Source organism: Actinacidiphila glaucinigra, assembly GCF_900188405.1.
GTDB lineage: Bacteria > Actinomycetota > Actinomycetes > Streptomycetales > Streptomycetaceae > Actinacidiphila > Actinacidiphila glaucinigra.
In genome coordinates, this window is sequence record NZ_FZOF01000025.1 from 69,166 (window position 1) to 125,206 (window position 56,041).

The 56,041-nt window shown below is 73.0% G+C and carries 53 protein-coding genes and 1 riboswitch (2 of these 54 running past the window's edge); of the genes, 45 read left to right on the forward strand and 8 right to left on the reverse strand.

The features are described from left to right. From alaS to nusB, 11 genes are all read left to right on the forward strand, one after another. A protein-coding gene (gene alaS / locus CHF15_RS34025) for an alanine--tRNA ligase (protein WP_089227771.1) crosses the window boundary here: on the forward strand, positions 1 to 1,534 show its 3' portion. Its footprint begins 1,136 nt before the window's first position; the window shows 1,534 of its 2,670 coding nt (coding positions 1,137-2,670); its start codon lies beyond the left edge, outside the window; it ends in the stop codon at positions 1,532 to 1,534. A 7-nt stretch (positions 1,535 to 1,541) separates the two neighbouring features. Further along, positions 1,542 to 2,006, forward strand: a complete 465-nt coding sequence (gene ruvX / locus CHF15_RS34030) for a Holliday junction resolvase RuvX (protein WP_089227772.1) — start codon at positions 1,542 to 1,544, stop codon at positions 2,004 to 2,006. 134 nt (positions 2,007 to 2,140) lie between these two features. Beyond that, positions 2,141 to 3,910 carry an endolytic transglycosylase MltG gene (gene mltG, locus CHF15_RS34035; RefSeq protein ID WP_089227773.1) on the forward strand — a complete coding sequence of 590 codons (1,770 nt, stop codon included), beginning with the start codon at positions 2,141 to 2,143 and terminating at the stop codon, positions 3,908 to 3,910. A gap of 185 nt (positions 3,911 to 4,095) precedes the next feature. Further along, entirely contained in the window at positions 4,096 to 4,929 is an 834-nt protein-coding gene (locus CHF15_RS34040; protein ID WP_245939178.1) for a shikimate dehydrogenase, read from the forward strand. Positions 4,930 to 5,082: 153 nt separating this feature from the next. Further along, the gene (aroC, locus tag CHF15_RS34045; protein ID WP_089227775.1) at positions 5,083 to 6,267 is read left to right on the forward strand and encodes a chorismate synthase; all 1,185 of its coding nucleotides are present in this window, start codon (positions 5,083 to 5,085) and stop codon (positions 6,265 to 6,267) included. After that, on the forward strand, positions 6,264 to 6,779 hold the full coding sequence (locus CHF15_RS34050) for a shikimate kinase (RefSeq protein ID WP_089227776.1): 516 nt from the start codon (positions 6,264 to 6,266) through the stop codon (positions 6,777 to 6,779). Before aroC ends, CHF15_RS34050 begins: the two co-directional genes overlap by 4 nt. Further along, positions 6,776 to 7,879: a 3-dehydroquinate synthase gene (gene aroB, locus CHF15_RS34055; protein WP_089227777.1), complete on the forward strand. Its 1,104-nt coding sequence runs from the start codon at positions 6,776 to 6,778 to the stop codon at positions 7,877 to 7,879. The genes CHF15_RS34050 and aroB overlap by 4 nt, the downstream gene beginning before the upstream one ends. Before the next feature lie 135 nt (positions 7,880 to 8,014). Then, a complete protein-coding gene (locus CHF15_RS34060; RefSeq protein WP_089227778.1) occupies positions 8,015 to 8,764 on the forward strand; it encodes an AAA family ATPase in 750 nt (249 codons plus the stop codon). Between the two features lie 57 nt (positions 8,765 to 8,821). Next, complete coding sequence (locus CHF15_RS34065) at positions 8,822 to 9,931, forward strand: M24 family metallopeptidase (RefSeq protein ID WP_089227779.1); 1,110 nt, start codon at positions 8,822 to 8,824, stop codon at positions 9,929 to 9,931. Between the two features lie 55 nt (positions 9,932 to 9,986). Continuing rightward, positions 9,987 to 10,553 (forward strand): elongation factor P, encoded by a 567-nt coding sequence (efp, locus tag CHF15_RS34070; protein ID WP_018564187.1) that lies wholly within the window; start codon positions 9,987 to 9,989, stop codon positions 10,551 to 10,553. A 2-nt stretch (positions 10,554 to 10,555) separates the two neighbouring features. Next, positions 10,556 to 10,984: a transcription antitermination factor NusB gene (nusB, locus tag CHF15_RS34075; RefSeq protein WP_089227780.1), complete on the forward strand. Its 429-nt coding sequence runs from the start codon at positions 10,556 to 10,558 to the stop codon at positions 10,982 to 10,984. A 181-nt stretch (positions 10,985 to 11,165) separates the two neighbouring features. Here nusB and bldD read toward each other — a convergent pair whose 3' ends face one another. Beyond that, the gene (gene bldD, locus CHF15_RS34080; protein WP_089227781.1) at positions 11,166 to 11,666 is read right to left on the reverse strand and encodes a transcriptional regulator BldD; all 501 of its coding nucleotides are present in this window, start codon (positions 11,664 to 11,666) and stop codon (positions 11,166 to 11,168) included. A 298-nt stretch (positions 11,667 to 11,964) separates the two neighbouring features. Between bldD and pyrR the strand changes: the two genes are divergently transcribed. From pyrR to CHF15_RS34155, 15 genes are all read left to right on the forward strand, one after another. Then, entirely contained in the window at positions 11,965 to 12,537 is a 573-nt protein-coding gene (gene pyrR, locus CHF15_RS34085; protein WP_089227782.1) for a bifunctional pyr operon transcriptional regulator/uracil phosphoribosyltransferase PyrR, read from the forward strand. A gap of 123 nt (positions 12,538 to 12,660) precedes the next feature. Next, positions 12,661 to 13,644, forward strand: coding sequence for an aspartate carbamoyltransferase catalytic subunit (locus CHF15_RS34090; RefSeq protein ID WP_018564183.1), 984 nt, complete (start codon positions 12,661 to 12,663; stop codon positions 13,642 to 13,644). After that, on the forward strand, positions 13,641 to 14,939 hold the full coding sequence (locus tag CHF15_RS34095; RefSeq protein WP_089227783.1) for a dihydroorotase: 1,299 nt from the start codon (positions 13,641 to 13,643) through the stop codon (positions 14,937 to 14,939). Before CHF15_RS34090 ends, CHF15_RS34095 begins: the two co-directional genes overlap by 4 nt. After that, complete coding sequence (locus tag CHF15_RS34100; protein ID WP_089227784.1) at positions 14,936 to 15,508, forward strand: PH-like domain-containing protein; 573 nt, start codon at positions 14,936 to 14,938, stop codon at positions 15,506 to 15,508. Before CHF15_RS34095 ends, CHF15_RS34100 begins: the two co-directional genes overlap by 4 nt. After that, a complete protein-coding gene (gene carA, locus CHF15_RS34105; RefSeq protein ID WP_089227785.1) occupies positions 15,505 to 16,644 on the forward strand; it encodes a glutamine-hydrolyzing carbamoyl-phosphate synthase small subunit in 1,140 nt (379 codons plus the stop codon). Before CHF15_RS34100 ends, carA begins: the two co-directional genes overlap by 4 nt. Further along, the gene (gene carB, locus CHF15_RS34110) at positions 16,637 to 19,948 is read left to right on the forward strand and encodes a carbamoyl-phosphate synthase large subunit (RefSeq protein ID WP_089227786.1); all 3,312 of its coding nucleotides are present in this window, start codon (positions 16,637 to 16,639) and stop codon (positions 19,946 to 19,948) included. The genes carA and carB overlap by 8 nt, the downstream gene beginning before the upstream one ends. A 75-nt stretch (positions 19,949 to 20,023) precedes the next feature. Then, positions 20,024 to 21,139, forward strand: coding sequence for a quinone-dependent dihydroorotate dehydrogenase (locus CHF15_RS34115; protein ID WP_089227787.1), 1,116 nt, complete (start codon positions 20,024 to 20,026; stop codon positions 21,137 to 21,139). Next, positions 21,136 to 21,969 (forward strand): orotidine-5'-phosphate decarboxylase, encoded by an 834-nt coding sequence (gene pyrF, locus CHF15_RS34120; RefSeq protein ID WP_089227788.1) that lies wholly within the window; start codon positions 21,136 to 21,138, stop codon positions 21,967 to 21,969. The genes CHF15_RS34115 and pyrF overlap by 4 nt, the downstream gene beginning before the upstream one ends. Before the next feature lie 224 nt (positions 21,970 to 22,193). After that, positions 22,194 to 22,517: an integration host factor gene (locus tag CHF15_RS34125; RefSeq protein WP_089227789.1), complete on the forward strand. Its 324-nt coding sequence runs from the start codon at positions 22,194 to 22,196 to the stop codon at positions 22,515 to 22,517. A gap of 38 nt (positions 22,518 to 22,555) precedes the next feature. Next, positions 22,556 to 23,113 carry a guanylate kinase gene (gmk, locus tag CHF15_RS34130; RefSeq protein ID WP_089227790.1) on the forward strand — a complete coding sequence of 186 codons (558 nt, stop codon included), beginning with the start codon at positions 22,556 to 22,558 and terminating at the stop codon, positions 23,111 to 23,113. Positions 23,114 to 23,142: 29 nt separating this feature from the next. Further along, entirely contained in the window at positions 23,143 to 23,415 is a 273-nt protein-coding gene (rpoZ, locus tag CHF15_RS34135) for a DNA-directed RNA polymerase subunit omega (RefSeq protein WP_018564174.1), read from the forward strand. 103 nt (positions 23,416 to 23,518) lie between these two features. Then, positions 23,519 to 24,727, forward strand: a complete 1,209-nt coding sequence (coaBC, locus tag CHF15_RS34140; protein ID WP_089227791.1) for a bifunctional phosphopantothenoylcysteine decarboxylase/phosphopantothenate--cysteine ligase CoaBC — start codon at positions 23,519 to 23,521, stop codon at positions 24,725 to 24,727. A gap of 204 nt (positions 24,728 to 24,931) precedes the next feature. Further along, positions 24,932 to 26,140: a methionine adenosyltransferase gene (metK, locus tag CHF15_RS34145; RefSeq protein WP_089227792.1), complete on the forward strand. Its 1,209-nt coding sequence runs from the start codon at positions 24,932 to 24,934 to the stop codon at positions 26,138 to 26,140. A gap of 252 nt (positions 26,141 to 26,392) precedes the next feature. Continuing rightward, a complete protein-coding gene (locus CHF15_RS34150; protein ID WP_089227793.1) occupies positions 26,393 to 28,540 on the forward strand; it encodes a primosomal protein N' in 2,148 nt (715 codons plus the stop codon). A gap of 113 nt (positions 28,541 to 28,653) precedes the next feature. Further along, the gene (locus tag CHF15_RS34155; protein ID WP_089227794.1) at positions 28,654 to 29,157 is read left to right on the forward strand and encodes a GNAT family N-acetyltransferase; all 504 of its coding nucleotides are present in this window, start codon (positions 28,654 to 28,656) and stop codon (positions 29,155 to 29,157) included. Positions 29,158 to 29,250: 93 nt separating this feature from the next. Here the strand turns inward: CHF15_RS34155 and CHF15_RS34160 are convergent, their stop codons facing one another. Beyond that, entirely contained in the window at positions 29,251 to 29,766 is a 516-nt protein-coding gene (locus CHF15_RS34160; protein WP_089227834.1) for a hypothetical protein, read from the reverse strand. A 187-nt stretch (positions 29,767 to 29,953) separates the two neighbouring features. On the opposite strand from CHF15_RS34160, the gene def reads away from it, so the two are divergent. The 3 genes from def to CHF15_RS34175 all read left to right on the forward strand — a co-directional run bounded on the left by def (position 29,954) and on the right by CHF15_RS34175 (position 33,038). After that, positions 29,954 to 30,499: a peptide deformylase gene (gene def, locus CHF15_RS34165; RefSeq protein ID WP_089227795.1), complete on the forward strand. Its 546-nt coding sequence runs from the start codon at positions 29,954 to 29,956 to the stop codon at positions 30,497 to 30,499. Positions 30,500 to 30,531: 32 nt separating this feature from the next. Continuing rightward, a complete protein-coding gene (fmt, locus tag CHF15_RS34170; protein ID WP_089227796.1) occupies positions 30,532 to 31,464 on the forward strand; it encodes a methionyl-tRNA formyltransferase in 933 nt (310 codons plus the stop codon). Positions 31,465 to 31,541: 77 nt separating this feature from the next. Continuing rightward, positions 31,542 to 33,038 (forward strand): RsmB/NOP family class I SAM-dependent RNA methyltransferase, encoded by a 1,497-nt coding sequence (locus CHF15_RS34175; protein WP_410169677.1) that lies wholly within the window; start codon positions 31,542 to 31,544, stop codon positions 33,036 to 33,038. Positions 33,039 to 33,097: 59 nt separating this feature from the next. On the opposite strand, the gene CHF15_RS34180 is transcribed toward CHF15_RS34175, so the two are convergent. After that, positions 33,098 to 34,249, reverse strand: coding sequence for a chitinase (locus tag CHF15_RS34180; protein ID WP_089227797.1), 1,152 nt, complete (start codon positions 34,247 to 34,249; stop codon positions 33,098 to 33,100). Positions 34,250 to 34,652: 403 nt separating this feature from the next. Here CHF15_RS34180 and CHF15_RS34185 point away from each other — a divergent pair, with 403 nt between their 5' ends. Then, complete coding sequence (locus CHF15_RS34185) at positions 34,653 to 35,912, forward strand: FAD-binding protein (RefSeq protein WP_089227798.1); 1,260 nt, start codon at positions 34,653 to 34,655, stop codon at positions 35,910 to 35,912. A 110-nt stretch (positions 35,913 to 36,022) separates the two neighbouring features. Further along, positions 36,023 to 36,097 (forward strand): 50S ribosomal protein bL37, encoded by a 75-nt coding sequence (locus tag CHF15_RS46785; protein WP_373297613.1) that lies wholly within the window; start codon positions 36,023 to 36,025, stop codon positions 36,095 to 36,097. A gap of 61 nt (positions 36,098 to 36,158) precedes the next feature. On the opposite strand, the gene CHF15_RS34190 is transcribed toward CHF15_RS46785, so the two are convergent. After that, entirely contained in the window at positions 36,159 to 38,312 is a 2,154-nt protein-coding gene (locus tag CHF15_RS34190; RefSeq protein ID WP_245939179.1) for an MMPL family transporter, read from the reverse strand. Between the two features lie 150 nt (positions 38,313 to 38,462). On the opposite strand from CHF15_RS34190, the gene rpe reads away from it, so the two are divergent. From rpe to CHF15_RS34230, 8 genes are all read left to right on the forward strand, one after another. Next, entirely contained in the window at positions 38,463 to 39,128 is a 666-nt protein-coding gene (gene rpe / locus CHF15_RS34195; protein WP_089227800.1) for a ribulose-phosphate 3-epimerase, read from the forward strand. A 66-nt stretch (positions 39,129 to 39,194) separates the two neighbouring features. Further along, positions 39,195 to 40,238 (forward strand): sugar-binding transcriptional regulator, encoded by a 1,044-nt coding sequence (locus tag CHF15_RS34200; protein ID WP_375821127.1) that lies wholly within the window; start codon positions 39,195 to 39,197, stop codon positions 40,236 to 40,238. A gap of 79 nt (positions 40,239 to 40,317) precedes the next feature. Then, complete coding sequence (locus tag CHF15_RS34205; RefSeq protein WP_089227801.1) at positions 40,318 to 40,704, forward strand: guanyl-specific ribonuclease; 387 nt, start codon at positions 40,318 to 40,320, stop codon at positions 40,702 to 40,704. Then, positions 40,701 to 41,018 carry a barstar family protein gene (locus CHF15_RS34210; RefSeq protein WP_089227802.1) on the forward strand — a complete coding sequence of 106 codons (318 nt, stop codon included), beginning with the start codon at positions 40,701 to 40,703 and terminating at the stop codon, positions 41,016 to 41,018. The genes CHF15_RS34205 and CHF15_RS34210 overlap by 4 nt, the downstream gene beginning before the upstream one ends. 46 nt (positions 41,019 to 41,064) lie before the next feature. Continuing rightward, positions 41,065 to 42,513, forward strand: coding sequence for a GuaB1 family IMP dehydrogenase-related protein (locus tag CHF15_RS34215; RefSeq protein ID WP_089227803.1), 1,449 nt, complete (start codon positions 41,065 to 41,067; stop codon positions 42,511 to 42,513). A gap of 195 nt (positions 42,514 to 42,708) precedes the next feature. After that, positions 42,709 to 43,173 carry an Lrp/AsnC family transcriptional regulator gene (locus tag CHF15_RS34220; protein ID WP_089227804.1) on the forward strand — a complete coding sequence of 155 codons (465 nt, stop codon included), beginning with the start codon at positions 42,709 to 42,711 and terminating at the stop codon, positions 43,171 to 43,173. A 185-nt stretch (positions 43,174 to 43,358) separates the two neighbouring features. After that, positions 43,359 to 44,159, forward strand: a complete 801-nt coding sequence (locus CHF15_RS34225) for a carbon-nitrogen hydrolase family protein (RefSeq protein WP_089227805.1) — start codon at positions 43,359 to 43,361, stop codon at positions 44,157 to 44,159. A 56-nt stretch (positions 44,160 to 44,215) separates the two neighbouring features. Then, positions 44,216 to 45,922: a flavin monoamine oxidase family protein gene (locus tag CHF15_RS34230; RefSeq protein ID WP_089227806.1), complete on the forward strand. Its 1,707-nt coding sequence runs from the start codon at positions 44,216 to 44,218 to the stop codon at positions 45,920 to 45,922. Positions 45,923 to 45,933: 11 nt separating this feature from the next. Here the strand turns inward: CHF15_RS34230 and CHF15_RS34235 are convergent, their stop codons facing one another. Next, positions 45,934 to 46,623: a DUF5995 family protein gene (locus CHF15_RS34235; RefSeq protein ID WP_089227807.1), complete on the reverse strand. Its 690-nt coding sequence runs from the start codon at positions 46,621 to 46,623 to the stop codon at positions 45,934 to 45,936. Positions 46,624 to 46,693: 70 nt separating this feature from the next. Then, positions 46,694 to 47,557 (reverse strand): NAD-dependent epimerase/dehydratase family protein, encoded by an 864-nt coding sequence (locus tag CHF15_RS34240; RefSeq protein WP_089227808.1) that lies wholly within the window; start codon positions 47,555 to 47,557, stop codon positions 46,694 to 46,696. Positions 47,558 to 47,697: 140 nt separating this feature from the next. Here CHF15_RS34240 and CHF15_RS34245 point away from each other — a divergent pair, with 140 nt between their 5' ends. Beyond that, positions 47,698 to 48,558, forward strand: a complete 861-nt coding sequence (locus tag CHF15_RS34245) for a helix-turn-helix transcriptional regulator (protein WP_089227837.1) — start codon at positions 47,698 to 47,700, stop codon at positions 48,556 to 48,558. A 589-nt stretch (positions 48,559 to 49,147) separates the two neighbouring features. On the opposite strand, the gene CHF15_RS34250 is transcribed toward CHF15_RS34245, so the two are convergent. After that, positions 49,148 to 49,693, reverse strand: a complete 546-nt coding sequence (locus tag CHF15_RS34250; RefSeq protein ID WP_089227838.1) for a GNAT family N-acetyltransferase — start codon at positions 49,691 to 49,693, stop codon at positions 49,148 to 49,150. A gap of 10 nt (positions 49,694 to 49,703) precedes the next feature. Continuing rightward, positions 49,704 to 50,921: an MFS transporter gene (locus CHF15_RS34255; RefSeq protein WP_089227809.1), complete on the reverse strand. Its 1,218-nt coding sequence runs from the start codon at positions 50,919 to 50,921 to the stop codon at positions 49,704 to 49,706. A 153-nt stretch (positions 50,922 to 51,074) separates the two neighbouring features. On the opposite strand from CHF15_RS34255, the gene CHF15_RS34260 reads away from it, so the two are divergent. The 5 genes from CHF15_RS34260 to CHF15_RS34280 form a co-directional block, all read left to right on the forward strand. Further along, positions 51,075 to 52,280, forward strand: coding sequence for an ROK family transcriptional regulator (locus tag CHF15_RS34260; RefSeq protein ID WP_089227810.1), 1,206 nt, complete (start codon positions 51,075 to 51,077; stop codon positions 52,278 to 52,280). 269 nt (positions 52,281 to 52,549) lie between these two features. Beyond that, positions 52,550 to 52,680: riboswitch (FMN riboswitch) on the forward strand. Between the two features lie 170 nt (positions 52,681 to 52,850). Further along, positions 52,851 to 53,942, forward strand: a complete 1,092-nt coding sequence (ribD, locus tag CHF15_RS34265) for a bifunctional diaminohydroxyphosphoribosylaminopyrimidine deaminase/5-amino-6-(5-phosphoribosylamino)uracil reductase RibD (RefSeq protein WP_089227839.1) — start codon at positions 52,851 to 52,853, stop codon at positions 53,940 to 53,942. A gap of 1 nt (position 53,943) precedes the next feature. Next, a complete protein-coding gene (locus CHF15_RS34270; protein ID WP_089227811.1) occupies positions 53,944 to 54,564 on the forward strand; it encodes a riboflavin synthase in 621 nt (206 codons plus the stop codon). Then, positions 54,561 to 55,214 carry a nicotinamide mononucleotide transporter family protein gene (locus CHF15_RS34275; protein WP_089227812.1) on the forward strand — a complete coding sequence of 218 codons (654 nt, stop codon included), beginning with the start codon at positions 54,561 to 54,563 and terminating at the stop codon, positions 55,212 to 55,214. The genes CHF15_RS34270 and CHF15_RS34275 overlap by 4 nt, the downstream gene beginning before the upstream one ends. Next, a protein-coding gene (locus CHF15_RS34280) for a bifunctional 3,4-dihydroxy-2-butanone-4-phosphate synthase/GTP cyclohydrolase II (RefSeq protein WP_089227813.1) crosses the window boundary here: on the forward strand, positions 55,211 to 56,041 show its 5' portion. It continues 459 nt past the right edge of the window; the window shows 831 of its 1,290 coding nt (coding positions 1-831); its start codon is at positions 55,211 to 55,213; its stop codon lies off the right edge, out of view. The genes CHF15_RS34275 and CHF15_RS34280 overlap by 4 nt, the downstream gene beginning before the upstream one ends.

The window sequence follows — 56,041 nt, forward strand, 5'->3', positions numbered from 1 at the left end:
CACCGAGGCCAAGTCCACCGGTTCCGGCGTCCTCTCCGGCGACAAGGCCTTCCTGCTCCACGACACGTGGGGCTTCCCGATCGACCTCACCCTCGAAATGGCCGCCGAGCAGGGCCTGTCGGTGGACCAGGACGGCTTCCGCCGTCTGATGAAGGAGCAGCGGGACCGCGCCAAGGCGGACGCCCTGGTGAAGAAGAGCGGGCATGTCGACATGTCGGCGTACCGGGCCGTCGCCGACACCGCGGGAAGCACCGTCTTCACCGGCTACACCGACAACGAGGGCGAGGCCAGCGTCGTCGGCCTGCTCGTCGACGGTGTGCCGTCGCCCGCCGCCAACGAGGGCGACGAGGTCGAGGTCATCCTGGACCGCACCCCGTTCTACGCCGAGGGCGGCGGCCAGCTCGCCGACACCGGCCGGATCCGCACCGACTCGGGCGCCGTCATCGAGGTCCGCGACGTACAGCAGCCCGTGCCGGGCGTGACCGTGCACAAGGGCAGCGTCCAGGTCGGCGAGGTGACGGTCGGCTCCGGCGTCCTCGCCAAGATCGACCTCGGCCGCCGCCGGGCCATCGCCCGCGCCCACAGTGCCACCCACCTCACCCACCAGGCGCTGCGCGACGCCCTCGGCCCCACGGCCGCCCAGGCCGGTTCGGAGAACTCCCCGGGCCGCTTCCGCTTCGACTTCGGCTCGCCGGCCGCCGTGCCGGGCAGCGTGCTGACGGACGTCGAGCAGAAGATCAACGCCGTGCTCGCCCGCGAACTCGACGTCAGCGCCGAGATCATGAGCATCGACGAGGCCAAGAAGCAGGGCGCCATCGCCGAGTTCGGCGAGAAGTACGGCGAGCGGGTGCGCGTCGTGACGATCGGTGACTACTCCAAGGAGCTCTGCGGCGGCACGCACGTCCACAACACCGCCCAGCTGGGCCTGGTGAAGCTGCTCGGCGAGTCCTCGATCGGCTCCGGCGTGCGCCGGGTCGAGGCCCTGGTCGGCGTGGACGCGTACAACTTCCTCGCCCGCGAGCACACGGTCGTCGCCCAGCTCCAGCAGCTGGTCAAGGGCCGCCCGGAGGAGCTTCCGGAGAAGATCTCCGGGATGCTCGCCAAGCTCAAGGAGGCCGAGAAGGAGATCGAGCGCTTCCGCGCCGAGAAGGTCCTGCAGGCCGCCGCCGGGCTCGCCGACTCCGCCCAGGACGTCAAGGGCGTCGCCCTGGTCACCGGACAGGTGCCGGACGGCACCGGCGCCGACGACCTGCGCAAGCTCGTGCTGGACGTCCGCCAGCGGATCGGCGGCGGCCGCGCGGCCGTCGTGGCCCTGTTCGCCGTGGCGGGCGACCGCCCGCTGACCGTCATCGCCACCAATGAGGCGGCCCGTGAGCGCGGCCTGAAGGCCGGCGAGCTGGTCCGTACCGCCGCCAAGACCCTCGGTGGCGGCGGTGGCGGCAAGCCGGACGTCGCCCAGGGCGGAGGCCAGAACGCGGACGCGGTCGGCGAGGCCATCGCCGCCGTGCAGCGACTGGTCGCAGAGACGGCCTGAGGCCGCGATGCGCAGGGGTCGCAGGATCGCGATCGACGTCGGGGACGCCCGCATCGGGGTCGCCTCGTGCGACCCCGACGGGCTGATCGCCACACCCGTCGAGACGGTGCCCGGCCGGGACGCCCCGGCCGCGCGCCGTCGCATCGTGCAGATCGTCGAGGAGTACGAGCCGATCGAGGTGCTGGTCGGCCTGCCCCGCTCGCTCAACGGGCGGGAGGGGCAGGCCGCGGCCAAGGCCCGCGGCTTCGCCCAGGATGTGGCGAAGATCATCTCCCCCGTACCGGTGCGCCTGGTGGACGAGCGGATGACGACCGTGACGGCGACGCAGGGACTGCGCGCATCGGGCGTCAAGGCGAAGAAGGGACGCTCCGTCGTCGACCAGGCGGCGGCCGTGGTCATCCTGCAGAGCGCCCTCGAGACCGAACGGGTGTCCGGTAAAGAGCCGGGCGAGAGCGTCGAACCGTTTATCTGATCGCGGTACGGTAACGTTCCGCGCAGCACGGCGGCCACAGCTGGATCCGTGGGTGCCGACGGGCCGGGACCCGTCCCGCCCGCGCCGCAAGCGCCGGCCTGCTGCCGCCTCGCGAACCGAACCGTAGGGGATCGATGACTGACTATGGCCGGAGCCCGGGCTCCGAAGCATGGCACCCCGAAGACCCTCTCTTCGGCGATCAGTGGGGGCAGCAGCAACACCCCGAGCAACATCAGCACCAGCAGCATCAGCAGTATTCCCAGTACCAGCAGCAACCTCAGCAGGTACAGCACCAGCAACAGCCTCAGCATCCCCAGCACCAGCAGCACCCTCAGAACCAGCAGCATCCGCAGTACCAGCAGCAGGGCGGCTGGGACCCCTACGGCAACACCGGTCAGCAGCAGCAGTACCCGTACGACCCCCAGCAGCAGTACGACTCCTGGGGCGCCCCGGCGGGCTACGGCCAGGACGGTTACGGCGGCCAGCAGCAGCCCGACTACTACGGGCAGGGCGGCTACCCGCCCCCGCAGCGGCCCGACCAGCGCTACCCGGAAGAGCAGCCCCAGTACCAGCAGCAGCCGCAGCAACAACAGCCGCAGCAGTTGCAGCAGCAACCGCAACCGCAACAGCAGCCGCCGCAACGGCAGCAGCGCTCGCGCCCGGCCGAGCCGGACGCCCCGCTCTGGGACGAGGAGGCGGGCGCCGCCGACGACCACTCGTTCTTCTCCGGCGCGGACGACGACGAGGACGACGAGCCGCAGCAGGGCCGCAACGACCGGCGCGGCCGCGCGGGCAAGGGCGGCAAGGCCGGTGCCGGGAAGGGCGGCAAGAAGCGGCGCTCGGGCATGGCGTGCCTGGTCGTGCTGGTCGTCCTCGGCGGCGGCATCACCGGTGTCGGCTGGTTCGGCTACCGCTACTACCAGAGCAACTTCGGCCCGCCGCCGGACTTCGCGGGGAAGGGCAGCGGCGAGGTCCAGGTCGAGGTCCCGCAGGGTGCGAGCGGCATCGAGATCGGCAACATCCTCAAGAAGGCCGGCGTGGTCAAGAGCGTCGACGCCTTCACCGCGGCCGTCAGCAAGGACCCGAAGGGCAACTCCATCCAGGCGGGCGTCTACGTCCTGCACAAGGAGATGGCGGCGTCCAGCGCCGTCACGATGATGCTCGACCCGAAGTCGCAGAACGTGCTGGTCATCGCCGAGGGCCTGCGCGACGTGCAGATCTACGAGGTCGTCGACGCCAAGCTGGGGCTCGACAAGGGCACCACCGCCAAGGTCGCCGAGGACCAGATCGGCAAGCTCGGGCTGCCCGACTGGGCGGACGACAACAAGGAGATCAAGGACCCGCTGGAGGGCTTCCTCTGGCCGAGCCGCTACAGCGTCGGCAAGGACACCAAGCCCGTCGACCTGCTGCGCAGCATGGTCACCAACGCCAAGAAGCAGTACACCAAGTACGACGTGGAGTCGAAGGCCGAGAAACTGGGGCTGGAGTCGCCGCTGCAGGTCGTCACCCTGGCCAGCCTGGTGCAGGCCGAGGGCAAGTCGGACGAGGACTTCCGGAAGATGGCGCGGGTCGTCTACAACCGCCTCAAGGCGACCAACACCGAGACCAACGGCAAGCTCGAGTTCGACTCGACGTACAACTACCTGAAGAACCAGAGCGAGATCAATCTCTCGCTCAAGGAGCTCCGGACCTTCGACGACCCCTACAACACGTACTACTACCGGGGTCTCCCGCCGGGACCGATCGGCAACCCCGGCGCGAAGGCGCTGGCCGCGGCCATGGATCCCGAACCGGGCAAGTGGTACTACTTCATCTCCCTGGACGGGCACACGACCGAGTTCACGGAGACGCTGGCGGAGCACGACAAGCTCGCCAGGGAGTTCGACAAGAAGCACAACGGCTGAGCCGCCACCTGGGCGCCGCGCGGGGAACGTCCCCCGTGCGGCGCCCAGGTGCTGCCCGGCCCCGGCGGATCACCGGGCCCTAGACTCGACCGGGCCGTCCCCGGCCGGACAGGGGCGGCCCGAACCGCCGTACACCACGCACCGAGGGGACCAGCCCATGACGAAGAGCCCCCGGGAGGCCGCGCGTGCCTAGGGCAGCGGTGCTCGGATCGCCGATCGCGCACTCCCTCTCCCCGGTGCTGCACCGCGCCGCGTACACGGAACTGGGCCTGACCGACTGGACGTACGACCGCTTCGAGGTCGTCGAGGCCGCGCTGCCCGGTTTCCTCGCCGGGCTGGACGACCTGCCGGGCGGCGGACGCTGGGCGGGGCTGTCGCTCACGATGCCGCTCAAGCGGGTGGTCATCCCGCTGCTGGACGAGGTCAGCGACACCGCCTCCGCCGTCGAGGCCGTCAACACACTCGTCCTCACCGAGGACGGACGCCGCCTCGGCGACAACACCGACATCCCCGGGATGGTGGCGGCCCTGCGCGAGCGCGGCGTCGAACGCGTCGCCTCCGCGGCCGTCCTCGGCGCCGGGGCCACCGCATCGTCCGCGCTGGCCGCGCTGGCGCAGATCTGCGACGGCGAGGTCACCGCGTACGTGCGCAGCGACACCCGCGCCGACGAGATGCGGCAATGGGGCGAGCGGCTCGGCGTGGCCGTGCGGACGGCCGCCTGGGCGGACGCCGCCGAGGCCCTTGCCGCGCCTCTGGTGATCTCCACGACACCGGCCGGCACCGCGGACGCGCTCGCCGCCGCCGTGCCGGAGCGGCCCGGCACCCTCTTCGACGTGCTGTACGACCCGTGGCCCACCGCCCTGGCGTCCGCCTGGGCGCGGAGCGACGGGGCCGTCGTCGGGGGGCTCGACCTGCTGGTGCACCAGGCGGTGCTGCAGGTGGAGCTGATGACCGGCCGCAAACCGGCCCCCTTGGCGGCCATGCGGGCGGCGGGCGAGGCGGCGCTGCACCGCTCCTGAGCACTCCGCAGCGGTCCGCGGAGGTGTCCACGGAGCTGTCCGCCCAGCGGACCGCGCCCCGACTTCGCCGCCGGACGTGAAAGGATCGGTTTACGCACGGATGGTCCGGTCCGCCTCGCCGCGGTCCGGGCGATGAAGAAGGAGCGAGCACCGTTGAGCAGGTTGCGCTGGCTGACCGCGGGGGAGTCGCACGGCCCCGCACTCGTCGCGACGCTGGAGGGTCTGCCCTCCGGTGTGCCGATCACCACCGAGATGGTGGCGGACCACCTCGCGCGGCGGCGGCTCGGCTATGGCCGCGGTGCCCGGATGAAGTTCGAGCAGGACCAGGTCACCTTCCTCGGCGGCGTGCGCCACGGGCTCACCATGGGCTCCCCGGTCGCGATCATGGTGGGGAACACCGAGTGGCCCAAGTGGGAGCAGGTCATGGCGGCCGATCCGGTGGACCCCGAGGTCCTCGCCGGGCTCGCGCGCAACGCCCCGCTGACCCGGCCGCGCCCCGGCCACGCCGACCTCGCGGGCATGCAGAAGTACGGCTTCGACGAGGCCCGGCCGATCCTGGAGCGGGCCTCCGCCCGTGAGACGGCCGCCCGCGTCGCGCTCGGCGCCGTGGCCCGCTCCTACCTCAAGGAGACGGCCGGCATCGAGATCGTCTCCCACGTGGTGGAGCTCGCCGCGGCCAAGGCCCCGTACGGCGTCCTCCCCACCCCCGCCGACGTCGAGAGGCTCGACGCCGACCCCGTGCGCTGCCTTGACGCCGACGCGAGCAAGCGGATGGTCGCCGAGATCGACCAGGCCCACAAGGACGGCGACACCCTCGGCGGCGTCGTCGAGGTGCTCGCCTACGGCGTGCCCGTCGGCCTCGGCAGCCATGTGCACTGGGACCGCCGGCTGGACGCCCGGCTGGCCGCCGCCCTCATGGGCATCCAGGCCATCAAGGGCGTCGAGGTCGGCGACGGCTTCGAGCTCGCCCGCGTCCCCGGCTCCAAGGCGCACGACGAGATCGTCTCCACCGAGGACGGCATCCGCCGCTCCAGCGGCCGTTCCGGCGGCACCGAGGGCGGCCTGAGCACCGGCGAGCTGCTGCGGGTGCGGGCCGCGATGAAGCCCATCGCCACCGTGCCGCGCGCCCTGGCCACCGTGGACGTGACCACCGGCGAGGCCACCCAGGCGCACCACCAGCGTTCCGACGTCTGCGCCGTCCCGGCCGCGGGCATCGTCGCCGAGGCGATGGTCGCCCTGGTCCTGGCCGACGCGGTCGCGGAGAAGTTCGGCGGCGACAGCGTCACCGAGACCCGCCGCAACGTGCGCGGCTACCTCGACAACCTGGTGATCCGATGAGCGCCCCGGTCGTCGTCCTGGTGGGCCCCATGGGGGTCGGCAAGACCACCGTCGGCGAGCTGCTCGCCCAGCGGCTCGGCACCACCTGCCGCGACACCGACGCCGACATCGTCGAGGCCGAGGGCCGGCCGATCGGGGACATCTTCGTCGAGGACGGCGAGGAGCACTTCCGCGCGCTGGAGGCGGCGGCCGTCCGTGTCGCGCTCGCCGAGCACCGCGGCGTGCTCGCGCTCGGCGGCGGTTCGATCCTCGACGAGGACACCCGCAAGCTGCTCTCCGGGCTGCCCGTGGTCTTCCTCGACATGGACGTCGCCGAGGCGGTCAAGCGCGTCGGCCTCGACACCGCCCGCCCGCTGCTCGCCGTCAACCCGCGGCGGCAGTGGCGGGAGCTGATGGAGGCCCGCCGCCCGCTGTACACCGAGGTCGCCCGCGCCGTGGTCGGCACGGAGGGCCTGACCCCCGAGGACGTCGCGGACGCCGTCCTGGACGCACTGGAGCTGAAGAACGCATGACGGAGCACGCCGTACACGCCCCCATCCGCATCCGGGTCGGAGGCAGTGAGGGCACCGAGCCGTACGAGGTGCTGGTCGGCCGGCAGCTGCTCGGCGAGCTGCCGGGCCTGATCGGCGACAGGGCGGCGCGGGTCGCCGTCATCCACCCCGAGGCCCTGGAGGCCACCGGCCAGGCGCTGCGCGAGGACCTGGCGGAGCAGGGCTACGAGGCCGTCGCCATCCAGGTGCCCAACGCCGAGGAGGCCAAGACCACGGAGGTCGCGGCGTACTGCTGGCGGGCGCTCGGCCAGTCGGGGTTCACCCGTACGGATGTCATCGTCGGCGTCGGCGGCGGTGCCACCACCGACCTCGCCGGGTTCGTCGCCGCGACCTGGCTGCGCGGGGTCCGCTGGGTCGCCGTGCCGACCACCGTGCTCGGCATGGTGGACGCCGCGGTCGGCGGCAAGACCGGCATCAACACCGCCGAGGGCAAGAACCTCGTCGGGGCCTTCCACCCCCCTGCCGGAGTGCTCTGCGACCTCGCGGCGCTGGAATCGCTGCCGGTCAACGACTACGTCAGCGGTCTCGCCGAGATCATCAAGGCGGGCTTCATCGCCGACCCCGTGATCCTGGACCTGATCGAGCAGGACCCGGCCGCCGCCCGCGGCCCCGGCGGACCGCACACGGCCGAGCTCCTCGAGCGCGCCATCCGCGTCAAGGCCGAGGTGGTCTCCGCGGACCTCAAGGAGTCGGGGCTGCGCGAGATCCTCAACTACGGTCACACGCTCGGCCACGCCATCGAGAAGAACGAGCGCTACAACTGGCGGCACGGTGCGGCCGTCTCCATCGGCATGGTCTTCGCCGCCGAACTCGGCCGCCTGGCCGGCCGGCTGGACGACGCCACCGCCGACCGCCACCGCTCCGTACTGGAGTCCGTGGGCCTGCCGCTGGCCTACCGCGGTGACCAGTGGCCGCGGCTGCTGGAGACGATGAAGGTGGACAAGAAGTCCCGCGGCGACCGGCTGCGCTTCATCGTCCTGGACGGCCTCGCCAAGCCGACCGTCCTGGAGGCCCCCGACCCCGGGGTGCTCCTCGCCGCCTACGCGGAGATCTCCAAGTAGGCGCGCACGCGCACGGGGCGACGGGTCCCGAACGGCCGGGCACCCCGTGGGCTGCCCGGCCGTTCACACAACTGCGGCCGTTGACGGTACCGTTCGGTCGAACCTGAAAGCTCTTGTACGGACGGAGTGGCCTCGATGCAGCATGCCGTGGGTGCGCCGCTGCCACCGCCGCACGGTGGGCAGCAGGCCGGGCAGCCAGGGCCGCCGCCGCAGCCCCCGGGCACCACCGGCCACTTCCCGATGGCCCAGGGAGCCCCCGTACAGCACCCGGTCCAGCCGCCCGCGCAGTCCGCTGCCGGAGCCGGCGCCCCGCTCCCGCGCGCCACCCACGGCCCCGTCGCGGTTTTGCTGATCGGCGCGGCCGGCGCGGGCAAGACGACCATCGCCCGGCACTGGGCCGACCACCGCGGCGTACCTACCGCCCACGTCAGCCTGGACGACGTCCGCGAGTGGGTCCGCTCCGGCTTCGCCGACCCGCAGTCCGGCTGGAACGACAACTCCGAGGCGCAGTACCGCCTCGCCCGCCGCACCTGCGGTTTCGCGGCCCGCAACTTCCTGGCGAACGGCATCTCCTGCATCATCGACGACGCGGTCTTCCCGGACCGCCCGGTCGTCGGCCTCGGCGGCTGGAAGCGCCATGTGGGGCCCGGTCTGCTGCCCGTCGTCCTCCTGCCGGGCCTCGACATCGTGCTGGCCCGCAACGCCCAGCGCAGCGGCAACCGGCGGCTCTCGGACGAGGAGGTCGCCCGCATCCACGGACGCATGGCCGGCTGGTACGGCTCCGGGCTGCCCATCATCGACAACTCCCACCTCGACGTCGCCGCGGCCGCCGCCGCGCTCGACAGCGTCGTCACCCGAAGCCTGCAGGGCCCGCCCGCCTGGTAGCCGCCACCCGGCGGCTCTCGACAGGCCGACCGGCGGCACGCGACGTACGCTCGCCACATGTCCGAGGTGCACGCTGCCCGCAGGGAACGCCTTCGGGACCGCTGCGCGGCGGCCGGATCGGCGGCGGCGCTCGTCTCCCGTCCCGCCAACGTCCGCTATCTGACGGGCTGCGCCCCGCCGGGGACCGTACTCCTGGTGGGTCCGGGTCCCGAGGACGTGCTGGTCCACCACCGTCATCCGTCCGGCGACCTGGCCGAGGGCCGGCTGCCGGACGACGTACGGGGCGTCGTCCTGTCCGGCCCCGAGGGCGATCCGGCGGTCACCGCCGCCGCGCTGGCCGCGGACCGCAAGGCGGAGGCCCTGGCGGTCGAGGAGCACCACCTCACCGTCGCGCGGCACCGCGCCGTCGGCGGTGCGGCCCCCGGTGTGCGCCTCTCCGACCTCGGCTCGGCCGTGGAACAGCTCCGCCTGGTCAAGGACGAGCAGGAGATCTCGGCGCTGCGGATCGCCGCCGAGATCGCCGACCAGGCACTCAGCGAGCTCCTGGAGTCGATCCTGGTGGGCCGTACCGAACGCCACCTCGCCCTGGAGCTGGAGCGCCGCCTCATCGACCACGGGGCCGACGGCCCGGCCTTCCCCACCTGTGTGGGCACCGGCCCGCACTCGGGCGCCGCGCGCCACCTGCCCACCGACCGGCGTGTCGAGGAGGGCGACTTCCTCACTGTGTGCCTCGGCGCCTGCTACCGCGGCTACCGGTGCGAGGTGGGGCGGACCTTCGTCATCGGCACCACGCCCGCGGACTGGCAGATCGAGCTGTACGACCTGGTCTTCGCAGCCCAGCGGGCCGGCCGCGAGGCCCTCGCACCGGGCGCCGCCTGCCGCGACGTGGACCACGCGGCGCGCCATGTACTGGAGTCCGGGGGGCACGGCGAGGCGCTGGGGGAGACCACCGGACACGGTGTCGGACTGGAGATCGGCGAGGACCCTCGGTTGTCCCCCTCGGCCATGGGTAAACTGGACGCTTGCGTGCCGGTCACCGTCGAACCGGGAGTCCACATCCCGGGCCGTGGCGGTGTCCGCATCGACGACACACTCGTCGTGCGTCCACCGACGGACGGCGGGCCCGAGCTACTCACCATCACGACCAAGGAGCTGCTCGCCCTGTAGAGGGCGGCCGCGGCTCCCGGGTCCCCGAAGCAGCAGTGCAGGAGATTCCGCAACCGTGGCCACCACGAACGACCTCAAGAACGGCCTCGTGCTCAAGCTCGACGGCGGCCAGCTCTGGTCCGTCGTCGAGTTCCAGCACGTCAAGCCCGGCAAGGGCCCCGCCTTCGTCCGTACGAAGCTCAAGAACGTGCTCTCCGGCAAGGTCGTCGACAAGACCTTCAACGCCGGCGTGAAGGTCGAGACGGCCAACGTCGACAAGCGCGGGATGCAGTTCTCCTACAAGGACGGCGAGAGCTTCGTGTTCATGGACATGGACACGTTCGACCAGATCTACATCACCCCCGAGGTCGTCGGCGACGCCGCCCACTTCCTCCTGGAGGGCTTCGAGGCCGTCGTCGCGATGTACGAGGGCTCGCCCCTCTACATCGAGCTCCCGGCGGCCGTCGAGCTGGTCATCGAGTACACCGAGCCCGGCGTCCAGGGCGACCGCTCCACCGGTGGCACCAAGCCCGCCAAGCTGGAGACCGGCTACGAGATCGGCGTCCCGCTCTTCATCACCACCGGTGAGAAGATCAAGGTCGACACCCGCTCGGGTGAGTACCTCGGCCGGGTGACCAGCTAACCGTGGCCGCTCGTAACAAGGCCCGCAAGCGTGCCTTCCAGATCCTCTTCGAGGCGGAGCAGCGGGGTGTCGCGCCCACGACCGCCATGGCGGACTGGATCAGGCTCGCCCGGACCGACGACCGGCAGCCCCCGGTCAGCGAATACACGATGCAGCTCGTCGAGGGCTATGCCCAGCGGGCGAGGCGCATCGACGAACTGCTCTCGAAGCACGCCGTGGGCTGGACCCTCGACCGGATGCCGGTGACCGACCGGAACATCCTGCGGCTCGGCGCCTACGAGCTGATCTGGGAGGACGACGTCCCCGACGCCGTCGTCCTGGACGAGGCAGTGCAGCTGGCCAAGGAGTTCTCCACCGACGAGTCCCCCTCGTTCGTGAACGGCCTGCTCGCCCGCCTCAAGGAGCTGAAGCCGGGCCTGCGGGACGACTAGTCCCGCGTGTGCTCACCGGGCCCGGAACGCATCGCGTTCCGGGCCCGTGGCGTGTCCGGCCGGCGCCGGGCGGACACGCCACCGCGCCCGGGCCGGGTGCTGGGGCGGCAAACACAACCGCCCCTTGGGCGCGGCCTGGCGGCCGCGCCCAAGGGGCGGGACGTTTCTGCTTCCCGAGGGCTCAGCCCTCCTCGTGCTGCACCGCGCGCCGTGCGTCCGCGTCGAGGACGCCCCAGCTGATGAGCTGCTCGGTCAGGACCGAGGGCGACTGGTCGTAGATGACGGCGAGGGTACGCAGGTCGTCCTGGCGGATCGACAGCACCTTGCCGTTGTAGTCGCCGCGCTGGCTCTGGATGGTGGCGGCGTAGCGCTGCAGCGGACCGGCCTTGTCGGAGGGCACCTGGCCCAGCCGCTCGAGGTCGAGGACGAGCTTCGGCGGCGGCTCGGCGGCACCACCGGGCGCGGAACCGGGCAGCAGCTCCTGGACCGGAACGCCGTAGAAGTCGGCGAGTTCGGCGAGGCGCTGCACGGTCACGGCGCGGTCGCCGCGCTCGTAGGAACCGACCACCACGGCCTTCCAGCGGCCCTGGGACTTCTCCTCGACGCCGTGGAGGGAGAGTCCCTGCTGCGTGCGGATGGCGCGGAGCTTTGCTCCGAGCTGCTTGGCGTAATCGCTGGACATATGGCTCCCCGGACGGAAACTCAGTAACTCACTGTGAGGTTACGCAGCGTAATTGGAATCCGTCAAGCCGAATGGTCCACACCGGTCCCCCGGAAGAGCGAGGAATGGCCGGTCACCGGCCTTTCGGCCGGGATCCGCAGTCGATCGTGGTACGGGTGGCCGTCCCGCCCCGAGAGCCGCGCCAGGCGGCCGCCAGGCCCCGCCAGGGAGCACGCCAGGGTGCCTGATACGGTGGAACCGTAAGTTTTGGCGTCCTTTAAGGCCCGTCCCGTGAGGCGGGGAAGGAGGTCCCTTTTTCATGGGCACCATCGGTTCCGAGCCGTCCCGGCCCGTTCTTGAGGCCCCGGACATCGCGCGGGTTCTGACCCGCATCGCCCACGAGATCGTCGAGCGCGCCAAGGGCGCCGACGACGTGGTGCTCCTCGGCGTCCCGACCCGCGGCGTCCACCTGGCCCGCAGGCTCGCCGACAAGCTGGACGAGATCACCGGCGGCAAGGTCCCGGTCGGTTCGCTCGACATCACCATGTACCGCGACGACCTGCGGCTCCGTCCGGCGCGCGCGCTCGCCCGCACCGACATCCCGGCCGACGGGGTGGACGGCCGGCTGGTCGTCCTCGTCGACGACGTGCTCTTCTCCGGCCGCACGATCCGCGCCGCCCTCGACGCGCTGGGCGACATCGGCCGCCCCCGCGCCGTTCAGCTGGCGGTCCTGGTCGACCGCGGCCACCGCGAGCTGCCCATCAGGGCCGACTACGTCGGCAAGAACATCCCCACCTCGCTGCGCGAGACCGTCAAGGTCCACCTGACCGAGGAGGACGGGCGCGACTGCGTCCTGCTCGGCGTACGCGACGGCTCCCCGGCGGACGAGTAGCTGCGGGCGCGCCCCGGCTCCCGGGGCAGCGCCCTGCCCGCCCGTCCCCGTCCCCGGCCTGCCCGGGAGACGTGGCGTGCCGCCACCCAGTCCGCCCCCGCACGCATCCTCCGGAGTGACCCGATGAAGCGCCACCTGATCTCGGCCGCCGACCTCACCCGTGACGACGCCCTCCTCGTGCTCGACACGGCGGAGGAGATGGCCCGCGTCGCCGACCGCCCCATCAAGAAACTGCCGACCCTGCGCGGCCGCACGGTCGTCAACCTCTTCTTCGAGGACTCGACCCGCACCCGCATCTCCTTCGAGGCCGCCGCCAAGCGCCTGTCGGCCGACGTCATCAACTTCTCCGCCAAGGGTTCCTCGGTGTCCAAGGGCGAGTCCCTGAAGGACACCGCCCTCACCCTGGAGGCCATGGGCGCCGACGCCGTCGTCATCCGCCACCACATGTCCGGCGCCCCGCACCGGCTGGCGTACTCCGACTGGATCGGCGGCAGCGTGGTCAACGCCGGCGACGGCACCCACGAGCACCCCACGCAGGCGCTGCTGGACGCCTTCACCATGCGCCGCCACCTGTCCGGCCCCGGCCGCGACCTGGCCGGCCGCCGCATCACGATCGTCGGCGACGTCCTGCACAGCCGGGTGGCCCGCTCCAATGTGCTGCTGCTGGGCACCCTCGGCGCCGAGGTCACCCTGGTGGCGCCGCCCACCCTGCTGCCGATCGGCGTCGAGGACTGGCCCTGCGAGGTCTCCTACGACCTGGACGCGGTGCTCGCCAAGTCCGACGCCGTGATGATGCTGCGCGTCCAGCGCGAGCGCATGAACGCCGCCTTCTTCCCCACCGAGCGCGAGTACTCCCGCCGCTACGGCCTCGACGGCCTGCGCATGGCCGCGCTGCCCGAGCACGCCGTCGTGATGCACCCCGGCCCGATGAACCGCGGCATGGAGATCACCGCCGAGGTCGCCGACTCGCCGCGCTGCACCGCCGTCGAGCAGGTGAAGAACGGCGTCAGCATCCGCATGGCCGTGCTGTACCTGCTGCTCGGCGGCGCCGAGCCCGCCGTCTCCGCCCCCGCCCCCGCCCGCACCGAGGAGAACAACCAAGCATGAGCGCGACCACGAAGACCCTGATCCGCGGCGCGAGGATCCTCGGCGGAGAGCCGCAGGACGTCCTGATCGACGGCGAGACCATCGCCGAGGTCGGCCTGGACCTGACCGCCCCCGAGGGCGCCACCGTGGTCGAGGCCGACGGCAAGATCCTCCTGCCGGGCCTGGTGGACCTCCACACCCACCTGCGCGAGCCCGGCCGCGAGGACTCCGAGACCGTCCTCACGGGCACGCGGTCCGCCGCCGCGGGCGGCTACACCGCCGTCCACGCGATGGCCAACACCTTCCCCGTCGCCGACACAGCGGGTGTCGTCGAGCAGGTCTGGCGCCTCGGCCGCGAGCACGGCTACTGCGACGTCCAGCCGGTCGGCGCCGTCACGGTGGGCCTGGAGGGCAGGAAGCTCGCCGAACTCGGCGCGATGGCGGACTCCGCCGCCGGTGTGCGGGTCTTCTCCGACGACGGCAAGTGCGTGGACGACGCAGTGATCATGCGCCGCGCCCTGGAGTACGTGAAGGCCTTCGACGGCGTCGTCGCCCAGCACGCCCAGGAGCCCCGGCTGACCGAGGGCGCCCAGATGAACGAGGGCGTCGTCTCCGGCGAGCTGGGGCTGACCGGCTGGCCCGCCGTCGCCGAGGAGTCGATCATCGCCCGCGACGTGCTGCTCGCCGCGCACGTCGGCTCCCGCGTGCACATCTGCCACCTGTCCACGGCCGGCTCGGTCGAGATCGTCCGCTGGGCCAAGTCCAAGGGCTGGGACGTCACCGCCGAGGTCACCCCGCACCACCTGCTCCTCACCGACGAACTGGTGCGCACCTACAACCCCGTCTACAAGGTCAACCCGCCGCTGCGCACCGAGGCCGACGTCATGGCGCTGCGCGAGGCGCTCGCCGACGGCACGATCGACTGCGTCGCCACCGACCACGCCCCGCACCCGCACGAGGACAAGGACTGCGAGTGGGGCGCGGCGGCCATGGGCATGATCGGCCTGGAGACCGCGCTGTCGGTCGTCCAGCACGCCATGGTGGACACCGGCCTGCTCGACTGGGCCGGCGTTGCCGACCGGATGTCGTTCCGCCCCGCGGCCATCGGCCGCCTCTCCGGCCACGGACGGCCCGTCTCGGCTGGTGAGCCCGCGAACCTCACGCTGGTCGATCCGGCATACCGTGGTGAGGTGAATCCCGCGGGCTTCGCCTCCCGCAGCCGCAACACCCCTTACGAGGGTCTGGAGCTGCCGGGCCAGGTGTTCGCCACCTTCCTGCGGGGCAAGGCGACGGTCATGGACGGGAAGCTCTCGTGACACCTCTGGTACTCATCGCGGCGGAGGGGAAGCAATCCGCCGAGGTCACTGACTGGTCGGCCCGCATCGGCTGGGTCGTCGGGCTGCTGCTCTTCATCGCCCTCGTCTACTGGCTGATGCGCCAGGGCTGGAAGTGGCGCGGCACCCTCCAGAGCGACCTGCCGGCCCTCCCCACCGCCCCCGAGGAGCCCGGCGAGCCCCGGCCCGCCCTGCTGACGACCAGCGGCCGCTACCACGGCAGCACCACCGCCGGTCAGTGGCTGGACCGCATCGTCGCCCACGGGCTGGGCGTGCGCAGCCGGGTCGAGCTCACCCTCACCGACCGCGGACTGGACGTCGAGCGCACCGGCGCGCCGAGCTTCTTCGTCCCGGCCGCGAATCTGCGCGGCGCACGCCTCGACAAGGGCATCGCAGGCAAGGTCCTCACCGAGGGCGGCCTGCTGGTGGTCACCTGGGCGCACGGCGACCGGCTGATCGACTCCGGCTTCCGCTCGGACCACGCCGCCGAGCACGCCGCGTGGGTCGAGGCCCTGAACACTCTCACGCACGACCAGGAAGGCGCACGATGACGACCTCCACCCAGCGGCCCGCGAGGGTCCCTGCCGTACTCGTCCTGGAGGACGGCCGCACCTTCCGCGGCCGCGCCTACGGGGCCGTGGGGGAGACCTTCGGCGAGGCCGTCTTCTCCACCGGCATGACCGGCTACCAGGAGACCCTGACGGACCCGTCATACCACCGGCAGGTCGTCGTCATGACCGCCCCCCACGTCGGCAACACCGGCGTCAACGACGAGGACCAGGAGTCCTCCCGCATCTGGGTGGCCGGGTACGTCGTCCGCGACCCCGCCCGTGTGCCGTCCAACTGGCGCTCCCGCCGCACCCTGGACGAGGAGCTGACCCGCCAGGGCGTCGTCGGCATCAGCGGCATCGACACCCGGGCGCTCACCCGTCACCTGCGCGAGCGCGGCGCCATGCGGGTCGGCATCTTCTCCGGCGACAAGGCGCGGGCCGACGAGGCCGCGCTGCTGGCCGCGGTGCAGGCCGTCCCCCAGATGAAGGGCGCCGACCTGTCGGCCGAGGTCGCCACCAAGGAGCCGTACGTCGTCCCGGCGATCGGCGAGAAGAAGTTCACCGTCGCCGCCATCGACCTCGGCATCAAGGGGATGACCCCGCAGCGCATGGCCGAACGCGGTATCGAGGTGCACGTGCTGCCCGCCGGCGCCACCCTGGACGAGGTCTACGCGGTCGGCCCCGACGGCGTCTTCCTCTCCAACGGCCCCGGCGACCCGGCCACCGCGGACCTGACCGTCATCCAGGGCGTCCTGGAGCGCAAGACCCCGCTGTTCGGCATCTGCTTCGGCAACCAGCTGCTCGGCCGCGCCGTCGGCTTCGGCACCTACAAGCTGAAGTACGGCCACCGCGGCATCAACCAGCCGGTGCAGGACCGTTCCACCGGCAAGGTCGAGGTCACCGCGCACAACCACGGCTTCGCCGTGGACGCGCCGCTCGACCAGGTCACCGACACCCCCTACGGGCGGGTCGAGGTCTCCCACGTGTGTCTCAACGACGACGTGGTCGAGGGCCTGCGGCTGCTCGACACCCCCGCCTTCAGCGTCCAGTACCACCCCGAGGCCGCCGCAGGTCCGCACGACGCCGCGTACCTGTTCGACCGCTTCGTGAAGCTCATGGAGGGCCAGCGTGCCTAAGCGCACCGATATCCAGTCCGTCCTGGTCATCGGCTCCGGCCCGATCGTCATCGGCCAGGCCGCAGAGTTCGACTACTCCGGCACCCAGGCCTGCCGCGTCCTGCGCGCCGAGGGCCTCCGGGTGATCCTGGTGAACTCCAACCCGGCGACGATCATGACCGACCCGGAGATCGCCGACGCCACCTATGTGGAGCCGATCACCCCCGAGTTCGTCGAGAAGATCATCGCCAAGGAGCGCCCCGACGCGCTCCTGCCCACCCTGGGCGGGCAGACCGCGCTCAACACCGCGATCTCGCTCAGCAAGGCGGGTGTCCTCGACAAGTACGGCGTCGAGCTGATCGGCGCCAACGTCGAGGCCATCAACAAGGGCGAGGACCGCGACCTGTTCAAGGAGGTCGTCGCGGCCGTCAACACCAAGATCGGCCACGGAGAGTCCGCCCGCTCGGTCATCTGCCACACCATGGACGAGGTCGTCGCGGGAGTCGACACCCTGGGCGGCTACCCCGTCGTCGTCCGCCCCTCCTTCACCATGGGCGGCGCCGGCTCCGGCTTCGCCCACGACGAGGAGGAACTGCGCCGCATCGCCGGCCAGGGCCTGACGCTCTCCCCGACCACCGAGGTGCTCCTGGAGGAGTCCATCCTCGGCTGGAAGGAGTACGAGCTGGAGCTGATGCGCGACAAGCACGACAACGTCGTGGTCGTCTGCTCCATCGAGAACTTCGACCCCATGGGCGTGCACACCGGCGACTCCATCACCGTCGCGCCCGCCATGACGCTGACCGACCGCGAGTACCAGATCCTGCGCGACATCGGCATCGCCGTCATCCGCGAGGTAGGCGTCGACACCGGCGGCTGCAACATCCAGTTCGCGGTCGACCCCGAGGACGGCCGGGTCATCGTCATCGAGATGAACCCGCGCGTCTCCCGCTCCTCGGCGCTCGCCTCCAAGGCGACGGGCTTCCCGATCGCCAAGATCGCCGCCAAGCTCGCCGTCGGCTACACCCTCGACGAGATCCCCAACGACATCACCGAGCAGACCCCGGCCTCCTTCGAGCCGACGCTCGACTACGTCGTCGTGAAGGTGCCGCGCTTCGCCTTCGAGAAGTTCCCGGTCGCCGACGCGACGCTCACCACGACCATGAAGTCGGTCGGCGAGGCCATGGCCATCGGCCGCAACTTCCCCGAGGCGCTGCAGAAGGCGCTGCGCTCCCTGGAGAAGAAGGGCAGCCAGTTCGCCTTCACCGGTGACCCGGGCGACAAGGACGAGCTGCTGCTCGCCGCCGTGCGCCCCACGGACGGCCGGATCAACACCGTCATGCAGGCGATCCGGGCCGGCGCCACCCCGCAGGAGGTCTTCGACGCCACGAAGATCGACCCCTGGTTCGTCGACCAGCTCTTCCTGATCAAGGAGATCGCCGACGAACTCGCCGCCGCCGACAAGCTCGACCCCGAGCTGCTCGCCGAGGCCAAGCGCTACGGCTTCTCCGACGCCCAGCTCGCCGAGATCCGCGGCCTGCGCGAGGACGTCGTCCGCGAGGTCCGGCACGCCCTCGGCGTCCGGCCGGTCTACAAGACGGTCGACACCTGTGCCGCCGAGTTCGCCGCCCGCACCCCGTACTTCTACTCGTCCTACGACGAGGAGAGCGAGGTCGCGCCGCGCGAGAAGCCCGCGGTGATCATCCTGGGCTCGGGCCCGAACCGTATCGGCCAGGGCATCGAGTTCGACTACTCGTGCGTGCACGCCTCCTTCGCGCTGAGCGACGCGGGCTACGAGACCGTCATGGTCAACTGCAACCCCGAGACCGTCTCCACCGACTACGACACCTCCGACCGGCTCTACTTCGAGCCGCTCACCCTGGAGGACGTCCTGGAGATCGTCCACGCCGAGCAGCAGGCCGGCCCCGTGGCGGGCGTCGTCGTCCAACTCGGCGGCCAGACCCCGCTCGGCCTCGCACAGGCGCTGAAGGACAACGGCGTGCCGGTCGTCGGCACCTCGCCCGAGGCCATCCACCTCGCGGAGGACCGCGGTGCCTTCGGCCGCGTCCTGGACCGGGCGGGCCTGCCGGCCCCCAAGCACGGCACGGCCACCACCTTCGAGGAGGCCAAGGCCATCGCCGACGAGATCGGCTACCCGGTCCTGGTCCGGCCCTCGTACGTGCTCGGCGGCCGCGGCATGGAGATCGTCTACGACGAGACCCGCCTCGCCTCCTACATCGCCGAGTCCACCGAGATCGGCCCCGACCGCCCGGTGCTGGTCGACCGCTTCCTCGACGACGCCATCGAGATCGACGTCGACGCGCTCTACGACGGCCACGAGCTCTACCTCGGCGGCGTCATGGAGCACATCGAGGAGGCCGGAATCCACTCCGGCGACTCCGCGTGCGCCCTGCCCCCGATCACCCTCGGCGGCCACGACGTCAAGCGGCTGCGCGCCTCCACCGAGGCCATCGCAAAGGGCGTCGGCGTCCAGGGCCTGATCAACATCCAGTTCGCCCTGGCCGGTGACATCCTCTACGTGCTGGAGGCCAACCCGCGCGCCTCCCGCACCGTCCCCTTCACCTCCAAGGCGACGGCGGTCCCGCTGGCCAAGGCGGCCGCCCGGATCTCGCTCGGCGCCACCATCGCCGAGCTGCGCGCCGAGGGACTGCTCCCGGCGCACGGCGACGGCGGCACCCTGCCGCTGGACGCGCCGATCTCCGTCAAGGAGGCCGTGCTGCCCTGGAGCCGCTTCCGCGACGTGCAGGGCCGGGGCGTCGACACCGTCCTCGGCCCGGAGATGCGCTCCACCGGCGAGGTCATGGGCATCGACTCGGTCTTCGGCACCGCGTACGCCAAGTCGCAGGCCGCCGCCTATGGTGCGCTGCCGACCAAGGGCCGGGCCTTCGTCTCGGTCGCCAACCGCGACAAGCGCGCGCTGATCTTCCCGGCCCGAGCGCTGGTCGAGCACGGCTTCGAGCTGCTGGCCACCTCCGGCACCGCCGAGGTGCTCAAGCGCAACGGCATCGAGGCCACCGTGGTGCGCAAGAAGAGCGAGGGCACCGGCCCCAACGGCGAGCCGACCGTCATCGAGCTCATCCACGAGGGCGCCATCGACCTCATCGTCAACACCCCGTTCGGCACCGGCGGCCGCCTCGACGGCTACGACATCCGCACCGCCGCCGTCGCGCGCGGCGTGCCGTGCCTGACGACGGTGCAGGCGCTCGCCGCCGCCGTCCAGGGCGTCGACGCGCTGAACCGGGGCGACGTCGGGGTCCGCTCCTTGCAGGAACACGCGGAACACCTGACCGCCGCCCGCGAGGCCTAGGCACGAGAGGGGGACACCGATCCGGTGTCCCCCTCTTCACGAGCCCCTCAGTTCGCCCGCCGTGGAAGGCCCCGCATGTACTCCCTGCTGTTCAACCTGTTCTTCAAGCGCCTCGACCCCGAGCAGGCCCACCACCTCGCCTTCGGCTGGATCCGCCTCGCCGCCCGTATCCCCGTCCTGCGCACCTTCGCCGCCGCGCTGCTCGCCCCGCGGCACCCTGCGCTGCGCACCGAGGCGCTGGGCCGCCGGATGCACGGCCCCTTCGGGCTCGCCGCCGGCTTCGACAAGAACGCCGTCGGGATCGACGGGCTCACCATGCTCGGCTTCGACCACGTCGAGATCGGCACCGTCACCGCCCGGCCGCAGCCGGGCAACCCCAGGCAGCGGCTCTTCCGCCTGGTCGCCGACCGCGCCCTGATCAACCGCATGGGCTTCAACAACGAGGGCTCGGCCGCGGTCGCCGCGCGCCTGGCCGCCCGCAGGGCGGTCTTCCCGACCACGGTCGGCGTCAACATCGGCAAGACCAAGGTCGTCCCGGAGGAGGAGGCGGTCGCCGACTACGTGACCTCCACCGAGCGGCTCGCCGGGCACGCCGACTACCTCGTCGTCAACGTCTCCTCGCCGAACACCCCGGGACTGCGCAACCTGCAGGCCGTCGACCACCTGCGTCCCCTGCTCAGCGCCGTGCGCGAGGCCGCCGACCGCAGCGTCACCGGCCGCCGCGTCCCCCTGCTGGTCAAGATCGCCCCCGACCTCGCCGACGAGGACGTGGACGCCGTCGCCGACCTCGCCCTCGAACTCGGCCTGGACGGCATCATCGCCACCAACACCACCGTCGCCCGCGACGGCCTCGGCCTGCGCTCGGACGCCTCGCTGGTCAAGGAGACCGGCGGCCTGTCCGGCGCCCCCCTCAAGGAACGCTCCCTGGAGGTGCTGCGCCGTCTGTACGCCCGCGTCGGCGACCGCATCACCCTCGTCGGGGTGGGCGGGGTCGAGACCGCCGAGGACGTCTGGCAGCGCATCCTGGCCGGCGCCACCCTCGTGCAGGGCTACAGCGCCTTCGTCTACCGGGGCCCCTTCTGGTGCCGCACGATCCACCGGGACCTCGCCGCCCTGCTGCAGGCCAGCCCGTACGCCACCCTCGCCGACGCCGTCGGCGCCGAGACCCGGAAGGCAGCCACCCCGCGATGAATCCCGAGCCCTTCGGCGCCAGGCTGCGCCGCGCCATGGACACCCGTGGGCCGCTCTGCGTCGGCATCGACCCGCACTCCTCCCTGCTCTCCGCCTGGGGCCTGCAGGACGACGTCGCCGGCCTGGAGCGCTTCACCCGCACCGTGGTGGAGGCGCTGGCCGACCGGGTCGCCGTCCTCAAGCCGCAGAGCGCCTTCTTCGAGCGCTTCGGCTCCCGCGGCATCGCCGTCCTGGAGGCGGCCGTCGCCGAGGCCCGCGCGGCCGGCGCCCTGGTGCTGATGGACGCCAAGCGCGGCGACATCGGCTCCACCATGGCCGCGTACGCCGCCACCTACCTCGATCCCGCCTCGTCGCTCTTCTCGGACGCGGTCACCGTCAGCCCGTACCTGGGGTTCGGCTCGCTGCGCCCCGCCCTGGACGCCGCCCGGGCGAGCGGCAGCGGCGTCTTCGTGCTCGCCCTGACCTCCAATCCGGAGGGCGCGGAAGTGCAGCGGTCAACCGCGGCGGGCGGCGCGTCCCTCGCCCAGGTGATGCTGAACCACATCGCGGCCGAGAACGAGGGTGACGTGCCGCTCGGATCGGTCGGCGCCGTCGTCGGCGCGACGCTCGGCGAGGCGGGTGTGGACCTGGCCGTGAACGGGCCCCTCCTCGCCCCCGGGATCGGTGCCCAGGGGGCCACCGCGGCCGACCTCCCCAGGGTGTTCGGGGACGCCGTGCGCAATGTCGTGCCGAGCGTCAGCAGGGGTGTCCTCAAGCTCGGACCGTCCGTCGCGGCGCTCCGCGAAGCGGCCGAAAGGGAGGCCGCGGAACTGGCCTCGGTCGTCAAGTAGCGGTCAAGACGTCCGGAAACCTGCGCAGATTTGTCCCAAAAGTCCTGGTCGGTTGACGCTGACCAGGACTTTTCTTCTTGTTTGCGCTGACTGCGGCCGCTGGGGCCGCTAGTCTCCGACGAGAGCGCGCAAGGTGCGCGTTTCACGTTGCCCCTGCAGGTGGGGGGCGACTAGGTTCCACACCGGTCCGTATCCGACAGTTCTACTTCCGAGGTGACGTAGGCGTGGCTCTTCCGCCCCTTACCCCTGAACAGCGCGCTGCCGCGCTCGAGAAGGCCGCCGCGGCTCGCCGGGAGCGCGCCGAGGTCAAGAATCGGCTCAAGCACTCCGGCGCCTCGCTGCACGAGGTCATCAAGCAGGGCCAGGAGAACGACGTCATCGGCAAGATGAAGGTCTCCGCCCTCCTGGAGTCCCTGCCCGGCGTGGGCAAGGTCCGCGCCAAGCAGATCATGGAGCGGCTCGGCATCTCCGAGAGCCGCCGGGTCCGCGGGCTCGGCTCCAACCAGATCGCATCCCTGGAGCGCGAGTTCGGCAGCCCCGCTGTCTGACGTTCCCAGCACCCTCCGGGAACCGGGATAATCGCTCCATGAGTGAACGTCCGCGGCTGACCGTGCTCTCCGGCCCCTCGGGGGTCGGCAAGAGCACGGTCGTCGCTCATATGCGCACAGTCCACCCCGAGGTGTGGCTCTCCGTCTCGGCCACCACCCGCAGGCCCCGCCCCGGTGAGGAACACGGGGTGCACTACTACTTCGTCGAGAACGACGAGTTCGACAAGCTCGTCGCCAACGGCGAACTGCTGGAGTGGGCCGAATTCGCGGGGAACCGGTACGGCACACCGCGCCAGGCGGTGCTGGCGCGCCTTGAGGCCGGCGAGCCGGTCCTGCTGGAGATCGACCTGCAGGGCGCCCGCCAGGTCCGGGAGTCGATGCCCGAGGCACAGCTGATCTTCCTCGCGCCGCCGAGCTGGGACGAGCTGGTCCGCCGGCTCACCGGCCGGGGCACCGAGGCGCCCGAGGTCATCGAGCGCCGGCTGGAGGCCGCGCGGGTCGAGCTGGCGGCCGAGCCGGAGTTCGACACCACCCTGGTGAACACCTCTGTCGAGGACGTCGCGCGCGAGCTGCTAGCCTTGATGGCCGTAGTCTGATCTTTTTGCACCCAATCGGAAGGTAGAGCGTGTCCTCTTCCATCACCACGCCCGAGGGCATCATCAACCCGCCGATCGACGAGCTGCTCGAGGCCACCGACTCGAAGTACAGCCTCGTGATCTACGCGGCCAAGCGTGCCCGTCAGATCAACGCCTACTACTCGCAGCTCGGCGAGGGCCTGCTCGAGTACGTCGGCCCGCTCGTGGACACCCACGTGCACGAGAAGCCGCTGTCGATCGCGCTGCGCGAGATCAACGCGGGTCTGCTGACCTCCGAGGCCGTCGAGGGCCCGGTCCAGTAACCGCGCCCACGCGTCAGACCACGGGCCCGGCGGTACGACCGCCGGGCCCGTGGTGTGTCATGGGGTAGTACGCACCACGGTCCAACACAGCGCGGGAGAGGCGATGGGGAAGCCACAGGTCGTCCTGGGCGTGAGCGGCGGGATCGCCGCCTACAAGGCATGCGAGCTGCTGCGCCGGTTCACCGAGTCGGGACACGACGTACGCGTCGTGCCCACCGCCTCGGCGCTGCACTTCGTCGGTGAGGCCACCTGGTCGGCGCTGTCGGGCAACCCCGTCTCGACCGAGGTGTGGGAGAGCGTCCACGAGGTGCCGCACGTGCGCATCGGGCAGGGCGCGGACCTCGTCGTGGTCGCCCCGGCCACCGCCGACGTGCTCGCCAAGGCGGCCCACGGTCTCGCCGACGACCTGCTGACCAACACCCTGCTCACCGCGCGCTGTCCCGTGGTGTTCGTGCCCGCCATGCACACCGAGATGTGGGAGCACGCCGCCACCCAGGAGAACGTGGCGACGCTGCGCCGCCGCGGCGCCATCGTGCTGGAACCCGCGGTCGGCCGCCTCACCGGCGTCGACACCGGCAAGGGCCGGCTGCCCGAGCCCGCCGAGATCTTCGAGGCCTGCCGCAGGGTGCTGCTGCGCGGCCCGCGCGCACTGGAGACCGACCTGGCCGGACGCCACGTCGTCATCAGCGCCGGAGGCACCCGCGAGCCCCTCGACCCGGTCCGCTACCTGGGGAACCGCTCCTCCGGCAAGCAGGGCTACGCCCTCGCCCGTACGGCCCTGGCCCGGGGCGCCAGGGTCACCCTGGTCTCCGCCAACACCGGCCTCGCCGACCCTGCGGGGGCGGACGTGGTGCGCGTCGGGACGGCGGTGCAGCTGCGCGAGGCGGTGCTGAAGGCCGCGTCCGACGCCGACGTGGTGGTGATGGCGGCGGCCGTCGCGGACTTCCGTCCGGCGCGGTACGCCGAGGGCAAGATCAAGAAGAAGGACGGCGAGGAGCCCGCGCCCGTGGAACTGGTGCGCAACCCCGACGTGCTCGCCGAGCTCTCAGCCGAACGGCCGCACCCCGCGCAGATCGTCGTGGGCTTCGCCGCCGAGACCGACGACGTCCTGGCCAACGGCCGTGCCAAGCTCGCCCGCAAGGGCTGCGACCTGCTGGTCGTCAACGAGGTGGGCGACCACAAGGCTTTCGGGTCGGAGGAGAACGAGGCCGTCGTGCTCGGCGCCGACGGCACCGAGACCGCCGTGCCGTACGGGCCGAAAGAGGCCCTGGCGGAGCAGGTGTGGGACCTGGTCGCGGCCCGGCTGAGCTGACGACACTTCGGGACGGTGCGTGTGAGCTACTGGCGTTCCGTCCCGAGGTGATGCACAGTGTCGCAGGTCACGGCATATCCAAGGTGCGAGATGCCGTGTCCCTGCGCATGAGTCGGACGATAAACTGAGCCATGGCCCGCCGGGCGCAGCCCCGCGCGAGCCGCCAATGATCAGCCAGCAGCCGCTGCAACCCCAGGGAGCGATGTGTCCCGCCGCCTGTTCACCTCGGAGTCCGTGACCGAGGGTCACCCCGACAAGATCGCTGACCAGATCAGCGACACGATCCTCGACGCCCTGCTCAAGGAGGACCCCTCCTCGCGCGTCGCCGTCGAGACGTTGATCACCACCGGTCTGGTGCACGTCGCCGGAGAGGTCACCACCAAGGGATACGCGGACATCGCGACCCTGGTGCGGAACAAGATCCTCGACATCGGCTACGACTCGTCGAAGAAGGGCTTCGACGGCGCGTCCTGCGGTGTCTCGGTCTCCATCGGCGCGCAGTCCCCGGACATCGCGCAGGGTGTCGACACGGCCTACGAGAGCCGCGTCGAGGGCGACGAGGACGAGCTCGACCGGCAGGGCGCGGGCGACCAGGGTCTGATGTTCGGCTACGCCTGCGACGAGACCCCCGAGCTGATGCCGCTCCCGATCACGCTGGCGCACCGGCTCTCCCGGCGGCTCACCGAGGTCCGCAAGAACGGGACCATCCCCTACCTGCGGCCCGACGGCAAGACCCAGGTCACCATCGAGTACAACGACGACAAGGCCGTGCGCCTCGACACCGTCGTCGTCTCCTCGCAGCACGCCAGCGACATCGACCTCGAGTCGCTGCTCGCGCCCGACATCCGCGAGTTCGTCGTGGAGCCGGAGCTGAAGGCGCTGCTGGAGGACGGCATCAAGATCGACACCGAGGGCTACCGGCTGCTGGTGAACCCCACCGGGCGCTTCGAGATCGGCGGCCCGATGGGCGACGCCGGCCTCACCGGCCGCAAGATCATCATCGACACCTACGGCGGCATGGCCCGCCACGGCGGCGGCGCCTTCTCCGGCAAGGACCCGTCCAAGGTCGACCGCTCCGCCGCCTACGCCATGCGCTGGGTCGCCAAGAACGTCGTCGCCGCGGGCCTCGCCTCGCGCTGCGAGGTCCAGGTCGCCTACGCGATCGGCAAGGCCGAGCCCGTGGGCCTGTTCGTGGAGACCTTCGGTACCCACACCGTGGACCACGAGAAGATCGAGCAGGCCATCGGCCAGGTCTTCGACCTCCGCCCGGCCGCGATCATCCGCGACCTCGACCTGCTCCGCCCGATCTACTCCCAGACCGCGGCGTACGGCCACTTCGGCCGTGAGCTGCCGGACTTCACCTGGGAGCGCACCGACCGCGTCGAGGCGCTGCGCCAGGCGGCCGGCCTCTAGGCCTGCCGCATCCACGGCCCGACGACGGCCCCGGACCCCCTCGGTCCGGGGCCGTCGGCGTGCGCGGGGAGCGGGGCGGGACCCGCAGCACCCGCGGTGGCAGCGGGTACCCGGCACCGGAGGCCTGCGCCGCGCTCCGGCCCCGACCGCGTCCGGCCGCTGCGAACTCCCCTCACCGGTGGGCATGGGGCCTGGGCCCCGGGTGCCCGGGCGCGGGGCCGGGTGTCCGACGCGTCTGGTAACACTGAGGCTGTGAGCAGCGAGGACGACCGCCAGGTGTCCCCGGCGGCGGAGCCGCACGGGGGAGAGCAGCTCGCGCTCATCCGGGAGACGGTGCGCAAGGCCAAGGAGCCCCGCGCCAAGCCGCGCACCTGGCGGGGCGCGGCGCTGGCCGAAGGGCTACCGGTGGCGCGCGTGCTGGTCGACAAGGGCCTGCTCCACCTCGACCAGTACTTCGACTACGCGGTCCCCGCCGCCATGGACGCCGAGGCGCGGCCCGGCGTGCGCGTCCGCGTGCGGTTCGGCGGCCGGGTGGGAAAGGGCGGCCGGCGCGAGGGCGGCGAGCTGCACGACGGCTTCATCGTCGACCGGCTGACCGAGAGCGACTACCGGGGCCCGCTGGCCCCGCTCGCCCAGGTCCTGTCGCCCGAGGAGGTGCTCACCCCCGGCCTGCTCAAGCTGTGCCGGGCCGTCGCCGACCGCTACGCGGGCGCCCTCGCCGACATCGTGCAGCTCGCGGTGCCGCCGCGCCGGGCCAAGGCCGAGGCGGAGCCGGTACGCGATCCGCTCCCGGCACCCCGCCCGCCGGAGCCTGGGCCGTGGCGGCGCTATCCGACGGGGCCCGCGTTCCTGCAGGCGCTGGCCCGCGGGGACACCCCGCGGGCGGTGTGGACGGCGCTGCCCGGGCCGCACTGGCCCGAGGAGATCGCCCGCGCCATGGCGGCGGCGCTGGCCTCGGGGCGCGGTGCGCTGGCCGTCGTGCCGGACGGCCGCGCGGCCGCCCGTGTCGACGAGGCGCTGACCGCGATCGTCGGCGAGGGCCGCCATGTGCTGCTGACCGCCGACGCCGGACCGGAGGAGCGGTACCGCCGCTGGCTCGCCGTGAGCCGGGGCAGCGTACGCGCCGTCGTCGGCACCAGGGCCGCGATGTTCGCGCCGGTGGCGGACCTCGGGCTGGCCGTGCTCTGGGACGACGGCGACTCCAGCCACTCCGAGCAGCACGCACCGCAGCCGCACGCCCGGGACGTCCTGCTGCTGCGGGCCGCCGAGGAGCGGGCGGGCTTCCTGCTCGGCGGTCTCACCTGCACCGTGGAGGGCGCCCAACTGGTCGACACCCAGTGGGCGCTGCCGCTGACCGCACCGCGCGAGCGGGTACGGGCCGCCGCGCCCATGGTCCGTACGATCGGCGAGGGCGACGAGGCGCGGGACGCCGCCGCGCGCGCGGCACGGCTGCCGTCGGTGGCCTGGCAGGTGACCCGGGACGCGCTGCAGCGGGGCCCGGTGCTGGTGCAGGTGCCCAGGCGGGGTTATGTGCCGCGGCTGGCCTGCGAGCGCTGCCGTGAGCCCGCCCGGTGCGCGCACTGCGCGGGGCCGCTGCAACTCGGCGACGGCGAGAGCGCGCCGCACTGCGGCTGGTGCGGGCGGCCCGAGGCGGGCTGGCACTGCAAGGAGTGCGGCGGTTTCCGGCTGCGCGCCCAGGTGGTCGGTGCCCGGCGTACCGCCGACGAGCTCGGCCGGGCCTTCCCCAAGGTGCCGGTGCGGACCTCCGGGCGCGACGGCGTGCTGGCGTCCGTGCCGGGCACGCCCGCGCTGGTGATCTCGACCCCGGGCGCGGAACCGGTCGCCGAGGGCGGTTACGCGGCGGCGCTGCTGCTGGACGGCTGGGCCCTGCTCAACCGTCCGGACCTGCGGGCGGGCGAGGAGACCCTGCGGCGGTGGGCCGCGGCCGCGGCGCTGGTGCGCCCGGCCGGCGAGGGCGGCACGGTGGTCGTCCTCGCCGAGCCCACGCTGCGGCCCGTGCAGGCCCTCGTCCGCTGGGACCCGGTCGGCCACGCCGTGCGCGAGCTGGCCGAACGCGCGGAGCTGGGCTTCCCCCCGGTCTCCCGGATGGCGGCGGTCAGCGGCCGCCCCGCCGCCGTCGCCGATCTTCTGGCCACGGTCCGGCTCCCGGAGGGCACCGATGTCCTCGGCCCGGTGCCGCTGCCGATCACCGACCCCGCGCGGCCCCGCCGCTCCGGGGACACCCCGCCGGGCGAGCGCTGGGAGCGTGTGCTGCTGCGTGTGCCGCCGGGGAACGGCGCCGCCCTGGCGACCGCCCTGAAATCCGCGCAGACGGCCCGCATCGCCCGCAAGGAGCCCGACCCGGTCCGGGTCCGCATCGACCCGCCCGACATCGGCTAGGTGCGGCCGGGTGCGGGTCTCGCTCGACGGAGCGCGCTGACGAAGTGCCACGACGAAGCGGCCTGACGAAAAGTTCGGGAAAGCCCTTGACGCCCCCGCCTAGGGTTCCGGGTATGACCAGCACACTCCGACTGGAGAAGATCACTCCGGACAACGTCGACGCCGCGATCGCCCTGAAGGTCCGCCCCGACCAGGAACACCTCGTGGCCCCGGTCGTGAAGTCCCTCGCGGAGGCCTACGCCTACGGGGAGACGGCCTGGCCCCGGCTGATCGTCGACGGCGACCGGACCGTCGGATTCCTCATGGCCTTCTTCGACATCGACTTCGCGGGCGACGGAAGCGGCATCGACCTGCGCTCCGGCCTGTGGCGCCTCGCCGTCGCGGCCGGCGAGCAGGGCCGCGGCTACGGAAGGTACGCCGTCGAGTCCGTCGCGGCGGAGGTCCGCCGCCGGGGCGGCACCCGGGTCACCACCACCTGGCATCCCGGCGCCGACGGCCCGGAACGCTTCTACCTGCGGCTGGGCTTCCGGCCGACGGGGGAGTCCAGCGGCGGCCAGACCGTGGGGGAGCTGGAGCTCGAACCGGCAGGGCCGCACGCCGCGCACCGGCGGCCCTGACCGCGGTGCGTCCGTGCCCGTACGCGCCCGCCCCGGCGGCCGTCCTGTCGGCGTGGCGGGCGGCGGGGCGGGCGTGCCCGGGGCACCGCCGGATCAGCCCGTGCGCGGAGAGGGGACCGCACCGGGGACGGCCTCCTCGCGGGTGGCGGGGGCGGTGTGCGCGGGCATCGCGCGGGCCGCGGGCACCGCGGGGACCGAGGGCACGACCGCCGGGGCCGGAGGCTCGCCGTGCACCTCCGTGGCGGCCGCTCCGGCCGGCACCGAGCGCCGGTTGCCGTACCGCCGGTGGACGGCCTGCTTGGTGACGCCGAGCGCCGAGCCGACGGCGTCCCAGCTGAAGCCCAGGGAGCGGTCGAACTCCACGGCCGAGGTCACCAGGGTCTCGACGCTGTCCCGCAGCTCCTGGGCGAGCCGGACGGTGGGGGCGGGGGCGCGGCCGTAGACCACGAATCCCGCGGACGGCCCGCCCCGGCGGGGACGGTAGACATTGCCCAGCTGGGTGGTGAGGGTGCGCAGCGCGTCGACCTGTCGGCGGACCCGCTCGATGTCCCGCACCAGCAGGTGCAGGCTCGCCCTGGCCTGGGCGTCATGAGTTGCGTGTTCGGGCATCAACTGGCCTCTCGAACCGGCTCTTGTGGGTCAAACTCCATTGACCAACGCGCCAGACTCCCGTGGAGTCACGCCCAAGGGGCGCATCGCACCCGCCAGGGGGCGTGCGCATGGGTGCGCGCCCCTACCTCGATGGCCCATAGACTGGGGCGGTTGCCCTGTCACCGTCCGACCACGGAGCCACCGCGTGTCCATCCAGCCGATCCGCCTCTTCGGCGACCCCGTGCTGCGCATGAAGGCGCAGCCCGTGACCGTCTTCGACAAAGAGCTGCGCATCCTCGTCAAGGACCTCGAGGAGACCATGAAGGACGCCCCGGGCGCAGGCCTGGCGGCTCCTCAGATCGGCGTCTCGCTGCGGGTGTTCACCTACCACGTCGACGGTGAGCTGGGCCATCTGGTCAACCCGGACCTCAGCCTGAGCGAGGAGGAGCAGGACGGCCCCGAGGGCTGCCTGTCCCTGCCCGGGCTGCGCTTCGACACCAAGCGCGCCCACGGCGTCGTCGCCAAGGGCTTCACCATGCACGGCGACCCGGTGACCGTCGAGGGCACCCAACTGCTCGCCCGCTGCATCCAGCACGAGACCGACCACCTCGACGGCATCATCTTCATCGACCGCCTCGACCGCGAGCAGCGCAAGGCCGCGATGAAGGCGATACGCGACGCAGAGTGGGCCGGTCGGCCCGCGCCCGAGGTCCGCGTCTCCCCGCACAGCACATTCGGCCGCGCACTGTAGGGCCGCGCACCGCAGAAAGGCATCCCGCACGCATGAGGCTCGTCTTCGCCGGCACCCCCGAGGTCGCCGTTCCCGCCCTCGACGCCCTGCTCGCCTCCGGCCGGCACGAGGTCGTCGCCGTGGTCACCCGGATGGACGCCACGGCGGGGCGCGGCCGCAAGCTCGTCGCCAGCCCGGTGGCCCAGCGCGCGGAGGAGGCCGGCATCGAGGTCCTCAAGCCCGCCAGGCCCCGCGACGAGGACTTCCTGGCCCGGCTCCGCGAGATCGCCCCCGACTGCTGCCCGGTCGTCGCCTACGGCGCGCTGCTGCCCCGCGTCGCCCTCGACGTGCCCGCCCGCGGCTGGGTCAACCTGCACTTCTCCCTGCTGCCCGCCTGGCGCGGCGCCGCCCCCGTGCAGCACGCCGTCATGGCGGGCGACGAGGTCACCGGGGCCGCGACCTTCCTCATCGAGGAGGGCCTGGACTCCGGACCGGTGTACGGCGTCGTCACCGAGGACGTCCGCCCCCGCGACACCAGCGGCGACCTGCTGACCCGGCTCTCGCACAGCGGCGCGAAGCTGCTGGCCGCCACCATGGACGGCATCGAGGACGGAGCGCTGGTCGCCCGGCCGCAGCCTGCCGAGGGCGTCAGCCTGGCCCCCAAGATCACCGTCGACGACGCCCGCGTCGACTGGAACGCCCCTGCCCTGCGGGTGGACCGGGTGATCCGCGGCTGCACCCCGGCACCCGGCGCCTGGACGCTGTTCGGCGGCGAACGCCTCAAGGTCGGCCCCGTCACCCTGCTGCCCGACCGCACCGACCTGGCCCCCGGGGAACTGGAGGTCACCAAGCGCGCCGTGTACGCGGGCACCGGAAGCCACGCCGTGGAGCTCGGCGAGGTGCGTCCGCAGGGCAAGAAGCCGATGCCCGCCGCCGACTGGGCGCGCGGCGTCCGCGTCCCCTCCGGGGAGCGGCTCGGCGCCTGACCGCGCCCCCCACGTACGCTCGAAGCGGGGCGCACCGCACCCCGCCGTACCACCGACACTCCCGGAGCACCTTCCACGTGAGCGAACCGTCACGCCGCCGACCGCGTCCCGCCGCCCGCCAGGGCCGCAACCAGGGAGGGCCCCCGCAGGGCGGCCGGCCCTACCGCAAGCCCCAGCGCGACCCCGTGCGCATCCTGGCGTTCGAGGCGCTGCGGGCGGTCGACGAGCGCGACGCGTACGCCAACCTCGTCCTGCCGGCGCTGCTGCGCGAGGCCGAGGCCGAGGCGGCGCGCAAGGGCCGGGAGTTCGACCGGCGCGACGCCGCGCTCGCCACCGAGCTGGTGTACGGCACCCTGCGCCGCCGGGGCACGTACGACGCCGTCATTGCGGCCTGCGTCGACCGGCCGCTGCGCGAGGTCGACCCTCCCGTGCTGGACGTGCTGTCGCTCGGCACCCACCAGCTGCTGGGCACCCGCATCCCCTCCCACGCGGCCGTCTCCGCCACCGTCGAGCTCGCCCGCGTGGTCCTCGGCGACGGGCGCGCGAAGTTCGTCAACGCGGTGCTGCGCCGGATCGCCGCCCGCGACCTGGACGCCTGGCTGGACGAGGTGGCACCGCCCTACGACGAGGACGCCGAGGACCACCTCGCCGTCGTCCACTCGCACCCGCGCTGGATCGTCTCGGCCCTGTGGGACGCCCTGGGCGGGGGCCGCGCGGGCATGGAGGAACTGCTCGCGGCCGACAACGAGCGCCCCGAGGTCACCCTGGTCGCGCGCCCCGGCCGCGCGACCACGCAGGAACTCGCCGACGCCGTGCCCGCGGACACCACTCTTCCGGGCCGCTGGTCCCCCTGGGCGGTCCGGCTCGCCGAGGGCGGTGACCCCGCGGCCATCGAGGCGGTGCGCGAGGGCCGCGCGGGCGTCCAGGACGAGGGCAGCCAGCTCGTCGCCGCCGCCCTGGCCGCGGCCCCGCTGGGCGACGGCCCCGACCGGCTCTGGCTGGACGGCTGCGCCGGCCCCGGCGGCAAGGCGGCCCTGCTCGCCGCGCTCGCCGCGGAGCGCGGGGCGGCCCTGGTCGCCTCCGAGAAGCAGCCGCACCGGGCCCGGCTCGTCGCCCGCGCCCTGGCGGGCAACCCCGGCCCGTACGGGGTGATCGTCGCCGACGGCACCCGCCCCGCCTGGCGTCCCGGCGCCTTCGACCGCGTCCTGGTCGACGTGCCCTGCACCGGCCTCGGCGCGCTGCGCCGCCGTCCCGAGGCGCGCTGGCGCCGGCGTGCCGAGGACGTCCCGGGCTTCGCGCCCCTGCAGCGCGGCCTGCTGGAGTCCGCCCTGAGCGCGGTGCGCGTGGGCGGGGTCGTGGGCTACGCGACCTGCTCCCCGCATCCGGCCGAGACCCGCGCCGTCGTGGAGGACGTCCTGGGCCGCCCGGGCGCCGTCCCCGCCGAATGGGTCGACGCCCGCCCGCTCATGCCCGGGGTCCCCGACCTCGGCGAGGGCCCGGACGTCCAGCTCTGGCCCCATCTGCACGGCACCGACGCGATGTACCTCGCCCTGCTGCGCCGCACCGGGGAGTGAGCGCGCGCGGGTGCGGTCCGGACGTCCGGACCGCACCCGCGCGGCGGTGGCTCGGCAGCTCAGCAGTAGAGGTTGGCGCCGGGGCCGACTCCGAGGATCGCCGTGAACTGCTGGTACTTGCTCACCCGGCTCTGCACCTGCGCCGGGTTGCGGCCGTCGCATTCGAGGGAGCCGTTGATGGAGCGGATGGTCTGGCCGAAGCCGGCCTGGTTCACCATGGCGTTGTGCGGGGTCATGGTGCCGGGGCCGTTCTGGGTGTTCCAGTACCAAAGACCCGTGCGCCAGGCCACGGCCGCGTCCTGCTCCACGCGCCAGGGGTTGCCCAGCAGGTCGATGCCGAGGGCGTCGCCGGCGGCCTTGTAGTTGAAGTTCCAGCTGAGCTGGATCGGTCCGCGGCCGTAGTAGGCCGCCTGGCCGGCCGGGCAGCCGTAGGGCTGGCCCCAGTCGCAGTAGTGCGGGTAGTTGGCGGTGTTCTGCTCGACCACGTAGACCAGGCCGCCCGTCTCGTGGCTGACGTTGGCGAGGAAGGCGGCGGCCTCCTGCCTCTTGACCGTGTCGCCACCGGAGTTGGCGAAGCCCGGGTAGGAGCTCAGCGCGGCGACCAGGCCGCTGTAGGTGTAGAAGCCGTTGCGGCCCGGGAACATCTGGTTGAACTGGGACTCGCTCACCACGAACCCGGACGGGTTGGTGCCGCCGCCACCGCCGCTCGCGGGGGCGTTCCACTTCTGGTTGGCACCGCCCGTGCAGGTCCAGATCTGCAGCCGGGTGGCGTTGGCGGAGCTGTTGCCCCTGACGTCCAGGCACTTGTTGGCGGCGGGGTTGACGATGTCGCGCGCCGCGGTGACGACCCACTGCTGGTTGGCGCTGCCGGAGCAGTCCCACAGCTGGACCGCGGCCCCGTCGGCGGTGCTGCGGTCGACGACGTCGAGGCACTTGCCGAGGGCGCGCAGCGTGCCGTCGCCCGGGTTGGACCAGCGCTGGGCGCCGGTCCCGTTGCAGTCGTAGAGCTGTACGGCGGTGCCGTTGGCGTTGTTCGCCCCGGCGACGTCGACGCACTTGCCCGCGAGGCCGCTGATCTGGCCGTCCGCCGCGCGGGCGGTCGGCGTCGCGACGAACAGGGTGGCCAGGAGCGCCGCGAGGACGGCGAACACCGCGGACGGGCCGAGGACGGAACGTCCTGTGGGAAGCCGTCCGGCGAGGGACGTGGACATGGAGAATCGCTCCTTACCCGGCCCGGGGCCGTGGTCGTGGGGGAGGGAGCTTCGTGGGGGTGCTCGGCACGGCGGGCGCGGGTGGTTCGGAGGAGGTCACGCACGGGCACGGCGCGGCGTGCGTCGTGGAGTGCGTCGTTTCAAGGGCGGCGTGAACTTCCCTGCTGCACCGTCCCGTTGAGCCCAGCTAGGTCTAGACCATGCCAGGGTGACGGGGTCACGTCAATACTTGAAGGGGCGGGCGGGACCCGGCGCGCCCGGCCCCGCGGCGTACCCCTGTCCTCCGCCGCCGTCCGCAGCGGCGAGAATCGTCCTGGAACGGCAGGCCCGGAACCGCCGGACCGGCAGGCCGCGCACCGCGCGGCGGCCGGCGGCGGGGGCCGGACAGGAAGGAACGACCGCGATGCCCGCGGAGAGCAACTGGGGCGGCAATGTCGCCTTCACCGCACGAAGGCTCCACCACCCCGAGTCCGTCGCCGAGCTGCAGGAGATCGTGGCCCGGGCCCCACGGGTGCGCGCCCTCGGGACCCGGCACTCCTTCAGCACCGTCGCCGACACCGACGGCGAGCACGTCTCGACCTCCCGGCTGCCCGCCGTGATCGACGTCGACCGCACCGAGCGCACCGCCACGGTCGGTTCGGGGCTGCGCTTCGGCGAGATCGTCCGCGCGATCGACGAGGCGGGCCTGGCGCTGCACAACCTCGGCTCGCTGCCGCACATCTCCGTGGCCGGGGCGTGCGCCACCGGCACCCACGGCTCCGGCACCGGGCGGCGCAGCCTGGCCGGCGCGGTCCGCGGGATGACCATGGTCACCGCCGACGGAGAGCTCGCCGAGATCCGGCGGGGCGAGGCCGACTTCGACGGCTCGGTCGTCGCCCTGGGCGCCCTGGGCGTCGTGACCCGGCTGACCCTCGACCTCGTCCCGGCCTTCGCCGTGCGCCAGACCGTCTACGAGGACATGCCGCGGGAGGAGTTCCGGGAGAACTTCGACGCGGTGATGTCGGCCGGATACAGCGTCTCGGGCTTCACCCGCTGGCGGGAGCGGGCCGTCGACCAGGTCTGGCTCAAGGAGCGGGTCGAGGCCGACGGGGCTGAGCCCGCGCCGCGGACGTGGTTCGGCGCCACCGCGGCCGACGGGCCCCGGCACCCCATCCCGGGCATGCCCGGTACGCACTGCACGCCGCAGCAAGGCCTTGTCGGCCCCTGGTACGCGCGGCTGCCGCACTTCCGCCTGGAGTTCACCCCGAGCAGCGGCGAGGAGATCCAGTCGGAGTTCTTCGTCGACCGGCGCGACGCCGTGGCGGCGTTCGACGCCCTGTGGCAGGTGCGGGAGCGGTTCTCGTCCGAGGTGCTCATCGGCGAGATCCGCACCGTGGCCGCCGACTCCCTGTGGCTCAGCCCGGCGTACGGACGGGACAGCGTCGCCTTCCACTTCACCTGGGCCCCGGACGCCGAGGCGGTGGCGCGGGCGGTCCGGGTCGTCGAGGAGGCGCTGCGCCCCTTCTCCGCCCGCCCGCACTGGGGCAAGCTCTTCACCGCCCCGTCCCCCGACGCACTGCGCGAGCTCTACCCGCGCTACGACGACTTCCGGGCGCTCGCCGCCCGGTTCGACCCGTCCGGGGTCTTCCGGAACGCCTTCATGCGTGAGCACTTCCCGGACTGAGCCGGCGTGCGCGCCCGGCGCGCCCGCGGGCGCCACCGATGTGCCGCCCGCGGGGGGCCGGTCATAGACTGACCGCGGTCGAAATGTCCCGTACGAGAGGGTTGGGCATCATGTCCAAGCGAGGGAACAAGCGGCGCGCCCGGAAGAAGAAGGGCGCCAACCACGGCAAGCGTCCCAACGCGTGACACACGCCGTCCCGCAGTGACCGCCCGCGCCCGGCGCGGGCGGTCACGGCTGTTCCGGGGCTCAGGTACCGACGCGAGGGGCGTCCGGCGCCACCTGCTCCTCTCCCGGGGGCGCGGGGGCGTGGGGACCGTCCAGCAGGCTCGGCCACCACACGCGGTGCCGCATGTCGAGGGTGATCGCGGTGACCAGCACCGACCGTACGACCAGGGTGTCGAGCAGGACGCCGAACGCCACCGCGAAGCCGATCTCCGCGAAGCCCACGACGGGCAGCGTCGCCAGGGCCGCGAAGGTGCCGGCGAGCACCAGGCCCGCGGAGGTGATCACGCCGCCGGTCGCGGCGAGACCGGTGAGGGTGCCCTCGCGGGTCCCGGACAGCGCGCTCTCCTCGCGGATCCGCGTCATCAGGAAGATGTTGTAGTCGATCCCCAGCGCCACCAGGAACACGAAGACGAACAGCGGGAACGCCGTGTCCTCGCCCTGGAAGCCGAAGACGTGCCGGAAGGCGAGCGCGCTGACGCCGAGCGCGGCGGCGAAGGAGAGCACCACCGTCGCGATGAGCACCAGGGGCGCCGTGAGGGCCCGCAGCAGGATGCCGAGGATCACCAGCACGACGACGAGGATCATCGGGATGAGCAGCCTGTTGTCGCGCGCCGCCGCGCGACCCGCGTCGAGCTGCGCCGCCGTGCCGCCGCCGACCCTGGCGTCGGCGCCGGGCAGTGCGTGCAGGGTCTCGCGGGCGCGGTCCACGGTGTCCTTGGCGGCCTGGCTGTCGGCCGGGTCGGTGAGTGTGGCCTCCAGGTGGACCAGGCCGTCCCGCTGCGCGGGCGCGCCCTTCGGTACGACCGCGGAGCCCGGCGCGACGCCCTCGACGCCGTCGAGCGCCGCCTTGACCTGCCCCGCCGCACCCGCGTCGGCGATCACCACCAGCGGCTGCCCGGAGCCGGCGGGGAAGTAGCGGGCCTCGACCTGCTGCCCGGTGACGGAGTCGGGTGTTCCGGTGAAGCTCTCGGCGTTGCTCAGCCCCGCCGCCTCCAGCGTGATCAGACCCAGCGAGAGAGCCGCGAGTGCGGCCGCGGTGCCCACCCACACCGCGCGCGGCCGCCGGTCGATGCGGCGGCCCACCCGGGACCACAGCCCGCCGCGGGTGGGCTCGGCGGAACCGACGTGCGGGACGGCGGGCCAGAACACCCAGCGGCCCACGATGACCAGCAGCGCGGGGAAGAGCGTCAGCATGGCGGCCAGGCCGATGGCTATGCCGACGGCGGCGACCGGTCCGAGCCCGGAGGTCGAGTTCATCTCCGCGGCCAGCAGGCACAGCATGCTCACCGCGACCGTGGCGGCGCTGGCGACGATGGCCGGCCCCGCCCGGTGCAGGGCCAGCGCCATGGCCTCGTGGCGGTCCTCGTGGCGGCGCAGCTCCTCGCGGTAGCGGGCGACCAGTAGCAGCGCGTAGTCCGTTCCGGCGCCGAACACCAGGACGGTGAGGATCCCCGCGCTCTGCGCGTTGACGACGAGGTCGGCGTGCTCGGCCAGCAGGTATACGGCCGCCTGCGCGGTGAACAGCGCCCCGACGACCGAGACGACCGGCAGCAGGATGAGGGTGACGCTGCGGTAGGTCAGCAGCAGGATGACGACGACCACGGCGAGGGCGCTGTACAGCAGGGTGCCGTCGATGCCCTCGAACGCCTCGGCGGAGTCGGCCGCGAAGCCGCCCGGTCCGGTGATGTGCACCTCGAGGCCACCGGTGTCGTCGGCGGTGACGGCGCGTATGCCGGCGACCGCGTCCGCGAGGCCCGTCCAGCCGCCCTCGTCCATGTCGATGGGGACGATGAGCTGCGCGCCGCGCGGGCCGGCGGCGCGCTTCTCGTACACAGGGCCGACGGTGCGGTCGCCGAAGACGCCGTGCGCGGTCATCTCCCGTATGCGCTCGGCGTCCTGACGAACGGTCGCACGATCGGCGTCGGTGAGCCCACCGGGCCGCGCGTAGACCACGACCGCCGGGGCGGTGTCGGGAAGGAACCGCTTCTGCAGCTCCAGGACCTGGGTCGACTCCGCGCCGCCCGGCAGCCAGGAGGACGAGTCGTTCTGCTGCGCGTCCGTGAGCTTCTGGGCCAGCGGCGCGACCGCGACCAGCAGGACCAGCCAGAGCGCGACCACGACCCATTTGCCGCGCCTGCCGCAGACCAGGACCGCCCAGCCGCGTGGAGCCTTCACACCCGCCACCTCCGCCTCGTCCAAGGCGTCCCCCGAGGAGTGCTCTGCGATCCGCACAGCATCCCACGCCCGCAAGGGCCGTGCGGGGTGGTTTTCCACAGCCGTACGCCCAGTGCGCGGGGAGGGGGCGGGCACCGCCATACTGGACACATGGCCGTGCAGATCAACCCCAGTATCCTCTCCGCCGACTTCGCGCGCCTCGCCGACGAGGCGCGGGCCGTCGAGGGCGCGGACTGGCTCCACGTCGACGTGATGGACAATCACTTCGTCCCCAACCTGACGCTCGGCGTGCCGGTCGTGGAGTCCCTCCGCAAGGCGACGGAGACCCCGCTCGACTGCCATCTGATGATCGCCGACCCGGATCGCTGGGCCCCGGCCTACGTCGAGGCGGGCGCCGGCTCCGTCACCTTCCACGTGGAGGCGGCCGCCGCTCCCGTGCGCCTCGCCCGGGAGATCCGCGCCAAGGGCGCGCGGGCCTCGATGGCGCTCCGGCCGGCCACGCCCGTCGAGCCCTACGAGGACCTGCTGCCCGAGCTCGACATGCTGCTGATCATGACCGTGGAGCCGGGCTTCGGCGGTCAGGCCTTCCTCGACATCATGCTGCCCAAGATCCGCCGGGCCCGGAAGCTGATCGACAAGCACGGTCTGGACCTGTGGCTCCAGGTCGACGGGGGAGTCTCCGCCTCCACCATCGAGCGCTGCGCCGAGGCCGGGGCGGACGTCTTCGTGGCCGGCTCCGCCGTCTACGGGGCCGAGGATCCGGCCGAGGCGGTACGGGGTCTGCGCAAGCAGGCGGCGGCCGCCTGCGCGCACTGACCACTCCGTGGGCACCGTGCCCCGGTACCCCGGAGTACGTGCGAGGATGAGCGCGGAGCCGATCAGATGCGCAACTGGGGAGAGAACGTGACCACAGGCCGCACAGGGGTGCGCATGGGCCCCGGCGAGATGGTCCAGGCGGCGGCGATGGCGCGCCGCTTCTACTTGGAGGGGAAATCCAAGATCCAGATCGCCGAGGAGTTCGGCGTGAGCCGCTTCAAGGTGGCGCGGGTCCTGGAGACCGCCCTCGAACGTGACCTCGTGCGCATCGAGATCAGGGTCCCGGCGGAACTCGACGCCGAACGCTCCGACGCCCTTCGGGCCCGCTACGGGCTGCGGCACGCCGTCGTCGTCGAGTCGCCCGCCGACGAGACCGACGGCCCCGACCCGGAGAACCTGGGAGCGGTCGCCGCGCAGCTGCTCGGCGAACTGGTCAGCGAGGGCGACGTGCTCGGCCTCGCCTGGGGGCGTTCCATCATCACCATGGCCAACGCCCTCGACCGGCTGCCGCCGTGCACGGTCGTCCAGCTCACCGGCGTGTACGACGCCGGCACCGCCGACCGCGGCTCGGTCGAGGCGGTCCGCACCGCCGCGGCCGTATCCGGCGGCGAGGCCCACCCCATGTACGCACCCATGGTGCTGCCCGACCCGGCGACCGCGGCGGCGCTGCGCGCCCAGAGCGGCATCGCGGCAGCCATGAGCTACTTCGACAAGGTCACCGTGGCCGTGGTGTCGATCGGCTCCTGGGCGGCCGGGATCTCCACCGTCCACGACGCCCTGACCGAGGCCGAGCGCGAGCACTACGCCTCCCTCGGCGTCGCCGCGGAGATGTCCTCGCACCTCTTCGACGCCGAGGGCCTGCTGGTCGGCCGCGACCTGGGCGAGCGCTGCATCACCATCGAAGCGGACCGGCTGCGCCGCATCCCCGAGGTGCTCGCCATCGCCGGCGGCCTGCGCAAGGCCGCCGCGGTCGACGCCGTGCTGCGGTCCGGTCTGGTGACCAGCATCGTGACGGACACCGCCGCCGCCGACTACCTGCTGGACTCCACCGCGCCCATGCCGCGCCCCGCCCTCGACCGCGCGGACCCCGAGGTGCTGCGCGGAGCCTAGGCTCCGGCCGCGCCGTCGTTCCGTCCGCCGCTCGCGTGCCCTGCGCGGCGGACGGCGCGGGCTGTGGCAGCATCGCCGCATGCCGACCGGCCCCGTCCGCCGTGCCACCGCGATCGTCGCCGTCCTGCTGGGTTGCCTCGCACTGCTGCTCGGCGGCTGCTCCCCGCCCGCCACCGAACCCGTGGCGGCGGTCCCCACGGTGTCCGTCGCGAGCCTGCCGCCCGAGGCCCGCGAGACGCTCCGGCTGATCGACGCGGGCGGCCCCTTCCCGTACGCGAAGGACGGCACCGTCTTCAACAACTTCGAGGGCCTGCTGCCGGCGCATCCGCGCGGCTACTACCACGAGTACACCGTCCCGACCCCGGGGACACAGGACCGCGGCGCCCGGCGCATCGTCACCGGCTCCGGCGGGGAGGCCTACTACACCGACGACCACTACCAGAGCTTCAGGGCGGTCCGCAGATGACGGCAACGACGGTGCTGGACCTGCACGGGGTCACCACCAAGAGCGCGTTCATGGACCGCTGCGCCGAGCAGCTGCGGCTGCCCGGCTGGTTCGGCCGCAACTGGGACGCCCTGTACGACTGCCTCACCGACCTGCCCGACCCAGAGCGGGGCGGGCTGCGCCTGGTCGTCCGCGGCTGGAGCGACTTCGCGGCGGCCGAACCGGGGGAGTGGCGGACCGCGCGCCGGGTGCTCGCGGACGCGGCGGCCTTCCACGACCCCGCCGTGCTCCCCCTGCAGGTCGTCTTGGAGGAACCTACGAACGACCCTTCGTGATCACCGGAGTTTCCTCCGTGTTCAATCCGGCTCCGACCGTGCAAAACTGAAGTACGTGCGTTTCCTCAATGATGCAAAGCCTCCGTACGACCTGACGTACGACGACGTGTTCATGGTCCCCAGCCGCTCGGCGGTGGGATCCCGCCAGGCGGTCGACCTCTCCGCCCCCGACGGCACCGGCACCACCATCCCCCTCGTGGTGGCCAACATGACGGCCATCGCCGGACGCCGTATGGCCGAGACCGTGGCCCGGCGCGGAGGCCTCGTGGTCATCCCGCAGGACATCCCGATCGAGGTCGTCACCGAGGTGATCACCTGGGTGAAGCAGCGGCACCACGTGCTCGACACCCCGATCGTGCTCGGCCCCCACGCCACCGTCGCCGACGCGCTGGCGCTGCTGCCCAAGCGGGCGCACGGCGCCGCCGTCGTCGTGGAGGACGGCCGTCCGGTCGGCATCGTCACCGAGCACGACCTCACCGGCGTGGACCGCTTCACCCAGGTCTCCGTGGTGATGTCCAAGGACCTCGTGCTGCTGCCCGCGGACATCGACCCGCGCGAGGCCTTCAACCGCCTGGAGGACGCCAACCGCAAGCTCGCCCCCGCCGTGGACGCCGACGGCAGGCTGGTCGGCATCCTCACCCGCAAGGCGGCGCTGCGCGCCACCCTGTACACCCCGGCCACCGACGCCGGCGGGCGGCTGCGCATCGCCGCCGCCGTGGGCATCAACGGCGACGTCGCGGGCAAGGCCAAGCAGCTGCTCGACGCGGGTGTGGACACCCTCGTCGTCGACACCGCCCACGGCCACCAGGAGAGCATGATCCAGGCCGTGAGGGCCGTCCGCGCGCTCGACCCGCAGGTGCCGGTCGTGGCCGGCAACGTCGTCTCCGCCGAGGGCGTCCGCGACCTGATCGAGGCCGGCGCCGACATCGTGAAGGTCGGCGTGGGCCCCGGCGCGATGTGCACCACCCGCATGATGACCGGCGTGGGCCGGCCCCAGTTCTCCGCCGTCCTGGAGTGCGCCGCCGAGGCCGCCCGGCACGGCAAGCACGTCTGGGCCGACGGCGGCGTCCGGCACCCGCGCGACGTCGCCATGGCGCTCGCCGCGGGCGCGTCCAACGTCATGATCGGCTCCTGGTTCGCGGGCACCTACGAGTCGCCCGGCGACCTGCAGCAGACCGCCGACGGCCGGCCGTACAAGGAGAGCTTCGGCATGGCCTCCGCCCGCGCGGTGGCCAACCGCACCAGCGAGGAGTCCGCGTACGACCGCGCCCGCAAGGGGCTGTTCGAGGAGGGCATCTCCACCTCGCGGATGTTCCTCGACCCGGCCCGCCCGGGTGTCGAGGACCTGATCGACTCGATCATCGCGGGCGTCCGCAGCTCCTGCACCTACGCCGGTGCCGCCAACCTCTCCGAGTTCGCCGAGAAGGCCGTCGTCGGCATCCAGAGCGCGGCCGGCTACGCCGAGGGCAAGCCGCTGCACGCCAGCTGGCAGTAGCCACCGCCGCCGGGCGCCCCGTTCGCGGAAGCGGACGGGGCACCGGCGCGTCCGGGGCACCGCGGGCGGCGCCCCGCTTCGACGCGATCACCCGGGAGTGCTGCGCCGGGCGGACGGCGACCGGCCTCGTAGGCTGGTGCGCGTACGGCAAGCGCCGTCCCCAGCTCGCCCGCGAAGAGAAGTGACCCACCCCCAGTGCGACTGAACGAACTCGACGAACGCATCGTCCACGCCCTCGCCGAGGACGCCCGCCGCTCCTTCGCCGACATCGGCGCCCTCGTCGGGCTCTCCGCCCCGGCGGTCAAACGCCGGGTCGACCGGCTGCTGGCGGAGGGCGCCATCACGGGCTTCACCGTCCGCGTCGAGCCCTCCGCGCTGGGCTGGGAGACCGAGGCGTTCGTCGAGCTCTACTGCCGGCACAACACCTCGCCCGAGGACATCCGGCGCGGCCTGTCGCGCTACCCGGAGGTCGCGTCCGCCTCGACCGTCACCGGCGAGGCGGACGCCGTCGTCCAGATCTACGCCGCCGACGTGCGCCACTTCGAGCGGGTACTGGAGCGGATCGCCGGGGAGCCCTTCGTCGAGCGCACCAAGTCCGTCCTGGTCCTGTCGCCGCTGCTGCGGCGCTACTCGGGAGCGCCCGACCAGCCGGAGGGGTGACCGCGGGTACGCGGGCCCGGGACGGCCGTCCGATCGCCCCCGCGCAACGAATCGCCGCCGGCAGGCCCCGGCGCGCAACGAATCGGCGGTCGGTGCGCAACGGAGGCGTCTTGTCGCCGCGAGGCCCGGAATCGTACCGTCGAGGCAGACCCGGAACACGCTTCCCACCAGGCGAAAGAGGCTCCATGGCGCCGCTGCGCACCGCGCTGTACCAAGGCCCGAGCGGCGTCCCCTCCTCCGTCGGCGACAGCCTGGCCGCGCTCGACGCCGCCGCGCGCCGGGCCTCCGCCGCGGGAGCCCGGCTGCTCGTCACGCCCGAGATGTACCTGACCGGCTACGCCCTCGGCGACGCGGTCCCGGGCCTCGCCGAGGCGGCCGACGGGCCCGCCGCCGCGCGGGTCGCCCGGATCGCCGCGGAGCACGGCCTCGGCATCGTCTACGGCTACCCCGAGCGCGACGGCCGCGACGTCTTCAACTCCGCCCAGCTGATCGGCCCGGACGGGGAGCGCCTCGCCAACTACCGCAAGACCCACCTCTTCGGCGACTTCGAGCGCACCTGGTTCACCCCCGGCGACGACGCCGTCGTCCAGGCCGAGTTCGACGGCGTCCGGATCGGCCTCCTCATCTGCTACGACGTCGAGTTCCCGGAGACCGTGCGGGCCCACGCCCTCGCCGGCACCGAGTTGCTCGCCGTTCCCACCGCGCTGATGCGGCCCTACGAGTTCGTCCCGCAGACGCTCGTGCCGGCCCGCGCGTACGAGAGCCAGCTGCACGTCGCCTACGCCAACCGCTGCGGCCCCGAGGGCGACTTCGACTTCGCGGGGCAGAGCTGCCTCGCCGGACCCGACGGCGCCGTGCGCGCCCGGGCCGGAGCCACCGAGGAGCTGGTCGTCGCCGACGCCGACCCGGAGCTCCTGCGCGCCGTCCGCGAGGAGACCCCCTACCTCGAGGACCGCCGCCCCGAGCTGTACCGCTCGCTGGGCTGATCCCGACCCCCTCCCCGCCACCCGCTTCGCCGCTTCACAGCCAGGAGAACCACGCCATGACGTCCACGGTGCCCACCGCGGTCCACGACGAGCAGCACCCCGAGGTGCGGGCGGCGCCGCCGATCACCATGTTCGGCCCGGACTTCCCGTTCGCGTACGACGACTTCCTGGCGAGCCCCGCGGGCCTCGGCTCCATACCGGCGACCGAGCACGGCGCCGAGGTCGCGGTCATCGGCGGCGGCCTGTCCGGCATCGTCGCCGCGTACGAGCTGATGAAGATGGGCCTGCGGCCCGTCGTGTACGAGGCCGACCGGATCGGCGGCCGGCTGCGCACCGTCGGCTTCGAGGGCTGCGGCGAGAACCTGACCGCCGAGATGGGCGCGATGCGCTTCCCGCCGTCCTCCACCGCACTGCAGCACTACATCGACCTGGCGGGCCTGGAGACCAGGCCCTTCCCCAACCCGCTCGCCCCCGAGACCCCGTCGACCGTCGTGGACCTCAAGGGCGAGTCCCACTACGCGCGGACCATCGACGACCTGCCCCAGGTCTACCGCGACGTCGCGCACGCCTGGAACTCCTGCCTGGAGGAGGGTGCGGACTTCACCGACATGAACCGCGCCATGCGCGAGCGCGACGTCCCGCGCATTCGCGAGATCTGGTCGAAGCTCGTCGAGAAGCTCGACAACCAGACCTTCTACGGCTTCCTCTGCGACGCTGAGGCGTTCAGGTCCTTCCGGCACCGCGAGATCTTCGGCCAGGTCGGCTTCGGCACCGGCGGCTGGGACACCGACTTCCCCAACTCCATCCTGGAGATCCTGCGCGTCGTCTACACCGAGGCCGACGACCACCACCGCGGCATCGTCGGCGGCAGCCAGCAACTGCCGCTGCGACTGTGGGAGCGCGAGCCGCAGAAGATCGTCCACTGGCCGCACGGCACCTCCCTGAGGTCCCTGCACGGCGGCGACCCCCGCCCGGCCGTCACCCGGCTGCACCGCACCGCCGGCAACCGGATCACCGTCACCGACGCCGCCGGCGACATCCGCACCTACCGCGCCGCCATCTTCACCGCGCAGAGCTGGATGCTGCTCAGCAAGATCGACTGCGATGACTCGCTCTTCCCGATCGACCACTGGACGGCGATCGAGCGCACCCACTACATGGAGTCCAGCAAGCTCTTCGTCCCCGTCGACCGGCCGTTCTGGCTGGACAAGGACGAGGAGACGGGCCGGGACGTGATGAGCATGACGCTCACCGACCGCATGACCCGCGGCACCTACCTGCTGGACAACGGGCCCGACGAGCCGGCCGTGATCTGCCTGTCGTACACATGGTGCGACGACAGCCTCAAGTGGCTGCCGCTGAGCGCCGCCGAGCGCATGGAGGTCATGCTCAAGTCGCTCGGCGAGATCTATCCGAAGGTCGACATCCGGCGGCACATCATCGGCAACCCGGTGACCGTGTCCTGGGAGAACGAGCCCTACTTCATGGGCGCGTTCAAGGCGAACCTGCCCGGCCACTACCGCTACCAGCGGCGGCTGTTCACCCACTTCATGCAGGACACCCTGCCCGAGGACAAGCGCGGCATCTACCTCGCCGGCGACGACATCTCCTGGACGGCGGGCTGGGCCGAGGGCGCCGTGCAGACCGCGCTCAACGCCGTGTGGGGCGTCATGCACCAGTTCGGCGGCACCACCGACCCCACCAACCCGGGCCCGGGCGACCGCTACGACGAGATCGCGCCGGTCATGCTCGACGAGGACTGACGCGCCGGACCTCAGCGGCCCAGCGGGGTCAGCAGGAAGCGGCCGACCAGCCCGACGCCCGCGTCGAGCTTCTCGGCGAACTCCTCGTACACCTCCGGCAGCCCGCGCAGGGACCACAGCACGCGGGACGCGGCCCACGCCGCGTCCCGCGCGCGTTCCAGGCTCCAGGAACCGGCGAGATGGGTCAGCGGATCGGCGAGGTCCAGCAGATCGGGGCCGGGCATCAGCTCCTCCCTGACGCGTTCCTCCACGGACGTCAGGAGTTCCCCCACGCGGTCGAAGTCCCGCTCCAGGGACGGTGGTTCACACCCCAGCGCCGCGCAGGTGTCCACCACCGCGAGCGCCAGGTCGTGACCCACGTGCGCATTGATCCCGGCCAGCGCGAACTGCACGGGGCGGATGCCGCGATGGCCGCGCAACTGCAGCAGCGGCCGCCAGCAGGCAGGGACGGTACGGCGGTCGGCCGCCGCGTCGACTGCCCGCAGGTAACGGGCGGCGAAGCGGGCCGCCAGCACCGCGGCGGCGGCGGGATCACCGAAGCCGCCCGCCGCCAGGCGGCCGTCCAGCTCCTCCGTCACGGACAGGTACACACGGTTGAAGACCGCCACCCCGTCCCCCGGCGGGAGCGCCGTGCCGAGCGCGCGCATGCGCGCCACCACCTGGCCCACCCCCACCGGGGCCGGCCGCCGTGCCGTCGTCATGCGCACAGCGTCCCAGCAGGCCGGGCGGGGTGCGCGGCAGGGCGGCCGTGCCGTCCCCGGATCGGGTGAGTCAGAGCGCGCCCGCGTCGCGGGCCGTCCACACCGACGGATACTGCGGGCGGAACCCCAACTCCTCCCGGATGCGCAGGTTCGACACCACGCCGTCCCACGGATCGGCCGACGCACGCTCCGCCATGCCGGCCGGGACCTCGGCCCCGTTCACCCAGTGCAGCTCCGCCGCCGACACCGGCGCGTCGTCGGCGATGTTGTACGCCCGGCCCCCGACGCCGGGTGCCCGCAGCAACCGCAGCAGACCCTGCGCCACGTCCGCGTGGTGCACCAACTGCAGCCGCTGGTGCGCCGCCCAGCCGCCCGCCCAGCGCAGGGACTGCGCGAGATGCGGATCGCCGTCGCCGTACACGAAGGCGAGCCGGCCGATGCGGACGTCCAGTCCCAGCTCGCGGTGGAGCTCCAGCAACCCCCGCTCGGCCTCCGCCTTCGACGCGGGGTACGCGCCCCACATCGGGCCGCCCGGCACACTCGCGTCGTCCTCCACCAGGGGGCGGCCCCGTCCCACGCCGTACACCAGGTTCGTGCTCGCCTGCACGAAACGCGCCGCCCCGGCCGCCGCGGCGGCCCGCGCCAGGGCGAGCGTCGCGTCACGGTTCACCGACCAGGTGCCCTCCTCGGAGGTGTCCCGGAACGCCGCCGCCAGGTGCACGACCGCGTCCACCCCCGCCAGGGCCCTGCGCACGTCCTCCTCGTCCCGCAGGTCCCCGGTCGCGATCCGCGCCCCGAGCCGGGCGAGTTCCCCGCCCCGCTCGGCGTCCCGCACGAGCACCCGCACCTCCTCGCCCGTGCGGCGCCACTGCAGCAGCCTCGGCACGAAGCGGCTGCCGACCCGCCCGGTCGCACCCGTCACCAGCGTCAGCATCCTCGGTCCCCTCTCGACGTCCGTCACCGTCACGCGACCAGGCTGCGGCGGGCCGCGGCACCGCGGGAGAGACCTCCGCATCCGGGGATCGACACTCCCTGGCTAAGCCCCGGGCCCGGCGCGATGCTTGCACCGTGGACATCGACCGCGCGCAGCTCGCAGACTTCCTGCGCCGCAGCCGCGCCCGCCTCGCCCCCTCCGACGTGGGCCTGGCCGCGGGCACCCGGCGGCGCACCCCCGGACTGCGCCGCGAGGAGGTCGCCCAGCTCGCCGGGATGTCCGCGGACTACTACACCCGGCTCGAGCAGTCGCGCGGCCCCCGGCCCTCCCGGCAGATCCTCGGATCGCTCGCGCGGGCGCTGCGCCTGTCCGAGGACGAACGGGACCACCTCTTCCACCTGGCCGGCGAGGAACCGCCACGCGCCGCCCGCGACACCGGCGGCGCGGACGGCGCGGAACACGTACGGCCCGGGCTGCTGCTGGTGCTCGACCGGCTCGACGACACCCCGGCGCAGGTCGTCAGCGACACGGGCGACGTCCTCGCCCAGAACACGATGGCCGCGGCGCTCGTCGGCGACGCGGCCTCCCGGCCGCCCGGGGAGCGCAACCTCGTCCGCCGCTTCTTCCTGGACCCCGAGGCGCGCGAGCTGTTCCCTCCGGGGGACCGGGCGGAGCATGCCCGGCGGCACGTGGCCCACCTGCGCGCGGTGCTGGCCGCCCGGCCCGAGGACGCGCGTGCGGCGGCGCTGGTGGGGGAGCTGCGCTGCAGGAGCGCGGAGTTCGCGTCGCTGTGGGAGGAGCACGAGGTCGGCGTGCGTCGGGCGGACGTGAAGCGGTTCCAGCATCCGGTGGTGGGGCTGATGGAGCTGGAGTGCGAGGTGTTGCTCAGTGCGGAGCATGGGCAGCGGTTGATCGTGTACACGGCGCGGCCGGGGAGTGAGTCGTACGAGCGGTTGCGGTTGCTTCGGGTTGTGGGCCTGCAGGATTTTGTGGTGCGGTGAGTCGTTGTGTGCGGGTGCGTTGCGCCTGCGGCGGGCTGTCCCCCGCCCTCCCGCCCGATTGCCCGGCGCGGTCAGTGACCGCCTCGCGGCGTACGTGTGGGGTCGGTGCCGCGCCGGCGCACCTCCTCGGCGCTCGCGGCGCTGCCCCACATCGTTCGGCGCCGTACCTCAACCGCTCGTCGCCTGTGGGGGCACCCCGCCACACCCCCTTTGGTTGTCTGCGCGACTGACGGCCGGAGGGGGTGAATAGGCGGTCCGGGGTTGCCGCAGGTGCCTTACTGACCCCCCACCGGCCGTCATACGCCCACACGGCGGGAGGGGGTGTGGCGGGGTGCGCCCGGAAACGACGAGCGGCGGACCCGGCGCGGAATGATGTGGACGTAAACCGCGAGCGTTGAGGACGTGCGCCGGCGCGGCACCGACCCAGGCACACGGTGCGGGACCCGCACTGACCGTGCCGGGCAATCGGGCGGGAGGGCGGGGGATGCCCGCCGCAGGCGCAAACGACCCGCACACAGCAACCGGGCCGCAAGGGGCACCGCAGCCACAATGGACCCGCACACAACCACCGGGCGCCACAGGACGGGGCCTACTCGGCCCACGCGGAACGCGTGAGCGCGTATTCGACCTCCCCCCGCTCCGCCCCCGGCAACGCCTCGTCCCACTCCTCGTGGAAGACCCGGACGAACGACAGCCCCGCCTTCTCCATCACCCGCCGCGACCGCGTGTTGACGAACATCGTCTCCGCGTACACCCGCTGCGCGCCCAGGTCGGTGAAGGCCTTGCGGACCAGGGCGCGGGAGCCCTCCGTGGCGTAGCCGCGGCCCCAGGCGGCGCGTCGCAGGCGGTACCCGAGTTCGAGGTCGTCTGCGGGACCGCCGGCGCGGGGGGTGAGGGCGAACCAGCCGACGAAGTGCCCGGTGGAGCGCTCCTCCGCGGCCCAGACCTGGGAGCGCGCGAAGCGCGGCAGCACCTCGTGCCGGATGACGTCAGACGGCGTGGGGCGGCCGTTGCCGAGGTAGCGCATGACCTCGGGGTCGCTGTCGAGCGCGACGAGCAGTTCGGCGTCCGCGTCGGTGTCGGTGAAGTGCCGCAGCGTCAGCCGCCCGGTCTCCAGGAAGATCCGCGAGTGCATGGGCGGCACGCTAGGCCTGCGTGGTCGTCGCCGCCACGGGTTTGCGGTCGTGCTCCACGGAGACCGTGCCCGCGCTGCGCAGCACGCCCGCGCCCACGGCGAGCCCGGCGGCCAGCAGGGTGACGAGGCCGAAGGAGATCTGGAGGGAGCTGGCCTGCGCGATGGAGCCGATGGCGGCGGGTGCCACCAGCCCGGAGGTGTAGGTGACCGTGGCGACGCCCGCGATGGCCTGGCTCGGGTTGGGCCCGCTGCGTCCGGCCGCCGCGAAGCACAGCGGGACGACGACGGCGATGCCCACGCCGATGAGGGCGAAGCCCGCGATGGCGGTGATCTGGTTGGCCGCCGTGGCGACGAGGACACCGCCCACCGTGGCGAGCAGGCCCCCGGTGCGTACGGTGCGGACGGGGCCGAAGCGGCGGACGACGAGGTCGCCGAGGAGGCGCGACACGGCCATGGTGCAGGCGAAGGCGGTGTAGGAGGCGGCGGCGACACCAGGGGAGGCGCCGGCGACGTCGCGGAGGTAGACCGCGCTCCAGTCCATGCTGGCGCCCTCGGCGAAGACGGCGCAGAAGCCTATGGCGCCGATGACCAGGGCCGCGCGCGGCGGCAGGGCGAAGCGCGCGGGGGCCTCCTCCGACGCGGAGGGCCGCAGGTCGAGCACGCCGCCGCAGGCCACCAGGCCCAGCACGACGAGCAGGACGGCGCCGGCGGTGAGGTGGAGGCGCGCGTCGAGTTCGGCGTGGGCGGCGAGGACGCCGAAGAGGGAGCCGATCAGCGTGCCGGCGCTCCACATGCCGTGCAGCCCGGACATGATCGAGCGGCCGAGGCGTTCCTCCACCTCGACGCCCTGGGCGTTCATGACGACGTCGGCCATGCCCGCCGAGGCCCCGTAGACGAACATCGCCCCGCACAGCCAGCCCAGCCCGGGTGCGAGGGCGGGCAGCGCGAGCGAGGCGCACCACAGGCCCAGCAGGAGGCGCAGCGCGTTGCGCATGCCCATGTGGTGGGCGATGCGGGCGGCGAGCGGCATGGCGACGGAGGCGCCGAGGGCCGCGAAGACCAGGGCGAAACCGAGCTGTCCGGCGCTGAGCCCGGCGTGCTCCTGGATCCAGGGCACCCGGGTGGCGAAGCTGCCGGTCACCGCGCCGTGCACGGCGAACACCGCGGCGACGGCGAGATGGGCGCGTCGCAGTCGTGGCTCGGTCTTCCCCGTCGGGGTCGTAGGCATCGTCGGCATGTTCCCTCCCAGTCTGGTCCCGCCCCTGTTCTGGGCATAAATTATCAGGCAGGCTTCCTGAAAGATAGACTGCCTCCGGCCACGGGCCGCGGCCGGTATCGCCCGCCCTCGCTCCCGTGCGGCGGCTTCTGGAAGGATCCGTCCATGACCGCCATCCGATCCCATGCCGGGCGCACCGCGTCACCCCGTACGGCCCGGGCGATCAACGACCGGCTGGCGCTGGAACTGCTGCAGCGCGAAGGCCCGTTGACGGCGGCCCAGCTCAAGTCCCTGACCGGGCTGTCCCGTCCGAGCGTCGCCGATCTGGTCGAGCGGCTGCAGGAGTCCGGGCTGATCGCGGTGGTGGGCGAGACGGGAGCCGACCGGCGCGGCCCCAACGCGCGGGTGTACGGGATCGTCGCCGACCGGGCGCACCTGGCCGCCTTCGACGTGCGCACCCACAGTGTGGCCATCGAGGTGGCCGACCTGCTGGGGAACGCCGTCGGCAGCGCCGTCCTGCCGGTGGACCCGTTCGGCGATCCGCAGCGCACGGTGCGGCGCTCGGTGGCCCTGCTGGAGCGGACGGCACGCACCGCCGGCGCCGGCGCGCTGCACACGATCGCGGTGGGCGCACCCGGCCTGGTCGACCCGGCCACCGGCGAACTGCGGGCCACCGGGCAGCTGCCGGCCTGGCACTCGGCGCTCGTCGCCGAGTTGCGCAGGCGGCTCTCCCTGCCGGTGCTGCTGGAGAACGAGGTCAACCTCGCGGCCGTCGCCGAGCGCCGCCTGGGTTCGGTGCGCGACCGCGAGGACTTCGTCCTGCTGTGGCTGGGCCACGGGGTGGGCGCCGCGGTGGTGCTCGGCGGGGTCCTGCGGCGCGGGGCCTCGGGCGGCACGGGGGAGATCGGCTTCCTGCCCGTGCCGGGGACCTTCCAACTGCCGAAGGCGAGCGGGTGCGAGGGCGGTTTCCACTCGCTCGCGGGCAGCGCGGCGGTGTGCGCGCTGGCGCGCTCGCACGGGATGCCGGTGTCCGGTGAGGACGACGCCGCGGCGGCGGAGGGGGTGGTGACCGCCGCGCGGGCGGGCGGCAAGCAGGGGGAACTCTTCCTCGACGCGCTCGCGGACCGGGTGGTGATCGGGGTCGCCGCCGTCACCGCCGTGCTCGACCCCGGCTGCGTGGTGCTGGGCGGCGAGGTGGGCCGGGCGGGCGGCACGGACCTGGCCGCCAGGGTCGAGGAACGGCTCGGGCGGATGTCCCCGCTGCCGACCCAGGTGCGGGCGGGCACCGTCGCGGGCAGCGCGGTGCTGCGCGGCGCGGTGCTCCTGGCGATGGACGCCGCGCAGGACGCCCTGTTCACCCCCGAGGTGTGACCCGCGGCGCGTTCGGGCAACCGGCCTTTTGGCGCCGGACGTTCACGGGCGCCGACACGCGGTCCGGGCCGCCCGGGTGAGGACGCGTCGCGCACGGGGTCCGCATCGGCGTCAACGGGGGCTGGCACAGGCGGTGTTGGCCGGAATCCGGTGCGATGCGCCGCGGGGTCCGCAGGGGCCGGCCGATCCCGTGTGAGGCAATCCACACCAATCCCTTGCGTCCGCAAGGAACCTTCATGGCAGACTGGTGGAGCAGTACCAGTGACGTTCAGCGCACTCCGGGGTCGGTGAAAATCCGAACCGGCGGTTACAGTCCGCGACCCGTCCGCATCCAGCGGCCGGTTGACCAGGTGAAATTCCTGGACCGACGGTTAAAGTCCGGATGGGAGGCAGTGCGCGGCGGACGGGCATCGGTACACCGCCGTCGGCGGCAGCGTGGGTGCGTGTCCCCCGGAAACGGGTGACGCGGACGGGCGCAGCCCCACACCGGCCGCGGTGGTCCCGAGGCCCACGTCCGCTCTGTGTTCCGCACAGCCCCGGAGTCCGTGCCCGATGAGGCAGGAGGACCCGGTGGCAACACCCGGTGAAGCCGACGCGATGCGCCGGGCCATTGAGCTCGCCGCCCGCGGCATGGGCTCCACGAGCCCCAACCCCGTCGTCGGCGCCGTGATCCTCGACGCACACGGCGAGATCGCCGGCGAGGGCTGGCACCAGCAGGCCGGCGGCCCCCACGCGGAGGTCCACGCCCTGCGCGCGGCCGGCGACGCGGCCCGCGGCGGCACCGCCGTCGTCACCCTCGAACCCTGCAACCACACCGGCCGCACCGGCCCCTGCGCCCAGGCCCTCATCGCGGCCGGCGTCTCCCGCGTCGTCTACGCCGTCGCGGACCCCACCCCCGCGGCGACCGGAGGCGGTGCCACGCTCGCGGCCGCGGGGATCGACGTGGAGAGCGGGCTGCTGGAGGCCGAGGCCGCCCGCGGCAACGAGGTCTGGCTCACCGCCGCCCGCGAGCAGCGGCCCTTCGTGCTGTGGAAGTACGCGAGCACCCTCGACGGCCGCATCGCCGCCGCCGACGGCACCAGCCGCTGGATCAGCTCCGCGGCCTCCCGGGCCGATGTGCATCGGCTGCGTGCCGAGTCCGACGCCGTCGTCGTCGGCTCCGGCACCCTGCGCGCCGACGACCCCCACCTCGCCGTGCGCGGCGTGGAGGGCACCTTCACGCAGCCCCTGCGGGTGGTCGTCGACACCAATGCCAAGATCACCCCCGGCGCCCGGGTGCTGGACGGCACCGCCCCGACCCTGGTCGCCGTCGCCGAGGACACCGACACCGCGCACCTGCCGGGCGTCGACGTCGCCCGCCTGCCCCGTACCGGCAGCGGTGTCTCGGTCCCCGGGCTGCTCGCCGAGCTGTACGGCCGCGGCGTCCGCTCCGTGCTGCTGGAGGGCGGCCCGACCCTCGCCGGCGCCTTCGTCGCCGCCGGGGCCGTCGACAAGGTCGTCGGCTACCTCGCACCGGCCCTCCTGGGGGCCGGACCCGCGGCCCTGGGGGACGCGGGAATCACCACCATCGCGCACGCGTTGCGGCTCGACGTCGCCGAGATCGAACGCATCGGCCCCGACCTGCGTATTACTGCCTACCCGAGCCGCACTGAGGAGAACTGACGTGTTCACCGGAATCGTCGAAGAGCTGGGCGACCTCGTCGCCGTCGAGGACCTGGGCGACGCATCCCGCTTCCGTCTGCGCGGTCCGGTCGTCACCGAGGGCGCCAAGCACGGCGACTCGATCGCGGTCAACGGGGTGTGCCTCACCGTCGTCGACACCGCGGACGGCGAGTTCACCGCCGACGTGATGGCCGAGACCCTCAAGCGCTCCAGCCTCGGCGCGCTGCAGCCCGGAAGCCGGGTCAACCTGGAGCGTCCCATGGCGCTCGGCGGCCGCCTCGGCGGCCACCTCGTCCAGGGCCACGTGGACGGCACCGGCGCGGTCATCTCCCGCACCCCCGCCGAGCACTGGGAGATCGTGAAGGTCTCGCTCCCGGCGGAGCTGTCCCGCTACGTCGTCGAGAAGGGCTCGATCACCGTCGACGGCATCAGCCTCACCGTCGTCGAGGCCGGCCCCGACTTCTTCTCCGTCAGCCTGATCCCGACCACCCTCGCCCTCACCACGCTCGGCTTCAAGCAGCCCGGCGACCCGGTGAACCTGGAGGTCGACGTGATCGCCAAGTACGTCGAGCGGCTGTACGGGGAGCGGGCCGGCGCCCCGAAGGGGGCTCCGGCGGAATGAGCGCCCTCGACACCCTGAACAGTGTCGCCTTCTCCGCCTTCGGTGAGCACTTCAAGTGGACCGACGTGGTCGGCAACGGCCTCGGCCTCGCCGGGCTCGCGCTCGGCTGGCGCCGCTCGGTGTGGGCCTGGCCGGTCCAGCTGCTGTCCGGCGTGGTGCTGGTCGCCGCGTACTGGTCGGCGCAGCTCACCGGCGGCGTCGGCAAGCAGCTGCTGGTGATCGCCGTCGCCGTGTGGGGCTGGTTCCAGTGGCGCCGCGGCGTCCGGGACGGCGGCGAGATCCGGGTCCGCTTCGCCACCTGGCGGGAGCGGGGCGTGCTGGTCGCCGGTACGGCGGCCGGACTGTTCGCGGTCGTCGGCCTCTTCACGCTCTACCCGTCGCTGTCCTGGAACCCCTGGCCGGACGCCTACATCTTCGTCGGCACCGTCGCCGCGATGGTGGCCATGGCCAGGGGCTGGGTCGAGTTCTGGTTCGCCTGGCTGGCCGTCGACGCGGTCGGCGTCCCCCTCGCCTGGAACAGCGACCTCAAGTTCTCCGCGCTCGTGTACGTCATCTACTTCGTTCTCGTGATCGCCGGCATGTACGCCTGGTGGCAGCAGACCCGGGTCCCGCGGCACGGCGGGCCCGTCCTGGAAGGAGCGGCCGCATGACCACCGCACTGCACTCCCTCTACGTGGCGGAGGACGCCCCGATCGTCCTCGACCCCGTCGAGCGTGCGATCGCCGACATAGCTGCCGGCCGGCCCGTCGTCGTCGTGGACGACGAGAACCGCGAGAACGAGGGCGACCTCATCATCGCGGCGGAGAAGGCCACCCCGGAGATCGTCGCCTTCATGATGACCGAGTGCCGTGGTCTGATCTGCGTGCCCATGGAGGAGCACGACCTGGACCGGCTCGACCTGCCGCAGATGGTGGACTCCAACACCGAGTCCATGCAGACCGCGTTCACCGTCTCGGTCGACGCGAGCGGAGCCCACGGGGTCACCACCGGCATCTCCGCCGCCGACCGCGCGACCACCATCCGGCTGCTGGCCTCCGGCGGCTCCGCCCCCGGCGACTTCGTCCGGCCCGGCCACGTCTTCCCGCTGCGCGCCAAGTCCGGCGGCGTCCTGACCCGCAACGGCCACACCGAGGCGGGCGTCGACCTGGCCCGGCTCGCCGGGCTGCGCCCGGCCGCGGCCATCGTGGAGATCGCCAACGAGGACGGGACGATGGCCCGCCTCCCCGAGCTCGTCCACTTCGCGCGCAAGCACGGCCTGGCCATCATCTCCATCGAGGACCTGGTCGCCTACCGCCGCAGCTCGGAGCCGACCGTGCGCCGGGAGGCCGAGACCCGGCTGCCCACCGCCTTCGGCGACTTCCGCGCCTACGGCTACCGCAGCACCGCCGACGGCATCGAGCACATCGCCCTCGCCGCCGGCGAGATCGGCGACGGCGAGGACGTCCTGGTCCGCGTCCACTCCGAGTGCCTCACCGGC

What these genes read in the sequence shown, in the direction of transcription:
- ruvX (WP_089227772.1), top strand. Translation starts at nt 1,542, where the DNA reads ATGCGCAGGGGTCGCAGGATCGCGATCGACGTCGGGGACGCCCGCATC.
- mltG (WP_089227773.1), top strand. Translation starts at nt 2,141, where the DNA reads ATGACTGACTATGGCCGGAGCCCGGGCTCCGAAGCATGGCACCCCGAA.
- CHF15_RS34050 (WP_089227776.1), top strand. Translation starts at nt 6,264, where the DNA reads ATGAGCGCCCCGGTCGTCGTCCTGGTGGGCCCCATGGGGGTCGGCAAG.
- aroB (WP_089227777.1), top strand. Translation starts at nt 6,776, where the DNA reads ATGACGGAGCACGCCGTACACGCCCCCATCCGCATCCGGGTCGGAGGC.
- CHF15_RS34060 (WP_089227778.1), top strand. Translation starts at nt 8,015, where the DNA reads ATGCAGCATGCCGTGGGTGCGCCGCTGCCACCGCCGCACGGTGGGCAG.
- CHF15_RS34065 (WP_089227779.1), top strand. Translation starts at nt 8,822, where the DNA reads ATGTCCGAGGTGCACGCTGCCCGCAGGGAACGCCTTCGGGACCGCTGC.
- bldD (WP_089227781.1), bottom strand. Translation starts at nt 11,666, where the DNA reads ATGTCCAGCGATTACGCCAAGCAGCTCGGAGCAAAGCTCCGCGCCATC.
- pyrR (WP_089227782.1), top strand. Translation starts at nt 11,965, where the DNA reads ATGGGCACCATCGGTTCCGAGCCGTCCCGGCCCGTTCTTGAGGCCCCG.
- CHF15_RS34090 (WP_018564183.1), top strand. Translation starts at nt 12,661, where the DNA reads ATGAAGCGCCACCTGATCTCGGCCGCCGACCTCACCCGTGACGACGCC.
- CHF15_RS34095 (WP_089227783.1), top strand. Translation starts at nt 13,641, where the DNA reads ATGAGCGCGACCACGAAGACCCTGATCCGCGGCGCGAGGATCCTCGGC.
- carA (WP_089227785.1), top strand. Translation starts at nt 15,505, where the DNA reads ATGACGACCTCCACCCAGCGGCCCGCGAGGGTCCCTGCCGTACTCGTC.
- CHF15_RS34115 (WP_089227787.1), top strand. Translation starts at nt 20,024, where the DNA reads ATGTACTCCCTGCTGTTCAACCTGTTCTTCAAGCGCCTCGACCCCGAG.
- pyrF (WP_089227788.1), top strand. Translation starts at nt 21,136, where the DNA reads ATGAATCCCGAGCCCTTCGGCGCCAGGCTGCGCCGCGCCATGGACACC.
- gmk (WP_089227790.1), top strand. Translation starts at nt 22,556, where the DNA reads ATGAGTGAACGTCCGCGGCTGACCGTGCTCTCCGGCCCCTCGGGGGTC.
- coaBC (WP_089227791.1), top strand. Translation starts at nt 23,519, where the DNA reads ATGGGGAAGCCACAGGTCGTCCTGGGCGTGAGCGGCGGGATCGCCGCC.
- CHF15_RS34155 (WP_089227794.1), top strand. Translation starts at nt 28,654, where the DNA reads ATGACCAGCACACTCCGACTGGAGAAGATCACTCCGGACAACGTCGAC.
- CHF15_RS34160 (WP_089227834.1), bottom strand. Translation starts at nt 29,766, where the DNA reads ATGCCCGAACACGCAACTCATGACGCCCAGGCCAGGGCGAGCCTGCAC.
- fmt (WP_089227796.1), top strand. Translation starts at nt 30,532, where the DNA reads ATGAGGCTCGTCTTCGCCGGCACCCCCGAGGTCGCCGTTCCCGCCCTC.
- CHF15_RS34180 (WP_089227797.1), bottom strand. Translation starts at nt 34,249, where the DNA reads ATGTCCACGTCCCTCGCCGGACGGCTTCCCACAGGACGTTCCGTCCTC.
- CHF15_RS34185 (WP_089227798.1), top strand. Translation starts at nt 34,653, where the DNA reads ATGCCCGCGGAGAGCAACTGGGGCGGCAATGTCGCCTTCACCGCACGA.
- rpe (WP_089227800.1), top strand. Translation starts at nt 38,463, where the DNA reads ATGGCCGTGCAGATCAACCCCAGTATCCTCTCCGCCGACTTCGCGCGC.
- CHF15_RS34200 (WP_375821127.1), top strand. Translation starts at nt 39,195, where the DNA reads ATGCGCAACTGGGGAGAGAACGTGACCACAGGCCGCACAGGGGTGCGC.
- CHF15_RS34205 (WP_089227801.1), top strand. Translation starts at nt 40,318, where the DNA reads ATGCCGACCGGCCCCGTCCGCCGTGCCACCGCGATCGTCGCCGTCCTG.
- CHF15_RS34210 (WP_089227802.1), top strand. Translation starts at nt 40,701, where the DNA reads ATGACGGCAACGACGGTGCTGGACCTGCACGGGGTCACCACCAAGAGC.
- CHF15_RS34225 (WP_089227805.1), top strand. Translation starts at nt 43,359, where the DNA reads ATGGCGCCGCTGCGCACCGCGCTGTACCAAGGCCCGAGCGGCGTCCCC.
- CHF15_RS34230 (WP_089227806.1), top strand. Translation starts at nt 44,216, where the DNA reads ATGACGTCCACGGTGCCCACCGCGGTCCACGACGAGCAGCACCCCGAG.
- CHF15_RS34235 (WP_089227807.1), bottom strand. Translation starts at nt 46,623, where the DNA reads ATGACGACGGCACGGCGGCCGGCCCCGGTGGGGGTGGGCCAGGTGGTG.
- CHF15_RS34240 (WP_089227808.1), bottom strand. Translation starts at nt 47,557, where the DNA reads ATGCTGACGCTGGTGACGGGTGCGACCGGGCGGGTCGGCAGCCGCTTC.
- CHF15_RS34250 (WP_089227838.1), bottom strand. Translation starts at nt 49,693, where the DNA reads ATGCACTCGCGGATCTTCCTGGAGACCGGGCGGCTGACGCTGCGGCAC.
- CHF15_RS34255 (WP_089227809.1), bottom strand. Translation starts at nt 50,921, where the DNA reads ATGCCTACGACCCCGACGGGGAAGACCGAGCCACGACTGCGACGCGCC.
- CHF15_RS34260 (WP_089227810.1), top strand. Translation starts at nt 51,075, where the DNA reads ATGACCGCCATCCGATCCCATGCCGGGCGCACCGCGTCACCCCGTACG.
- CHF15_RS34275 (WP_089227812.1), top strand. Translation starts at nt 54,561, where the DNA reads ATGAGCGCCCTCGACACCCTGAACAGTGTCGCCTTCTCCGCCTTCGGT.